Annotated in this window: 59 protein-coding genes, 1 tRNA gene and 1 pseudogene (1 of these 61 only partly in view); 21 read left to right on the top strand and 40 right to left on the bottom strand. The window is 49.8% G+C overall.

The genetic code is table 11. From position 1 onward, the window contains the following. The 15 genes from upp to P6574_RS01700 form a co-directional block, all read right to left on the bottom strand. Positions 1-477, bottom strand: the 5' portion of a protein-coding gene (gene upp / locus P6574_RS01770) for a uracil phosphoribosyltransferase (protein ID WP_310618684.1). 153 nt of this gene lie to the left of the window's left edge; only the first 477 of its 630 coding nucleotides appear in the window; its start codon is at positions 475-477; its stop codon lies beyond the left edge, outside the window. 113 nt (positions 478-590) lie between these two features. After that, a complete protein-coding gene (locus tag P6574_RS01765) occupies positions 591-1,832 on the bottom strand; it encodes a URC4/urg3 family protein (protein WP_310618683.1) in 1,242 nt (413 codons plus the stop codon). Beyond that, complete coding sequence (locus tag P6574_RS01760) at positions 1,822-3,084, bottom strand: GTP cyclohydrolase II (protein WP_310618682.1); 1,263 nt, start codon at positions 3,082-3,084, stop codon at positions 1,822-1,824. Before P6574_RS01760 ends, P6574_RS01765 begins: the two co-directional genes overlap by 11 nt. Positions 3,085-3,185: 101 nt before the next feature. After that, positions 3,186-4,184, bottom strand: coding sequence for an adenosine deaminase (locus tag P6574_RS01755; protein WP_310618681.1), 999 nt, complete (start codon positions 4,182-4,184; stop codon positions 3,186-3,188). Then, positions 4,184-5,059: a phytanoyl-CoA dioxygenase family protein gene (locus P6574_RS01750; RefSeq protein ID WP_310618680.1), complete on the bottom strand. Its 876-nt coding sequence runs from the start codon at positions 5,057-5,059 to the stop codon at positions 4,184-4,186. Before P6574_RS01750 ends, P6574_RS01755 begins: the two co-directional genes overlap by 1 nt. 177 nt (positions 5,060-5,236) lie before the next feature. After that, entirely contained in the window at positions 5,237-6,457 is a 1,221-nt protein-coding gene (locus P6574_RS01745) for a phosphopentomutase (RefSeq protein WP_310618679.1), read from the bottom strand. 90 nt (positions 6,458-6,547) lie between these two features. Next, a complete protein-coding gene (gene deoA / locus P6574_RS01740) occupies positions 6,548-7,864 on the bottom strand; it encodes a thymidine phosphorylase (protein WP_310618678.1) in 1,317 nt (438 codons plus the stop codon). Between the two features lies 1 nt (position 7,865). Then, positions 7,866-8,645, bottom strand: a complete 780-nt coding sequence (gene deoC, locus P6574_RS01735; RefSeq protein WP_310618677.1) for a deoxyribose-phosphate aldolase — start codon at positions 8,643-8,645, stop codon at positions 7,866-7,868. Between the two features lie 11 nt (positions 8,646-8,656). Then, positions 8,657-9,463: a purine-nucleoside phosphorylase gene (locus tag P6574_RS01730; protein WP_310618676.1), complete on the bottom strand. Its 807-nt coding sequence runs from the start codon at positions 9,461-9,463 to the stop codon at positions 8,657-8,659. Between the two features lie 8 nt (positions 9,464-9,471). Beyond that, positions 9,472-9,867 (bottom strand): cytidine deaminase, encoded by a 396-nt coding sequence (gene cdd, locus P6574_RS01725; protein ID WP_310618675.1) that lies wholly within the window; start codon positions 9,865-9,867, stop codon positions 9,472-9,474. Position 9,868: 1 nt separating this feature from the next. Then, on the bottom strand, positions 9,869-10,837 hold the full coding sequence (locus tag P6574_RS01720) for an ABC transporter permease (protein ID WP_310618674.1): 969 nt from the start codon (positions 10,835-10,837) through the stop codon (positions 9,869-9,871). Between the two features lie 11 nt (positions 10,838-10,848). Further along, positions 10,849-11,952 carry an ABC transporter permease gene (locus P6574_RS01715; RefSeq protein WP_310618673.1) on the bottom strand — a complete coding sequence of 368 codons (1,104 nt, stop codon included), beginning with the start codon at positions 11,950-11,952 and terminating at the stop codon, positions 10,849-10,851. Between the two features lie 93 nt (positions 11,953-12,045). Further along, a complete protein-coding gene (locus P6574_RS01710) occupies positions 12,046-13,584 on the bottom strand; it encodes an ABC transporter ATP-binding protein (protein WP_310622083.1) in 1,539 nt (512 codons plus the stop codon). Between the two features lie 267 nt (positions 13,585-13,851). Further along, positions 13,852-14,805, bottom strand: a complete 954-nt coding sequence (locus P6574_RS01705; RefSeq protein ID WP_310622082.1) for a BMP family lipoprotein — start codon at positions 14,803-14,805, stop codon at positions 13,852-13,854. Between the two features lie 109 nt (positions 14,806-14,914). After that, positions 14,915-15,901 (bottom strand): sugar-binding transcriptional regulator, encoded by a 987-nt coding sequence (locus P6574_RS01700; RefSeq protein ID WP_310618672.1) that lies wholly within the window; start codon positions 15,899-15,901, stop codon positions 14,915-14,917. Between the two features lie 594 nt (positions 15,902-16,495). On the opposite strand from P6574_RS01700, the gene P6574_RS01695 reads away from it, so the two are divergent. The 4 genes from P6574_RS01695 to hrpB all read left to right on the top strand — a co-directional run bounded on the left by P6574_RS01695 (position 16,496) and on the right by hrpB (position 21,407). Continuing rightward, positions 16,496-17,311, top strand: a complete 816-nt coding sequence (locus P6574_RS01695) for a DUF1194 domain-containing protein (protein WP_310618671.1) — start codon at positions 16,496-16,498, stop codon at positions 17,309-17,311. A 149-nt stretch (positions 17,312-17,460) separates the two neighbouring features. After that, positions 17,461-17,883 (top strand): methylglyoxal synthase, encoded by a 423-nt coding sequence (locus tag P6574_RS01690; RefSeq protein WP_310618670.1) that lies wholly within the window; start codon positions 17,461-17,463, stop codon positions 17,881-17,883. Positions 17,884-17,894: 11 nt separating this feature from the next. Next, positions 17,895-18,914 carry a glucokinase gene (glk, locus tag P6574_RS01685; RefSeq protein WP_310618669.1) on the top strand — a complete coding sequence of 340 codons (1,020 nt, stop codon included), beginning with the start codon at positions 17,895-17,897 and terminating at the stop codon, positions 18,912-18,914. A gap of 39 nt (positions 18,915-18,953) precedes the next feature. Then, entirely contained in the window at positions 18,954-21,407 is a 2,454-nt protein-coding gene (hrpB, locus tag P6574_RS01680; protein WP_310618668.1) for an ATP-dependent helicase HrpB, read from the top strand. Positions 21,408-21,503: 96 nt separating this feature from the next. On the opposite strand, the gene bfr is transcribed toward hrpB, so the two are convergent. Continuing rightward, on the bottom strand, positions 21,504-21,983 hold the full coding sequence (gene bfr, locus P6574_RS01675) for a bacterioferritin (protein ID WP_310618667.1): 480 nt from the start codon (positions 21,981-21,983) through the stop codon (positions 21,504-21,506). 52 nt (positions 21,984-22,035) lie between these two features. After that, positions 22,036-22,287, bottom strand: a complete 252-nt coding sequence (locus tag P6574_RS01670) for a (2Fe-2S)-binding protein (RefSeq protein ID WP_310618666.1) — start codon at positions 22,285-22,287, stop codon at positions 22,036-22,038. Between the two features lie 76 nt (positions 22,288-22,363). On the opposite strand from P6574_RS01670, the gene P6574_RS01665 reads away from it, so the two are divergent. Together P6574_RS01665 and P6574_RS01660 are read left to right on the top strand one after the other, a co-directional pair. After that, positions 22,364-23,125 carry an SDR family NAD(P)-dependent oxidoreductase gene (locus P6574_RS01665; protein ID WP_310618665.1) on the top strand — a complete coding sequence of 254 codons (762 nt, stop codon included), beginning with the start codon at positions 22,364-22,366 and terminating at the stop codon, positions 23,123-23,125. Between the two features lie 115 nt (positions 23,126-23,240). After that, positions 23,241-25,256 carry a methyl-accepting chemotaxis protein gene (locus P6574_RS01660; protein ID WP_310618664.1) on the top strand — a complete coding sequence of 672 codons (2,016 nt, stop codon included), beginning with the start codon at positions 23,241-23,243 and terminating at the stop codon, positions 25,254-25,256. A gap of 49 nt (positions 25,257-25,305) precedes the next feature. Here P6574_RS01660 and P6574_RS01655 read toward each other — a convergent pair whose 3' ends face one another. The 4 genes from P6574_RS01655 to P6574_RS01640 form a co-directional block, all read right to left on the bottom strand. Next, positions 25,306-26,106 carry an FAD binding domain-containing protein gene (locus P6574_RS01655; RefSeq protein WP_310618663.1) on the bottom strand — a complete coding sequence of 267 codons (801 nt, stop codon included), beginning with the start codon at positions 26,104-26,106 and terminating at the stop codon, positions 25,306-25,308. A gap of 93 nt (positions 26,107-26,199) precedes the next feature. Next, on the bottom strand, positions 26,200-28,563 hold the full coding sequence (locus P6574_RS01650) for a xanthine dehydrogenase family protein molybdopterin-binding subunit (protein WP_310618662.1): 2,364 nt from the start codon (positions 28,561-28,563) through the stop codon (positions 26,200-26,202). A gap of 97 nt (positions 28,564-28,660) precedes the next feature. Next, entirely contained in the window at positions 28,661-29,149 is a 489-nt protein-coding gene (locus P6574_RS01645) for a (2Fe-2S)-binding protein (RefSeq protein ID WP_310618661.1), read from the bottom strand. A gap of 158 nt (positions 29,150-29,307) precedes the next feature. After that, positions 29,308-30,021, bottom strand: coding sequence for an SRPBCC family protein (locus P6574_RS01640; RefSeq protein ID WP_405048125.1), 714 nt, complete (start codon positions 30,019-30,021; stop codon positions 29,308-29,310). A 282-nt stretch (positions 30,022-30,303) separates the two neighbouring features. On the opposite strand from P6574_RS01640, the gene P6574_RS01635 reads away from it, so the two are divergent. From P6574_RS01635 to P6574_RS01625, 3 genes are all read left to right on the top strand, one after another. Further along, positions 30,304-31,257, top strand: a complete 954-nt coding sequence (locus P6574_RS01635; RefSeq protein WP_405048064.1) for a class I SAM-dependent methyltransferase — start codon at positions 30,304-30,306, stop codon at positions 31,255-31,257. Next, positions 31,258-32,094 (top strand): TrmH family RNA methyltransferase, encoded by an 837-nt coding sequence (locus P6574_RS01630; RefSeq protein ID WP_310618659.1) that lies wholly within the window; start codon positions 31,258-31,260, stop codon positions 32,092-32,094. A gap of 121 nt (positions 32,095-32,215) precedes the next feature. Then, positions 32,216-33,079 carry an SDR family oxidoreductase gene (locus P6574_RS01625; RefSeq protein ID WP_310618658.1) on the top strand — a complete coding sequence of 288 codons (864 nt, stop codon included), beginning with the start codon at positions 32,216-32,218 and terminating at the stop codon, positions 33,077-33,079. Between the two features lie 19 nt (positions 33,080-33,098). Here P6574_RS01625 and P6574_RS01620 read toward each other — a convergent pair whose 3' ends face one another. Further along, positions 33,099-33,497 (bottom strand): GFA family protein, encoded by a 399-nt coding sequence (locus P6574_RS01620; protein WP_310618657.1) that lies wholly within the window; start codon positions 33,495-33,497, stop codon positions 33,099-33,101. Between the two features lie 148 nt (positions 33,498-33,645). Between P6574_RS01620 and P6574_RS01615 the strand changes: the two genes are divergently transcribed. The 4 genes from P6574_RS01615 (at position 33,646) to P6574_RS01600 (ending at position 35,662) form a co-directional block, all read left to right on the top strand. Next, positions 33,646-34,275: a DUF2799 domain-containing protein gene (locus tag P6574_RS01615; protein WP_310618656.1), complete on the top strand. Its 630-nt coding sequence runs from the start codon at positions 33,646-33,648 to the stop codon at positions 34,273-34,275. 54 nt (positions 34,276-34,329) lie between these two features. Further along, positions 34,330-34,788 (top strand): YtoQ family protein, encoded by a 459-nt coding sequence (locus P6574_RS01610; RefSeq protein WP_310618655.1) that lies wholly within the window; start codon positions 34,330-34,332, stop codon positions 34,786-34,788. Between the two features lie 134 nt (positions 34,789-34,922). Next, a complete protein-coding gene (locus P6574_RS01605; RefSeq protein WP_310618654.1) occupies positions 34,923-35,243 on the top strand; it encodes a GNAT family N-acetyltransferase in 321 nt (106 codons plus the stop codon). Between the two features lie 8 nt (positions 35,244-35,251). Next, the gene (locus tag P6574_RS01600) at positions 35,252-35,662 is read left to right on the top strand and encodes a GNAT family N-acetyltransferase (RefSeq protein WP_310618653.1); all 411 of its coding nucleotides are present in this window, start codon (positions 35,252-35,254) and stop codon (positions 35,660-35,662) included. Positions 35,663-36,017: 355 nt separating this feature from the next. Here the strand turns inward: P6574_RS01600 and P6574_RS01595 are convergent, their stop codons facing one another. From P6574_RS01595 to gstA, 3 genes are read right to left on the bottom strand one after another with little or no spacing between them, the layout of a single operon-like run. Then, complete coding sequence (locus tag P6574_RS01595) at positions 36,018-36,236, bottom strand: tautomerase family protein (RefSeq protein WP_405048063.1); 219 nt, start codon at positions 36,234-36,236, stop codon at positions 36,018-36,020. Next, the gene (locus tag P6574_RS01590; protein WP_310618652.1) at positions 36,233-36,616 is read right to left on the bottom strand and encodes a nuclear transport factor 2 family protein; all 384 of its coding nucleotides are present in this window, start codon (positions 36,614-36,616) and stop codon (positions 36,233-36,235) included. Before P6574_RS01590 ends, P6574_RS01595 begins: the two co-directional genes overlap by 4 nt. After that, entirely contained in the window at positions 36,613-37,224 is a 612-nt protein-coding gene (gene gstA, locus P6574_RS01585) for a glutathione transferase GstA (RefSeq protein ID WP_310618651.1), read from the bottom strand. Before gstA ends, P6574_RS01590 begins: the two co-directional genes overlap by 4 nt. A 190-nt stretch (positions 37,225-37,414) precedes the next feature. Between gstA and P6574_RS01580 the strand changes: the two genes are divergently transcribed. Further along, on the top strand, positions 37,415-37,717 hold the full coding sequence (locus P6574_RS01580; protein WP_310618650.1) for a winged helix-turn-helix transcriptional regulator: 303 nt from the start codon (positions 37,415-37,417) through the stop codon (positions 37,715-37,717). 53 nt (positions 37,718-37,770) lie between these two features. Here P6574_RS01580 and P6574_RS01575 read toward each other — a convergent pair whose 3' ends face one another. Next, on the bottom strand, positions 37,771-38,106 hold the full coding sequence (locus P6574_RS01575; protein WP_310618649.1) for a hypothetical protein: 336 nt from the start codon (positions 38,104-38,106) through the stop codon (positions 37,771-37,773). Between the two features lie 191 nt (positions 38,107-38,297). Continuing rightward, a complete protein-coding gene (locus P6574_RS01570; RefSeq protein WP_310622079.1) occupies positions 38,298-39,323 on the bottom strand; it encodes an IS110 family RNA-guided transposase in 1,026 nt (341 codons plus the stop codon). 133 nt (positions 39,324-39,456) lie between these two features. Between P6574_RS01570 and P6574_RS01565 the strand changes: the two are divergent. Then, positions 39,457-39,936 (top strand): annotated as a pseudogene (locus tag P6574_RS01565) (transposase); the annotation flags it as partial. A 30-nt stretch (positions 39,937-39,966) separates the two neighbouring features. Here the strand turns inward: P6574_RS01565 and P6574_RS01560 are convergent. Continuing rightward, positions 39,967-41,093 (bottom strand): IS3 family transposase gene (locus P6574_RS01560; RefSeq protein WP_310618648.1). Its coding sequence is split into 2 segments (ribosomal slippage): positions 39,967-40,829 and positions 40,829-41,093, totalling 1,128 coding nucleotides; the frame shifts between segments, so codons are not numbered across the junction. A gap of 127 nt (positions 41,094-41,220) precedes the next feature. Between P6574_RS01560 and P6574_RS01555 the strand changes: the two genes are divergently transcribed. After that, on the top strand, positions 41,221-41,442 hold the full coding sequence (locus P6574_RS01555; protein WP_310618647.1) for a hypothetical protein: 222 nt from the start codon (positions 41,221-41,223) through the stop codon (positions 41,440-41,442). Positions 41,443-41,843: 401 nt separating this feature from the next. Here P6574_RS01555 and P6574_RS01550 read toward each other — a convergent pair whose 3' ends face one another. Further along, the gene (locus P6574_RS01550; protein WP_310618646.1) at positions 41,844-42,815 is read right to left on the bottom strand and encodes a hypothetical protein; all 972 of its coding nucleotides are present in this window, start codon (positions 42,813-42,815) and stop codon (positions 41,844-41,846) included. A gap of 115 nt (positions 42,816-42,930) precedes the next feature. Here P6574_RS01550 and P6574_RS01545 point away from each other — a divergent pair. Beyond that, positions 42,931-43,994 (top strand): IS630 family transposase gene (locus P6574_RS01545; RefSeq protein WP_310618645.1). Its coding sequence is split into 2 segments (ribosomal slippage): positions 42,931-43,414 and positions 43,414-43,994, totalling 1,065 coding nucleotides; the frame shifts between segments, so codons are not numbered across the junction. Here the strand turns inward: P6574_RS01545 and P6574_RS01540 are convergent. The 9 genes from P6574_RS01540 to hemC all read right to left on the bottom strand — a co-directional run bounded on the left by P6574_RS01540 (position 43,985) and on the right by hemC (position 52,244). Beyond that, the gene (locus P6574_RS01540) at positions 43,985-44,290 is read right to left on the bottom strand and encodes a hypothetical protein (protein WP_310618644.1); all 306 of its coding nucleotides are present in this window, start codon (positions 44,288-44,290) and stop codon (positions 43,985-43,987) included. The genes P6574_RS01545 and P6574_RS01540 overlap by 10 nt on opposite strands. A gap of 35 nt (positions 44,291-44,325) precedes the next feature. Further along, positions 44,326-44,844, bottom strand: coding sequence for an AAA family ATPase (locus tag P6574_RS01535; RefSeq protein WP_310618643.1), 519 nt, complete (start codon positions 44,842-44,844; stop codon positions 44,326-44,328). After that, on the bottom strand, positions 44,844-45,344 hold the full coding sequence (locus tag P6574_RS01530) for an ABC-three component system middle component 2 (RefSeq protein WP_310618642.1): 501 nt from the start codon (positions 45,342-45,344) through the stop codon (positions 44,844-44,846). The genes P6574_RS01535 and P6574_RS01530 overlap by 1 nt, the downstream gene beginning before the upstream one ends. Beyond that, positions 45,344-46,429, bottom strand: a complete 1,086-nt coding sequence (locus P6574_RS01525) for an ABC-three component system protein (protein ID WP_310618641.1) — start codon at positions 46,427-46,429, stop codon at positions 45,344-45,346. The genes P6574_RS01530 and P6574_RS01525 overlap by 1 nt, the downstream gene beginning before the upstream one ends. A gap of 209 nt (positions 46,430-46,638) precedes the next feature. Next, positions 46,639-46,714: transfer RNA gene (locus P6574_RS01520), tRNA-Thr, on the bottom strand. Between the two features lie 227 nt (positions 46,715-46,941). Continuing rightward, positions 46,942-48,579, bottom strand: a complete 1,638-nt coding sequence (locus tag P6574_RS01515; protein ID WP_310618640.1) for a heme biosynthesis protein HemY — start codon at positions 48,577-48,579, stop codon at positions 46,942-46,944. Next, positions 48,576-50,492, bottom strand: a complete 1,917-nt coding sequence (locus P6574_RS01510; protein ID WP_310618639.1) for a mitofilin family membrane protein — start codon at positions 50,490-50,492, stop codon at positions 48,576-48,578. The genes P6574_RS01515 and P6574_RS01510 overlap by 4 nt, the downstream gene beginning before the upstream one ends. A 114-nt stretch (positions 50,493-50,606) precedes the next feature. Beyond that, complete coding sequence (locus tag P6574_RS01505) at positions 50,607-51,320, bottom strand: uroporphyrinogen-III synthase (RefSeq protein WP_310618638.1); 714 nt, start codon at positions 51,318-51,320, stop codon at positions 50,607-50,609. Further along, positions 51,321-52,244, bottom strand: coding sequence for a hydroxymethylbilane synthase (gene hemC, locus P6574_RS01500; RefSeq protein WP_310618637.1), 924 nt, complete (start codon positions 52,242-52,244; stop codon positions 51,321-51,323). It abuts the gene before it with no gap. A 102-nt stretch (positions 52,245-52,346) separates the two neighbouring features. Between hemC and tsaD the strand changes: the two genes are divergently transcribed. The 4 genes from tsaD (at position 52,347) to P6574_RS01480 (ending at position 55,331) form a co-directional block, all read left to right on the top strand. Further along, complete coding sequence (tsaD, locus tag P6574_RS01495) at positions 52,347-53,462, top strand: tRNA (adenosine(37)-N6)-threonylcarbamoyltransferase complex transferase subunit TsaD (protein ID WP_310618636.1); 1,116 nt, start codon at positions 52,347-52,349, stop codon at positions 53,460-53,462. Between the two features lie 69 nt (positions 53,463-53,531). After that, positions 53,532-54,539, top strand: coding sequence for an NAD(P)H-dependent glycerol-3-phosphate dehydrogenase (locus tag P6574_RS01490; RefSeq protein WP_310618635.1), 1,008 nt, complete (start codon positions 53,532-53,534; stop codon positions 54,537-54,539). Between the two features lie 69 nt (positions 54,540-54,608). Next, positions 54,609-54,899, top strand: a complete 291-nt coding sequence (locus tag P6574_RS01485; protein ID WP_310618634.1) for a YciI family protein — start codon at positions 54,609-54,611, stop codon at positions 54,897-54,899. 3 nt (positions 54,900-54,902) lie between these two features. After that, positions 54,903-55,331: an EVE domain-containing protein gene (locus P6574_RS01480; protein ID WP_310618633.1), complete on the top strand. Its 429-nt coding sequence runs from the start codon at positions 54,903-54,905 to the stop codon at positions 55,329-55,331. Positions 55,332-55,420: 89 nt separating this feature from the next. Here P6574_RS01480 and P6574_RS01475 read toward each other — a convergent pair whose 3' ends face one another. Both P6574_RS01475 and P6574_RS01470 read right to left on the bottom strand, forming a co-directional pair. Beyond that, positions 55,421-55,606: a hypothetical protein gene (locus P6574_RS01475; RefSeq protein ID WP_310618632.1), complete on the bottom strand. Its 186-nt coding sequence runs from the start codon at positions 55,604-55,606 to the stop codon at positions 55,421-55,423. An 18-nt stretch (positions 55,607-55,624) separates the two neighbouring features. Beyond that, positions 55,625-56,455 (bottom strand): SDR family NAD(P)-dependent oxidoreductase, encoded by an 831-nt coding sequence (locus P6574_RS01470; protein WP_310618631.1) that lies wholly within the window; start codon positions 56,453-56,455, stop codon positions 55,625-55,627. Positions 56,456-56,465: the final 10 nt, after the last annotated feature.

The following is a 56,465-nucleotide window of genomic DNA, read 5'->3' as shown; positions in this document are numbered from 1 at the left end:
ACACACAAAACGCATGTTCTTTGCACCACGCTCCTTCAAGCGTTCAACCGCTGCAATCGCTGAGTTTGCGGTCGCCAACATTGGGTCAACAACAATAACGAGGCGCTCATCCATATGAGCCGGAGCCTTGAAGTAGTACTCAACAGCTGTCAGGGTCTTGGGATCGCGGTACAGGCCGATGTGAGCCACACGAGCAGACGGAATAAGCTCCAGCATACCTTCTAAAAGGCCATTGCCCGCACGCAAAATAGATGCAAAGACCAGCTTCTTGCCGGTCAGGATCGGTGCATCCATTTCTTCAAGAGGCGTTTCAATGCTGGTCATGCCCAGTTTCAGATCACGTGTGACCTCGTAGCAGAGCAAGTGTGCGATTTCAGTCAAGAGCCGACGGAATCCCTGCGTCGAGGTTTCCTTCATTCGCATATGCGTTAGCTTGTGCTGTACAAGCGGATGATCAATTACGGTGGCTCCTGACATATTTGCCTCTTCTCTTGCCCTATCAAGTTGGCGCGAAAGCGCCCCTGTATTTCATATTTTTATACTTTGGAGCTTTTGACAGGCCCCAATGGCTGTGTCCAGAGAAATACCAGCTAAAACACAGTTCCGTCGCTTACTATTTCTATTGGAGGGGTTCCTCCGGGACGTTTTTCCTGTGCAATTTGTCGCCCTGCAGCCCACGAGCCGCCTTCCAGAACACACGCAAGGGGCATTTGCTCTTTGGTCACATCCAAATCTATTCGGATCCGCTCCGCAAGCTTGTCCAGCAAAGCAACTGTGAGAGCTCTCCATTCAACAATAAGTTCGCTTCCAACCTCGTGCCTTTTGGACAAGTTATCCGGGTCTCTCAGTTTCAAAATACCGCAATCAACAAACAGACCACCATTTCGATACTCTGCCAGTCCTGTCAGGTCGTCGAGCTCTGTTACCTCAACACCTGCCCATGCCAGAGGTTCAATCAGGGAATAGGCAATCCATTGCGAGAGCTTATGCAGTGGCATGAGACCTTTGGTGCGCTCATTACCCGATACCTTGGAATGACGCCAGACATCTCCAAGGTTCACTCCGTCAATTTCTTCACGGCCCGGCCAAATTGGCCCCAAGCCATCCAACACCACTTCCAAAACACGGCCAGCGGTTACTTTTCCTGCCAGTCCCTCATCATAGAGAACGTCAAACAGTCCACCGGGGCGTGGCTCATCCTCTTTTGAGAAAAGGTCTGGCCGCAACGAAACGGCCTCGCCCAAACGCCGCAGTAAAGCTGCTCGCCCGTCCAGCCCCACCAGAGGGTTCTCAGCGGAGACCTGAAAACCTTCAGCTATTTCTTCTGGATCTATTTGGAACAGGGCTATTGCATCCGCACGCAGCGGGTCAAGGACCTTTTCAGAAAACATTCCTGCGGCAAACATGCCAAGGGAACCGATCGCAAGCCCTTCCGATCTGGTTAAAGTATCCCCTGTCACTGGCTCGTGATATTTCCATTGAGCACCGGCACCAGCATCCAGCAGTACAGATAATATAGCAAGATCATAGGCTGCCCGCCCCATGCCCCGTTCATCAGAAAAACGACGGGCTCCAGCAAGCATCGCCCAACGGTCAACTCCATCAATTTCGAAGTGACGCCAGCGCGAATGCAGAGGAACCTGCAAATCTGGATAATTGTTTTTTGTGACCGCCAATGTACGGTGGGCGCACTCCCTCAGTTTTGACAGATCAATAGAAAAATGCTCCAACTCTCCTTGAAGACCAAGCTCCAGAAGTTCATTTGCGCGCTCTCTTACAGACTTTGCGCTGAGTAACGACAGTGCATCGGACTGGGGGATATCAATAGTCATTTACGGGTCGACCGACTGTTTCATTTAAAGTGTCTTTATCCGGTACTTCTTGGAGACTAAAGTACCCCGCCGCCTGTTTAGCTCTCATTTCAACTTGAGCATCCGCAGGGATCATATGTTCTGGCAGAGGAACGCGTTCGCCAACAGAAATACCGGATTTCGTAATCGCATCGTACTTCATATCAGACATGGAAATGAACCGGTTGATATGCGTTATCCCTAGCCAGTGCAAAATATCCGGCATTAACTCCTGAAAGCGCGCATCCTGAACACCGGCAACGCACTCGGTTCTTTCAAAGTAAGTAGAGGCACGATCTCCTCCATCCTGACGTTTTCGAGCATTGTATACTAGGAACTTGGTGACCTCACCAAGAGCTCGCCCTTCTTTTCTATTGTAGATAATTAACCCCGCCCCTCCCTCTTGTGCACTTTTAATGGCCTCTTCCACTCCGTGCAGCAGATAGGGACGGCAGGTGCAGATATCAGATCCGAAAACATCGGACCCATTGCACTCATCATGCACGCGGCAAGTAATTTTTGTCTCTGATTTGGCAAGGTCCTCTGGGTCACCAAAGACATAAGCTGTTAAGCCTCCGATGGGAGGGAGGAAGACTTGAAGGTCCGGACGCGTTACCAAGTCCGGATACATACCACCGGTTTGCTCAAACAGCACCCTGCGCAGATGGCGCTGGCCTATACCAAAGCGCTTGGCAACGCCTGGAAGATACCAGACGGGATCGGCCGCTATCTTTGTAACAACAACCTCCCCACCTTCGGTCAGGATTTCGCCATCAATTGACAGGCGTTTTTCCTCAACAGCTCTGTGCACCTCTTCAAGGTTGAGGTGAGCTTTTGTAACGGCGACTGTAGGGCGAATATCAACGCCCGATTCAATGAGATCCCCATAGACATCCGCCACAATATGCCCAAAAGGGTCCAAAGAGATAATCCGATCCGGATCATACCACTGCGTATAGGGGCCAATGGAAACTGTTGGGCTTGTATTTTTCAGGTCCGGCTTCTGCATCGGATCCAATGAACCTGCAGAAACGGCTAGAGCGCGGTAAAGAGAATAAGTCCCCCCGTGGACGCCAATAGCATTCCTTTCGGAGGGCTGTGACACAGATGCTATTACTGGGCCACGAAGAAGAGGATCAGAATTACCCCAATCTATTGGAAACGGCGATGTTGCCCCCGTTCCAGGATGGGTAGTTAGCCGGATATGAGGTTCTCTTTTCTTGTCTTCCGTCATTGGCACGCTAGCAGAATACCTGCCCTTTCCTGTCAGAGTCTTCAGTGTGCACCGAATAATCTCAATTGGAAAGGGCCGTCTTCTACTAGCTCGAGCCGATATTAACCAGCAGTTGCTTTTTCCAGTTTCTGTAACAACCGTTCTTTAGTATCAGCGTCACAAAAGGCTGCTTCAATAGCATTTTTTGTTATCTGCTTTTGAACAGTTCGGTCCCAACCGAAAACTCTTGATACTTCACTATACTCTTGAGCCAGAGTTGTATGGAAGAAGGGAGGATCATCCGAACTTAGGGTTACTTTCACCCCAGCCTGCCGCAAAAGGTTTACGGGATGGAATCTCAACTTTTCATAGACACTGAGACTAATGTTGGAGCCCGGACATACTTCCAGAGTGATGTTCTCTTCAACAAGACGTTGAACAAGGCCCTCATCCTCAATTGCACGCACACCGTGACCAACACGGGTAATCTTCAAGTAATCAAGAGCATCACGAACACTTTCAGGACCAACTAGTTCACCAGCGTGAGCTGTCAACCCAAGACCCGCTTCCGCAGCAATCTGATAGGCTTTTGCATAGTTGGAAGGGTGGCCATAGCGTTCATCACCTGCAAGACCAAAACCAGTAACCAATGGATGAGGGTTGGCAGCAACCAACTTGGCAGCTTCTTCCACGGCTTTTGCCCCAAAGTGACGCACGCCGATAGCGATCATACGGCCCTCAATACCGGTTTCCGCTTTCGCTCGTTCAATACCAGCTGCAATTCCCTCTACATAAGCGTGGTAGGAAATCCCTGCGGCGGCAGCATGGTCTGGGGAGATAAAGACCTCACCGTAAATAGCGCCATCTTCCGCAATTGAGCGGAAATAGGTCTCCGCCAGTTCCGCATAATCTCCCGGACGACGAAACAGATTGGCCGCTACGTCATAGGCTTTCATAAAGCTTGTAAAGTCGTGCCAGTCATATTCGCCAGCGCTGTTAAATAGATCCCCAAGATCTTCATTGTAGCGTTTGGCAAGTTTACGCACCAATGGTGGAGGAGCCGCACCTTCAATATGACAGTGCAGCTCCGCCCTCGGAACCACGGTGGATTGCATTTCCATTATTCAAAGCCTCGCATTGGTTTTTCTTGTGGCCTTACAAGCCAGTTATCTACGGACCATTTGGCCCTTCCATCAATCATGTGAATAGCATAGGCATGCCGTGAACGCTCTGATGTGTTTGGCGCAGACTTGTGGGGAACTTGCCCATGAAGAATAATTAAGGTGCCTTTCGGGGCTTTCAGCGGGGCGCATTTTTCATTTTGCCCCATCGGCGTGTCATCCAGAGCGTCCATGGTCAGCTTGTCGCCGTCGTAATGAAAGCGTTGGCGAAGCGGCCCAAGATGCCCGCCAGGCTCGCCAAACAATCCGCCATTTGTTTCATCAGCATCTTCAAGAGCAAACCAGAACCCGACACAAGACAAGGGCTCTGTGTGAAGAAAAGTACTGTCTTGATGGCAATTTACCTCGCCGCCAATCCGAGGCGGCTTAAGAATGTACATGGATTGCGCAAGCTTGGGGTCAACCAGCCCCAGATCCAGCGTAGTGCGCTCCATTTTTTTTTGACGGGAGAATTTTGCAAAAACCGGATCACAATCATGCAGGCCATGCCCCACTTTATTCAGGGCGACTTGCTTATCTCTCGTTAGTGCCCCTTGATCGTCAAAAGCATCTTTTTCAAAGAAAAAGCTTATTTTGTCTCCACTTTGGCGAAAGTAGGCATCTTGTGCATGGGTTTGGGCGCCTGTTTCAAAAATTGAAGAAACACTGGTCGGGTCAAAAGCTTCAATGAGATCAACCATACGCTCTTGAAGAGTTTCACACTGCTTCGCACTAGCATAATTCTCGAGAATCAAAAAACCGTCTTCCAGATAGGCAGCCTTCATTTCCTCACTCAACGAGCCATCAGTATTTGCCTCAAATCGACGTACCTGCATATTCCATCCCCCTTCATTACCTAGGCAAATTCCAATGGAATGATTAGTGGGCTACTAGAGTACCAGTTCTATTTCTCTTGTCAAAACAGTAAGGTGTCCAGAATATTGCCAAGGTACGGCCAACTCTCTTTCAACTAACATGATCGATGCTAATAAAGTGAGCTGGCCTCTTAATGCCTACAGGAAGCTTTTTCCGTAATCGCCGTTTTCAACACCCAGAAACTCAGCAACCGTTGCTCCAATATCGGAAAAAGTGTCGCGTGCCCCAATGGAACGTCCGTCCTTACCCTTGATATAAGCAAGAACGGGAACGTGTTCGCGTGTATGGTCCGTACCCTGCCATGTTGGGTCACACCCATGATCAGCAGTCAAAATCAGGAGGTCGCCCTCTTTCATTTTATTCATAATCTCGGGTAGGCGGCGGTCGAAGTGCTCCAGAGCGGCAGCATATCCTGGCACATCCCGGCGGTGGCCATACAGCATGTCAAAGTCAACAAAGTTAGTGAAGACAAGGTCTCCGTCTTTGGCTTCATCCATGGCTTCCAAAGTTCTATCGAAGAAATCCTCGTTCCCCGCACCCTTGGTAACTTTTGTAACGCCTTGATGAGCGTATATGTCGCCTATTTTACCGACAGTTAGCACTTGATGACCGGCTTCTTTCAGACGAACCAGAACGGTCGGTGCAGGTGGTAAAACAGAGTAATCACGCCGGTTTGCGGTTCGCGAAAAACCTTCTTCTACGGAGCCGACAAACGGGCGGGCAATGACGCGACCAATGTTATATGGATCAACAAGCTTACGAACGTCTTCACACAGTTTCAACAGACGCTCGATGCCAAAGGTCTCTTCATGTGCTGCAATCTGAAAAACACTATCAGAAGAGGTATAGACAATCGGCTTACCTGTTTTCACATGCTCTTCGCCAAACTCTTCCAGAACAACAGTACCAGATCCGTGTGCAAGACACAGAACACCGGGAAGTTCACCAACCTCGATAACTCTTTCAATCAGCTCGGGTGGGAAAGTTGTCCCTTCTACAGGAAAGTACCCCCAATCAAACAGCACAGGTACACCCGCAATCTCCCAGTGGCCGGAAGGCGTATCCTTGCCGTTGGAGATTTCTTTTGCATAACCCCAGATACCGGTAGGCTCGCCCTTGTAGTTTAAACCTGCAACGTCTTTGCCAGTCGAAAGCTTGGCGGCAGCCCCCAATCCCAATGCATCCATATTTGGAACGTTAAGAGGCCCCTGACGAAGTCCATCTTTATCAGCGGCACCTTGGCTGCACTTTTCTGCGATATGGCCAAGGGTATCAGAACCTGCATCGCCATAGTCTGCTGCATCGGCTGCTGAACCGATTCCAAAACTATCAAGTACACACATAATTGCGCGGGGCATTCTATTTCCTCACATGAAATGGGAAGGCCTGACTGGGAAGTGAATGACCTCCCAGCCTGCTATTTATATATAGGTTCAGCTCTTGCTGAATTAAGGAGCGATCCGTTCACCAATGAGATCATGCTGGACAACATCACCAGCAGCGCCAATCTCATAGGCTTTATGAAGGACAGCTTGTGCGCGCTTCACCTGATCTTCGTTGCGAGCATGAACGATTGCCAGTGGGCTATCACTGTTGACCTGAGTGCCAACACCAGCGACCTGAACCAGACCAACAGCCGGATCAACTTCGTCTTCCGGCGCTGTACGTCCGCCACCAAGCTCAACAACGGCAAGACCAATCGCACGAGCGTCTACTTTGGTCACGTAGCCATCTTCCGGAGCATAGATAGGTGCTTCAATCGGAGCTTTTGGAAGATACAGCTCGTACTTCTCCATGAAGTCTACCGGACCGCCCAGTTCTGCAACCATCTTGCCAAACTTCTCAGCAGCAGCACCGGACTGGAACGCCTTGACCATGGCATCACAACCAGCTTCAGGTGTTACAGCAAGACCACAGTTTGCCAGCAGCTCACCGCCCTGCTTCACAGTTACATCCCAGAGACGATTGTCAATGTGAGAACCATCAAGGAACTGAACCGCATTAATAACCTCAACCGCGTTACCGGCGGCAGATGCAAGGGACTCGTTCATGTCTGTCAGAAGGGCTGTTGTTTTGGTGCCAGCACCATTTGCAACCCGAACCAGACTTTCAGCCAGAGCTTTCGCGTCTTCATAGGAAGACATGAACGCGCCGGAGCCCCACTTAACATCCAGAACCAGACTTTGCAGGCCAGCAGATAGCTTTTTGGACAGAACGGACGCGGTAATCAGATCAATGCTTTCAACGGTCGCCGTAATATCGCGGATACCGTAGAAACGTTTATCAGCCGGAGCAAGGTTTGCAGTCTGACCTATAATGGCACAGCCCACTTCGCGAACCACTTTACGGAATAGCTCGTTATCCGGTTTAGCAGTATAACCTGGAATACTTTCAAGCTTGTCCAGCGTACCACCCGTGTGACCAAGGCCACGACCGGAAATCATTGGTACATTGGCGCCGCACACTGCAAGCGCCGGAGCTAGCATCAAGGAAACATTGTCCCCCACGCCGCCGGTCGAGTGCTTGTCAACGATTGGGGCATCAAAGCCATCCCAGTTCAGCACGTCACCGCTATCGCGCATGGCAAGTGTCAGGGCAATACGCTCGTCAATAGTGAGCCCCTTGAAGAAGATTGCCATTGCAAGCGCTGCAACCTGACCTTCTGTGACAGAGTTGTCCGTTAGACCATTCACAAATACCTGAATTTCTTCCGCATTGAGAACGCCGCCCTCTCGTTTCTTACGAACGATTTCCTGTGGCAACATATTAGTAGGCCTCCGTATTATTATTGGATTTTCCCTCGATCGCTGCGAGGACAGAATTGAGAAGACCGCTGGCACCAAAGCGGAAAGTTGCTGAGGAAACCCAATTGTGCCCCATCAGCTCGTCTGCCATATCCAGATATGCTTTAGCTTCCTCAACCGTGCGCACACCGCCTGCTGGTTTGAAACCCACCGGACGGTGGTTTTCCTTGCCAGTTTCACGGATCGCATTCAGCATGATCTCGGCTGCTTCAAGGGTCGCATTGACCTTTACTTTGCCAGTGGACGTTTTAATGAAGTCAGCACCTTGAGCTATAGACACCTCTGAGGCCAAATGGATCAGGCGTGGATCTTTGATTTCGCCGGTTTCCAGAATGACCTTCAAGATAACGCCTTCAGGAATGACAGCGCGAATCTGCTTGATCTGGTCTTCAGCGAAGCCGCGACGTCCCGCGACAAACGCCTTGTAAGGCATAACCAAGTCGATATCGTCGGCGCCGTCTTCAACAGCCTTGATAGTCTCGGTAACAACTGCAGCCGTATCTTCGCCGCCAGCAGGGAAGTTTACAACTGTCGCAACACGTATCTTGGTGCCTTTGAGCAGTTTAACCGCCTGTGCGACAAATTGAGGATAAAGACAAACAGCTGCAACCTGACCATGCGGCGTTACCGCATTCTTGCACAGCACATCAATGTCCGCTGGCGTACAGTCATCGTTCAGATTTGTCAGATCGATGAGACCCAGCGTACGTTGGGCGACATCCTTCAAGGTTGCTTCTGTCATCACATTTACCCTCAAGCCATATTTTTCAAAAATTGACGTAGTATTTTTTTAATTTTAGCAGCGCCAAGCGGGGCCATTTCCTTTGTCTCATCGTGAGACAAATCGTTGGCCTGCATGCCGGCACCCATATTGGTAATGGTGGAGATCGCTGCAACACGCATGTCGAGGAAGCGTGCCATAATCACTTCAGGAACAGTGGACATGCCAACCGCATCCACTCCAAAGCCCTTCAGCATACGAATTTCGGCAGGTGTCTCAAAAGAGGGACCGGACATCCAAGCGTAAACGCCTTCTGGCAAATCTTCGGCCACTTCACCAGCTGCTACTTTCAACTGGTCGCGCAGTTCAGCATCATATGCCTCTGACATGCCGGTAAAGCGCTTTTCATCTTCTTCACCGATCAAAGGGTTTTTGCCGGAGTAATTGATGTGATCGTTGATCAGCATCGGGTTCCCGGGAGGAATGTCCTCACGCAAAGAGCCTGCAGCATTCGTTGCTACAAGAATTTCACAGCCCAGATCTTTCAGCGTTTCCAAAGGTGTACGCATGATGGATGGGTTGCCACTCTCATAGTAGTGAGCACGACCGGAAAGAACAATCACAGGAACGCCTTGCAATGTGCCAGCGATCAATTCACTTGCGTGCGCTGATACGGAAGACACCGGGAAGTGCTCCAAGCGGCTATACGGGATACGTACGGCATCCTCGATTTCATCAGCAAGCGAACCAAGTCCGGAACCTAGGATCATACCAACTTTGTAAGTATCTGGTCGTGCTGCGCGAACAATGTCGGCACACTCTTTTCCAAAACCGCTCATTATTATTCTCACTTATCGTCGTGAAGTTGAAAACCTGCGGGCAACAGTTCACCCACTGTAAATGTCTTACGCAGGCCGTTGAGGTCTGCCACGTGAACTTTCACGTCATTTCCTGCAAATTCACTCAGCTTCTGGCGGCAGCCACCACACGGTGTGCAAAGCGCTGCATCAGCAACCACAACCACTTCCTTAATGCGGGTCTGACCAGCCAGATGCATGGCCGAAATGGCTCCAGCTTCGGCACAAACGCCCTCAGGGAAGGCCGCATTTTCTACGTTACATCCTCTAACGACTTCACCACTTTCGGTCAAAATAGCTGAGCCGACCTTGAAGTTTGAGTAGGGAGCGTAGGCTGTCTCGCGAGCAGCTTTTGCCTCTTCAAAGAGTTTATCGAAAATACTCATCTTATGTGCGCTCCTTCACGTATGGAATACCGGAGGCTTTTGGCGGAATTGCACGACCAATAAAGCCAGCAAGCAGGATAACTGTCAGGATATAAGGCAGGGCTTGGAACACCTGCACTGGCACTTCACCAACAACAGGAAGGTCAACACCTTCCATACGGATGGCAACCACATCTAGGAACCCGAACAGAAGACATGTAAACATGGCGTTGACAGGTTTCCATTTGGCGAAAATCAACGCAGCCAGCGCAATAAAGCCTTTACCCGCACTCATATCCTTAATGAAACCAGCGGACTGTGCGATGGAGAGGTATGCACCAGCAAAACCACACATCACACCACATAAGATCATGGCGCGATAGCGCAGCCACGCAACGGAGATACCTGCAGTATCAACTGCATGCGGGCTTTCACCAACGGCGCGAAGGCGAAGACCAAAGCGCGTGCGAAATACAATCCACCACACAATCGGAACGGATAGAAGTGACAAGTAAACCAGTAGGTTATGACCAGAAATCAACTCGCTGTAGATTGGGCCCAAGACCGGCACATCTTTCACCGTATCGGCAAAAGGAAGAGTGATGTCGGTAAAGCGTGCTTCCTTGGAAAGCTGAGGTGTGCGGCCACCTTGGTTGAACCAAGCCTGCCCCAGCAGAACACTCAGACCCGCCGCAAGAAAGTTGATGGCAACACCCGCAACAACTTGGTTACCGCGCTGAGTAATAGATGCATAGCCATGCACCAATGCTAGGCCGATGGAAACCAGAATAGCTGCCAGTAAGCCCACCCAAGGATTGCCTGAGATATATGCAGCAGCACCAGCCGCAAACGCTGCGCCCAGCATTTTACCTTCAAGCCCGATATCTACGACACCGGAACGTTCTGAAAACAAACCGGCAAGTGATGCGAACAGCAGCGGCGTAGAAAGGCGCAGTGTGCTGTCGAGCATCTGAATTAGTATGTCAAACATAGACCGCTCCCTTATGCTGCAGTTTTATCACCGGCGAACCGGTCAAAAAAGGATACAACAGCAGGACGGAACAAATGCTCCAAAGCCCCTGCGAACAAAATAACCAAAGCCTGAATAACCACAATCATGTCACGTGTGATTGCTGGAATTTCAAAGGCCAGTTCCGCGCCGCCCTGATAGAGCATGCCAAACAGAAGAGACGCCAGAATAATACCGATAGGGTGACCGCGCCCCATAAGGGCCACAGCGATACCCACGAAGCCGTAACCAGCTGTAAAGTCCAGCAGTAAGCGGTTCTGTGCGCCCATCACCTCGTTCATTCCCATGAGGCCAGCTAAGCCACCGGAAATAAGCATGGTCACAACTGTAATGCGAACAGGAGAGATCCCGGCATAAACAGCTGCAGTCGGGTTCGCTCCAAATGTACGAATTTCATAGCCAAGCTTTGTACGCCAGATCAAGAACCAGACGAAAAGGCAAGCCGCCAGAGCAACAAACACAGCCAGATTGAGCGGGGATTGGCCCAAATTAAACCCTGGGAAGACATTGCGTAGCAGGGGAAGTTGGCCACCTTCTGCAAAGAAGGCTGTCGCAGGCTGCATAGATCCAGGAGGGATCAAAACGTTTGCCAGCAGATACACCATCAAGGATGCAGCGATGAAGTTGAACATAATCGTTGTAATAACGATATGTGAACCACGTTTTGCTTGTAGCCACGCGGGGATAAATGCCCAAGCAGCGCCAAAAAGGGCTCCGCCAATGACGGCGAATGGCATTGTGACCCACCACGGCACATAGTTACCAAGCGCCAGACAGGCCAGAGCAATACCAAGTCCCCCCACATAGGCCTGACCTTCACCGCCGATGTTGAACAGACCAGCTTGGAATGCCACAGCTACGGCTAAGCCGGTAAAGACAAAGTTTGTTGCATAGAAAAGGGTAAAACCAACCCCCTCTCCATATCCCAAAGCACCCCAGACAAGCCATTTAACAGCTTCGAAAGGGTTTTCGCCGATCAAGACAACGACAAGACCTGAAACAACGAACGCAGCAATAAGGTTGAGGGCAGGCAGTAGCCCGTAATCCACCCAACGTGGTAGTTGCCCCTTACTCATACCCGATAGCCTCCCTGAGCATTGACGCTCCGTATTTATGTAGGCTGGCCTTTAGAAGGCCGTATTCCAAATTAATCATAGAAGAGGGCGTTCTCATGCAGCGCTCTCCTCATTCACACCCGCCATAAGTAAGCCCAGCTCTTGTTCAGTTGCATCCGGGCCACGCTCACCAACAACGTTTCCATCAAACATGACAATGATGCGGTCTGACAGTGAACGGATTTCATCCAGTTCAACCGAGACAAGCAGAACCGCCTTACCAGCATCGCGCATTTCAATAATCCGTTTATGGATGTATTCGATGGCACCAATATCCACACCGCGTGTTGGCTGGCCGATCAGCAGAACATCAGGGTCCCGTTCAATCTCACGGGCCAGAACAACCTTCTGCTGGTTACCACCGGAGAATTTTGCGGCTTTCAGATCACAATTTGGCGGGCGAATATCATACTTTTCGATACGCTCATTGGCTTCCTTGCGAATAACATCGAAATCCAGCAACATGCCTTTGCTGTACTTAGGTTCGCGGTGATAGCCCAAAATGGAGTTTTCCAGCTCGGTAAAGCTGGTCACCAAACCCATTTTGTGGCGATCTTCCGGCACATGGCTCATGCCCATCTGGCGCATTTCACTGGCATCATGCCGTGCGCTCAAATCAACATTCTGTCCAGCAAGGTCCATTTTACCCGTTTCAGCGCGAGTTATGCCGGAGATAGCCTCAAGAAGCTCTGACTGACCGTTACCGGAAACACCCGCAATTCCGAGGATTTCACCAGCCTTCACTTCAAAACTCACGTCCTTGACCCGCATAACACCGCGATCATCACGTACATTCAGGTTTTCAACCTGAAGCAAGGTTTTTCCTGGGTTGGCTTCGCCCTTCTCAACTTCCAAAAGAACAGACCGACCAACCATCAGTTCCGCCAGTTCTGTCATGGATGTTTCAGCGGTTTTCCGGCTGGCAACAATAGTGCCGCGGCGCATAACGGAAACCGCGTCAGTGACATCCATAATCTCGCGCAACTTATGAGTAATGATCAGAACGGTTTTACCCTGATCTCGCAAAACACGTAGAATGCGGAACAGGTGATCTGCCTCAGCTGGTGTCAAAACACCAGTCGGCTCATCAAGAATCAGAATATCAGCGCCCCGGTAAAGCGCCTTGAGAATTTCAACCCGCTGCTGCAAGCCAACAGAGAGTTCACCGACAACCGCGTCGGGATCAACCTTCATGTCATATTCGTCAGCCAGACGCTGCAGCTCCTTGCGGGCCTTATCAATACCGCCCTTCAGAAGCGCACCACCTTCAGCGCCCAGCATAACATTTTCTACAACAGTAAAGGGATCAACCAGCATAAAGTGCTGATGAACCATGCCGATACCATATTCAATCGCAGCCTTTGAATCCTGAATGGTTACAGTCTTGCCGTCAATTTGAATTGTACCGCTGTCAGCAGTGTAAAAACCGTAGAGAATAGACATGAGCGTGGACTTGCCCGCACCATTCTCCCCGACGATACCGTGAATTGAACCTTTGCCAACGACAAGGTTGATATCCTTGTTCGCATGAACTGGCCCGAAACTTTTATTGATGCCGCTCAGCTCAATTGCAGGCACGTTTTTATCAGTCATAGCCTTTTGGCCCTTCTGATCTAGTAGGGTGTCGCTTAAAGCAACTGTTTTACTGTCACTCATCTAGTACTTTACCAAACGCCCTTGCAGGAGCCCCAGAGTTCGGTAGGTCCAAGTCAGTACATTATCGATAAGCTCAGTTTGTCACCTCTGAGAACCACGGGTCACACCTACAAAATCAAGCTATAGGAAGCCCAAAATTCTCTGTATTCAAAAGTAAAGAGCGACACCCGCCGCCTATAAAAGCGACGGGTGCAGCACCGTTAATTAGTAAGAACAAGTGTTCTCGGCCATGTAATCCTGTACAACGACTTTACCGGAAATGATGTCAGCCTTTGCAGCTTCAACCGCTTTCATCATATCTTCGGAAATCAGGTCCTTGTTGAATTCGTCAAGCGCAAAAGACACGCCGCTTTCTTCAAGGCCAAGCACTTGAACGCCAGTGCTCCAGTTTCCGTTTGCGGCATCATCGAATGCTTTATCGACAGCAATATCAACAGACTTCACCATAGATGTAAGAACGGAGCCCGGATGCAGGTAATTCTGGTTGGAATCTACACCGATACCCAACTTGCCCTGATCAGCAGCTGCCTGAAGCACACCAACACCAGTTGCACCAGCTGCGTGGAAGACAACATCTACGCCCTGAGAAAACTGAGACTTAGCAAGCTCACCGCCCTTTACAGGGTCAGTCCATGCAGAACCGGTTGTACCAGTCATATTTTCGATAATTTCGGCATCCGGGTTCGCAGCCAGAACACCTTGCTTATAACCACAAGCAAACTTGCGGATCAGAGGAATATCCATACCACCGATAAAGCCGACCTTACCGGATTTGGAAGACATAGCTGCCAGCATACCAACGAGGTAGGAGCCCTGCTCTTCCTTGAAGACAATAGAGCGTACGTTTGGCAGATCAACAACAGAATCTACGATTGCAAAGCGAGTATCAGGGAATTCCTTCGCAACTTTTTCAAGCGCCCCTGCTTGAGAGAACCCGATAACAACGATTGGGTCCAGACCACGACGAGCAAAGTTGCGCATAGCCTGCTCACTTTGGGACGCATTCTGGATTTCAAAGTCACGGAATGCTGTTCCTGTACGTGCTTTATATGCTTCAGCACCAGTGTAGGCAGACTGATTGAAGGAACGGTCATTACGACCACCGAAATCATAGACCAGACCCGGCTTGATTGCGTCAGCCATAGCTGCGGTGGACATAAGTGCAGCAAGTGCCGCTGCTCCAACGATTGTTGTTTTCACTGTTTCTTCCTCTTATTGCCCTTTCCCTTGCGGGAAAGAATTCTGTATTCAGGCCCTTGCCTAACTGTTAAACGAGCTCGACTGCTTCTTGGTTGAGCAAAGCCAGCATTGCTTTAGCAAGACATTCATCAATGACAAGATCTGTAATAGTACCTGCACGCGCGGCGCCAATAGTCGCCTTTGCTTTACCGACCCCTCCAGAAATAGCCACGACCCGCGCACCTTTAAGGTCTTCAGGCCCCAAGCCAACAGACTTCTGGTTGAGACTTGTCTCTACAGGGGATCCATCCACATCAAGAAAGCGCCCAACAAGGTCGCTACATGCAACTGTCCCCGTCAACTCCTCAAGCTCTTCTTCATTGATCAGCCTGTGCTTCACTAAGTGACCATCAGCCTCAACAGAGCCTATACCAACAACAAACAAATCCGATTTCTTTGCCTTGCCCAGTAATTCCTGCACCGAACGATGGGAGAGATAGTTATCCCGCTCTTCAATGGATTCCGCCAAATAAGGCACAGGCAGGTAGAACCCTTCTCCGCCGACAACGCTTTGTAGTTGTTGAACCACATCGTAAGGGTTGGCTGAAAGGCGGCGAGTTAAAGAACCTGAAATTGATACAATCTCAAGGTCCGGCCGTTGCAGCCCCGGCATCGCCTCAATGGTCGCCTTTAGCGTACGGCCCATACCGACACCGATACGTTTAACTGAGGGAGCTGACAAAAGTGAATTCAAATACTGACCTGCAAAAGAAGCTACTGCTGCAAACGGACTGTCAGAGGATCCATAGTCAGCACTGCCCAAGTTCGGCGCGATAAAACAGTTCTTCAAGCCCAAAGCCTGAGCAAGCTCCTGTTCCAGCTCCATACACTCGGAGGGGCGCGCATCGATATAGAACTTGATCAATCCCTGCTTTTGAGCATGAGAAATAAGACGATGAACCTTAGCGGGAGACACGCCAAGACGCTCCGCGATCTCCCCCTGTGTCGACCGACCAATAAAAGATAGCCAAGCAGCTCGAATTGCGAGCGAAGTAGTCCAGTCTTCCGGCTTCACAACCTACACCTCATCTCCCCAAAGTGACCAAAACCTCTCAAAACGCCCCACTCAACGCCATCGCGAATAATTATTCATTCACTGAGATTTTTTTCACCCCCACATTTGCATTACAGTTATTTGTCCGTCAAGCAAATTCATGGAGAGATATTCAGTTTAATTTGTTCAACCCAAGAATATAGCGGGAATAATGCGGCCAATCACCACACCAAACCACTTAATTAGCAACTATAAATGTATAGTTTATAAACACAAATATGTACATTCTTGGCAAACCAACCAAGCCACAGGTAGTTTACAAATAATAATAACTAGTAAAACACACTCACGAAACATAGAAATAACTACTTACAATAAAACATTGTAAAATAGATATATTATACTCATAAATTTACAATATTTACTAAATATAACCTAGAGATGTAAACTACACTAAATTGAATTAAGTTATTCTAGTTGAGAGAGACGCTAGTTTTGTTTCATTGCCAAGAATTTCGGCAATAAGTACAGCGTAAACAAGCTGAGTTACCTAAAAAAATAAAATGGGTTGGGGGAGAAATAAAAGCCCTACCCTTAATTTTAAGGAGGCTCGCTATGCGATCCACTTGCACAAAGGACCTCCCCTGGCTCCTTGCGTTTGCCTGTCTAACGGCCTTCACTCTCCCCCAGCCTTCTCATGCAACCAGTTTTGACACAAGCCTCACTATAGAAAACGAGGTTGATCTGGAGCTTGTCCTTGCCGTTGACATCTCCCAAAGCATGGACCCCGATGAACAAAAAATACAAAGAGAGGGATACATAGCTGCGCTCACCTCTGAAGAAGTTGTAGCAGCCATTCAATACGGCCCAATTGGACGCATCGCCATCACTTACATGGAATGGGGTGGGAAAAGCGAACAGTTTATAGTTGCTGATTGGTCTATCATCGAGGATGAGAAGTCCGCCTACGTTTTTGCCAATACGATTGCTGAAGCGCCGTTACGCAGAGTTCAGCGCACTTCAATTTCAAGCGCTCTTGCCGCCGCCGCCCAGCTGATTGAGACCAACCAATTTGCAGGTATGAGGCGGGTTATTGATTTATCGGGTGATGGCCCCAACAATCAGGGAGGTGCTGTCACAAAAGCGAGAGATTTTGCAGTTTCTCGCGGCATTACCATCAACGGACTGCCACTAATACTCAAAGAAGAGAGTATCTCGTGGCAATCTATGCTGCATCTGGATCACTACTATGAAGATTGTGTCATTGGAGGTCCGGGAGCTTTTGCCATACCCGTGAGATCTAAGGAAGCTTTTGCAGATTCTATCCGCATGAAGCTTGTTCTTGAGATTGCGGACTTGGCGAAAGAAAAATCCACACTAGTTCAAGTCAGCGAACCTCGGGAGCCCATATCCTGCTCACTATTCAACTAGACTGTCAGTATGCGGCAATCTCTCCTAAATAGAATGAGGTATGTGTTTCCCCCACACCTCATTCAGTATCTTTTAGCTTTTCACAACTCCACACAAAGGTTAAACCTGCACGCGCACATGACACCCATTGAGAACTCGGGGACGTTTCCATGACAAAGAAGAGAGCCTTGGCTCTAATCGCCCATGACGCCAAAAAAGAAGAAATGGTATCTTTTGCCGTTAACCATCAGGAAAAACTTGCGGATTATGACCTGTTTGCTACAGGCACAACTGGAAACCGTATTCAAGAGGCCTGCCCACACCTCTCCATCACGCGCATGAAAAGCGGCCCGCTTGGAGGAGACCAGCAAATCGGCGCAATGATTGCAGAGGGAACCCTGGACGGGCTGTTCTTTTTTGTTGATCCTCTTTCCCCTATGCCCCACGATGTAGATGTGAAAGCTCTCATGCGTCTGGCCCTTGTCTACGATATTCCGATGGCGTTGAATCGCAGTACCGCTGGGATTGTGCTCAGATCCACACGTCTTGCTGGCCTTTCCACCACATCAACCACCACTCCTGAAATTGTATAGGCTCAAAAACCATGACTGTTTCAGCGATTTCGCAAGAAATTGAGTTTCCAGTTCTAGTTGCGGACATCGGCGGTACTAATGCGCGCTTTTCCATCGTGGAAAGCGCCGCGCACGCCACCCAAGCAATTGGACAAACGGAAACGGCATCACACAAAACTTTTGAAGATGCTGCCCAAACGATAATTGCTGAAAACAAAAGCCCCCAACCACGAACAGCCATCATCGCCGTTGCGGGCCCGGTTACCGGTGACTGTATTCGCCTGACCAACGCTGAGTGGCTCATCATGCCTCTTGCAGCGATTGAGAAGCTTAAATTAAAGTCTGTATTCGTGCTCAATGACTTTGAAGCGCAAGCACTTGCCCTTCCCCACTTGGGTCGTCAGGACCTTATTTCATTGGGGGGACCTGATGAGGGCCACAAGGCAACAAAATTTGTTTTAGGGCCGGGCACCGGACTTGGAGCCGCCGCTATGATTTACTCCTGCGGCAAATGGATACCAGTCCCTGGTGAGGGCGGGCATGTAGAGCTGGCACCTGTAAGCAAGAGGGACTATAACATCTGGCCTCACATCGAGCGCATCGGCGGGCGCATTGGTGCGGAACAAATCCTGTGTGGCAGTGGCCTCTTGCGGTTAACAAAGGCAGTTTTGGCCGAAAGGCAAGAGCATCGTACTTTTCAGAAACCGGCGGACCTTGTGGAAGCCGCTGACAATGATGACCCAATCGCGCTGGAAGTTATGGATATATTCTGCGCGGCACTTGGGCGCATTGCTGGTGACTTTGCTCTCACAACCCTTGCCAAAGGTGGGATTTATCTTGCGGGAGGAATACCTCCCAAAATTTCAAAGTACCTTTTGCAAGGGAACTTTCGCAAAAACTTTGAGGCTAAAGCGCCCCATGACGCCATCATGCGTCAAATTCCAACCTTCATCGTAGACCACCCAAACCCCGCACTTGAGGGACTAGCGGTGTTTGCCCGCAATCCCGATGAATACCTTGTGGACATACAACAGCGGCACTGGTCCATATAGACTGGCAATACTTCCCCTTACTCTTGAAAAACTGTATTCATGACTGCCTCAGATCTCCCAATTGAAAGCGTAATTCCGACTCTGCTCAAACAACTGGAACAATCTCCCAGTGCTGTTTTAGTAGCTGAGCCAGGAGCAGGTAAAACCACTCGGGTTCCTTTGGCACTCCTTGACGTCCTGTGGAGGCAGGACAAGAAGGTCATCGTACTTGAACCCCGCCGCCTCGCGGCCCGTGCTGCAGCAAGGCGCATGGCCCAAAGCCTTGGAGAAAAAGTCGGCGAGCGAGTTGGTTACCGAGTGCGGATGGATTCAGCTATTTCCGATAAAACAATTATCGAGGTGGTCACAGAAGGGGTCTTCATCCGCCAAATGCTTCAAGATCCGGAGCTTTCTAATGTGGCTGCTATCCTGTTCGACGAATTTCACGAGCGTTCATTAGAGGCGGATCTGGGCCTGGCCCTTGCAATCGACGTACAGCAGGCCCTGCGCGATGACCTGCGGATTATGCCCATGTCCGCCACGTTGGACGCGGTTGGCGTCTCCAAACTTTTGGATGACGCACCCGTGATTACTTGCGAAGGACGCCAGTTTCCCGTTGAGACCCGCTATTTGGGGCGCAGTAGCAGCAAGTATATTGAAGATCAGGTAGTAGCAGCCATTCGGCTGGCTCTAAAGGAAGAAGTCGGCTCCCTTCTGGTCTTCCTGCCTGGGCAGGGGGAAATACACCGCGTCAAAGATCTGCTCTCAAGCAAACTACCCACCAATGTTGACATAGCCCCTCTTTATGGGGCTCTGGACTTTAAGGAACAGGACGCCGCAATAAAACCAGCAGCGCAAGGGCGGCGTAAGGTGGTTCTCACTACTTCTATCGCCCAGACTTCCCTCACTATTCAAGGAATTCGTGTTGTCATAGACAGCGGACTCACCCGCACTAGCCAGTTTGACCCACAACATGCCCTCTCTCGCCTTGTAACTGTGAGAACCTCCCGTGCGACAGCAGATCAACGCCGGGGCCGCGCCGGGCGAACAGAACCGGGCGTGTGCTACCGCCTGTGGGATGAGGCCCAAACAAAAGCACTGCCCGCAGACGACAAGCCGCAAATTCTTGAGAGCGACTTATCCAGCCTTGTTCTAGACCTTGCCAGTTGGGGGGTGAGCGATCCTTCTCATGTCGCCTTCATGACCCCTCCCCCGATACCGGCTTGGACAGAATCCCAAAAGCTCTTGCAAAGCCTACACGCGCTGGATGCTACCGGAGCGATTACGAGGGAGGGGAAGAAGCTTGCAAAGCTTCCAGTACATCCTCGTCTCGCTCATATGCTCATTCAAGCCGCAAAAGAAGGGAAGCAATATCTGGCGGCCCTTATTGCAGTGCTTTTAAGTGAACCAGCACTGGGAGGCCGAGCTGTTGACGTTGGAGAACGGTTACGGCAATTCATGCAGGAAAACAGCACTCGGGCAAAGAGCGCCAAAGCGCTTGCCGCTTCATGGAGCAAGCTTGTCGGCACAGGCAAAGGGGAAAAGCCAAATTTCGAAGACGCTGGTGAAATCCTCGCCTATGCATTCCCAGACCGTATTGCCCAGCAACGCGGAGCCCAGGGGCGCTTTCGCTTGGCAAGTGGGCGCGGCGGACAGCTGGACGCATCGGAAGCGTTGGCTGTGCAGCCGTTTCTGGTGGTGGCAGACATGCAGGGTTCCGCAGCTCAGGCAAGAATTCTTCTCGCAGCCCCCCTAGACAAGAACAGTATTCTTGAGCGCTTTGCGGACGACCTCAAACAGGTTGAAGAGGTTAAACTATCCCCTCAAAAGGGAATAGTGGCCACACGCCTAACAAAATTTGGTGCCGTTGTTCTAGAAGAGGAAAAGATAGCCAATCCGGATCCAAATGCCATCACACAAGCTCTTTTGAAACTGGTGTCCTCACGCAGTATTTCCCGATTGCCTTGGTCCAAAGATCAACTAAGGCTACGCGGACGCGTTGCCTATGTGCGCGCCCAGCAAGCAGGCCAGTGGCCGGACTTGAGTGACAAAGCCCTTCAAGAAGATCTTGAGTGGCTACATCCCTACCTTGCGGGCCTTACATCTGTTGAACACATTACCGCCGAACATCTTGGCAATGCCCTGTCCGCCCTGTTACCGTGGGGGCGAGCCGGAGAGCTGGATAGATTGGCTCCCTCTCACTTTGAAGCCCCAACCGGAACCAGAGCCCCTATCACCTATGATAGCCCTCAAGGGCCACAGATATCCATAAGGGTACAGGAGCTTTTCGGCCTCAACACACACCCCAGCATTTGCGGCGGAGCAATCCCCTTAACCTTGGAACTTCTCTCCCCCGCCCAACGACCAATTCAGGTTACCAAAGACCTTCCCGGTTTCTGGAAAGGGTCATGGTCCGATGTTAAGGCAGATATGAAAGGCCTGTATCCTCGCCACCCTTGGCCCGATAATCCACTAGAAGAACAAGCAACTCGGCGAACCAAGCCTCGCAAGTAACGGGTGTTACCCGATCCAAGAATGACAAAAGAAAAAGGCCAGCTAAGAACTGACCTTTTCTTTTAAACTGTCGTTATGAGTAGAGCTTGGCTACCTTCACTCGCTTGCAGGCGTTGCCTGTAACATGCCATAGCGTTCAATGCCGATTTTCTCGATAAGCTCCAGCTGAGTTTCCAGAAAGTCAATATGCCCTTCTTCATCTGCCATCAGCTTTTCAAAGAGATCCATGGTTACATAGTCACCATGATCCTTGCACACATCCCGAGCTTCCTTATAAAGGGCACGGGCAGAGTATTCACCGGCAAGATCACACTCAATGCACTCTTTCAGGTTTTGGCCTATCCGCAAGGGATCCAGCGCCTGAAGATTTGGATGGCCTTCCAAGAAAATAATTCTTTCGATCAACTTGTCCGCATGTTCCATTTCCTCAATGGATTCTTCGCGCTCTTTTTTCGCAAGCTTGGTAAACCCCCAATCTTCGAGAAGGCGAAAATGCAGCCAGTATTGGTTAACGGCTGTCAGCTCGTGGCGTAGAGCTTTATTAAGATAGTCCAGTACTTTAGAATCACCCTTCATGGCACTATTCCCTTCGACGAATTAGAGAATTTAAGTTTAGAACAATTCCAAACTACTGTCCAGCATTACTCTCACTGTTTACCTGTTCCTCATAGATCAGGTTGATGATTGTTTTGAAACAACCGCCACATTTGGGGCGTTTTCCAAGGCATTTAAAAACTGCGCCGGGTGTGGGAAGTCCTCCTTCCCGAGAATTATGAAGTTCTTTTGCGACCTTGCGCACTTCACCATCAGAAATTACATTACAGTGACAAACGATCATTTGATTTTCTTGGTTGTCCCCACGAAGGGAAGCACAGAGCATTTTGTGTTTGAGTGTGCCCTTTAAACTAGACTATTATATTCAAGTTTCAATACCTATAGTGAAGAGTCTACCCACTATGAGCACCAATTATGAAGAAAATAATCATAGAAAAACAATCGTACTTACCGGTGCGAGTAGAGGAATTGGCCACGCAACCGTAAAAAAATTCTCTTCCGCCGGATACAGAGTTATCACTTGTTCACGGCATCCGTTTTCTGTCAAATGCCCTTGGCCATCAGGACCAGAGGATCATATTCAGGTGGACCTTGGCGACCCTGACAACCTTGAATTGGCCATAGAGCAGATCAAGGAAAGACTAGTCACGGACGGCTCCAAGCTGGAAGCCCTTGTGAACAATGCCGGCATCAGCCCCAAAAACGAAGAGGGCGGGCGGCTCAACTCCATGGAAACCCCACTGGAGGTCTGGAAAAATGTTTTTCAGGTAAATTTCTTTGCGCCGATTACCCTTGCCCGTGGCCTGTTTGATGAACTAAAGGCTGCCCGAGGATCAGTCGTCAACGTGACCTCCATTGCAGGGGGCAGAGTACACCCTTTTGCAGGTGCCGCCTACGCCACATCAAAAGCCGCACTGGCATCCCTAACACGGGAAATGGCTGCGGACTTTGGCCCCCACGGCATTCGGGTGAACGCGATTGCACCGGGTGAAATCGATACCTCCATCTTGTCGCCGGGCACCGAAAAGCTCGTTGAAACCATCCCGTTGCGACGTCTGGGCACCACTACGGAAGTTGCGGAAACCATCTACTTCCTGTGCACTGCCCCATCCAACTACGTGAACGGCGCCGAAATCCACATCAATGGCGGACAGCATGTCTAATACTTTCAGGCCTACAACTATTAATTAGTACATCACTTCATCAAACTGTCATCGAGGGTGCCTATGGACCTTAGCATCAACCACGTCTTACGCCTCCCTCGATCTGGACAATACGATGAAACGGTTTTTATATAAAATAGGCTCCCTAAGAGCCCGCTTTAACATTTTTCTTGTAGCTCTTATTCTCGTCCCAGCTGGCACCTCAGTCTCCAACTACTTACAAAGTCAAAATATTAAGCAAACACTGCAAGTGAAACAACAACAAGATGATGGAGCTAGAAAAGCGGAGGCATTGGTTGAAGCTCTTGGAACTTTGGAGGCACGATTACAGGCAATACAGGCACCGGAGTTTGCCAGTGATGATACCAAAGTAATTGATAGGCTTTTACTGGACACTTCACAAAAAGCGGACAGCTTGAAAAAGTGGTTGGTGCTTCATCAGTCCATTGACTTTGCCAAAGCGATCGAAAAACTCCCCTCAGACCTTAATGCAGCAATTGTTCCCCTACTCGCAGTTAGGCGTAGTGCTCAAGAGCCCTTGCCCTTGATTGCCAATAGCGGTAGCGCCCTATCCAACTCCATTTCCCACCTTAGAAGAACGTTGGAACAGATGGGCTCGGCTCCGGTGGAACTTTCCAACACCCTTGGAATAACTTCAGGGGGGGCTCTCGCTGATACTCTGCGGTTTTCCTTGTCTCCCAATGAAGCAAATCGCGATGAACTTCTAAACTCACTGGGAGTCCTAGGAAACCAGCTGACAGAAACAAAGCGTTTTTTTAAGTCAGCTCCCCGTAACCAACGAAATACGTTGAAGTTTGCAATGAGGGATCGTGATATTCTGGTCCAGAATGCAACACAGCTGTTCGGCGCCCACTCTGGCTTAAAGCGGGAAGAAAAACGAATTTCCGAAAAGCTTAAAACCAGCCTCGTCATTGCCCGATCAACTCTTAGCAAGCTGAAAGAAAAACAACGTACTCAGGATACCAGTATAGGCCGAACAGTATCAGGCATGGCGCAATGGGCTGTTATTTCTGGGGTACTAGCGATCCTTCTAGGCGCGATGATTGCGCTCTATCTTACTCACCGCGTCGTAGCCCCTTTAAGACTCACAATTGCATCCATGCAAGATCTGGTAAGGGGTATGCCTCATGCAAAAGTATTGTCCGGTCGCCACCTAAAAGAGGTGCGGATGATTCACGAGGCAATGTCCATTTTTGAAGCTAGTGATCGTGAACGCCAACGCCTCTCGAGGGAACAGCTTCGAGCCAAAGAGCAGGCGGAATTGAACGAGCAACACCTCAATCATCTCATCTTGCAGTTTCGACATAAAATTCAAAGCTTAACAAGTGGCATGTCTCAAAATGCGGTGTCTCTTGAAGACGCAAGTACCTCCTTAACATCCATCGCTCGAAACGCCGCAGAAAGTTCCAATCAAGCGAATACAGCCCTGCTGGTAACATCGAATCAGATCAGCACAGTGGCCAATGCCGTTGACAGGTTGGCGACTGCAAGTTCAAACATAAGTAAACGTGCTTCCAGCGCCGCTGCCGCAACAACTCAAACAAGTAAAGCGTCAGAACAGTCGACAAAATTGATTGCCAACCTTGAAGCTGCGAGTATGCAAGTTGGGAACATTGTCAACTTGATACATGAGATTGCCGAGCAAACAAATCTACTTGCTCTGAATGCCAATATTGAAGCAGCTCGTGCCGGAGACGCGGGGCGAGGCTTTGCTGTGGTGGCATCAGAGGTCAAAACACTTGCAAACCAAACAAGTGCAGCAACCGAGGAAATAAAAGGGGTTGTGCATCATATTCAAGAATGCACAGGTAAGGTTGCCAGTGTGAATGCTAAAATCACACAAACACTTGTCTCGGTTGACCAGCTGACAGCAACGATTGCCGAGGAAGTAGCCTTACAGGTCAATGCAACCGAAGAAATCAACATGAACGTTAGCGCCACCGCCTCCGGCACTGCCAAAGTATCACGAACAGTGGAAGGCATGGCATCTGCTTCAAAAGAAGCCAGCGGTATGGCCGCCTCTTTGCAACAAACAACGATAACGTTCAAAAGCCACAGCTCATACCTTGAAGCTCAGATAGAAGAGTTCCTAAGCAAGGTGGCGGCGTAACGAAGAGAAAAAACAACAAAAGCAGAAAACTGCTTTTGTTGTTTAAAAATCATCGACAGCTGCCTACAGCCCGTTTCGCCATCACAGTTACAAGGTTCGCACGATATTCGGCAGAACCGTGCATATCTGTGATCAGATCCTCAGGAGATACTGAGATTGAAGCAACGGCATCAGCTGACCAATTTGCAGTCAGTGCATTTTCCATGTCTTCAACGCGAAAAACACCGTCCTGCCCCGCGCCCGTGACAGCAACCCGAATTCCATTTGCACCCTTGGCCACAAAAACACCCGCCATGGCATAACGTGACGCCGGGTTCGGGAACTTGGCATAAGATGATTTTTCCGCAGGTGGGATCACCACAGCCGTGACAATTTCCTCCTCACCTAGCGCTGTGTCAAACATGCCAGTGAAGAAATCCTCTGCCGCATAAGTGCTCTGGTTTGTCTCCACAGTTGCGCCCAGCGCCACGAGTGCTGCCGGATAGTCAGCTGCAGGGTCATTATTGGCAATAGAGCCCCCGATTGTTCCCATATGGCGCACATGCGGGTCACCAATTCTCTCGGCGAGCGAGGCCAACCCCGGCAACGTGACCTTCACATCCTCATTGCCAGCAACATCCGCATGGGACATGGCAGCCCCAATACGAATGGACCCATCGCTCTGTTTTTCAATCCCTTGCAACTCCTTGATCTGACGTAGATCTATCAGGTCCGAAGGAGCCGCAAGACGCTGTTTCATGGTTGGTATCAGAGTCTGGCCACCAGCCAGAAATTTTCCATCCTCTGCCTTTTTGAGAAGGTCTGCCGCCTCAGAAACCGATGAGGCACGGTGATAGGTTGTCTCGTACATTTTAAAACCTCCCACTTTCTTTAAAGTGTCAGTTAGCAAACAAATAAAAGGTGGAAAGGAAAGCAGAAGCGCTGCCCCTGCTCTCATGCAGCTTTATTCAGCCGCAATCCTCTCACTCTTTTGCTGAAGTGTTGCCCAAACCTTCTCCGGTGAAGCCGGCATGGTCAGGTCACGCACATCCAGTGCATTTGTAATTGCATTGATCACCGCTGGTGGTGCCCCAATGGCCCCTGCCTCACCGCACCCTTTCATGCCAAGGGGGTTGCCCGGACATTCGGTCTTGGTGGTTTCTACAAGGAATGAAGGTACGTCATCCGCCCGTGGCATGGTATAATCCATGTAGGAAGCGGAAAGCAGCTGTCCGCTGTCATCATAGACGGCACGCTCATGCAGCGCCTGCCCTATGCCCTGTACCAATCCGCCATGCACTTGCCCCTCAACAATCATAGGGTTGATGATGGTTCCAAAATCATCTGCTGCAACAAACTTGACGATTTCGGTGATGCCGGTTTCAGGATCAATCTCTACCTCACAAATGTGAGTTCCCGCCGGAAAGGTGAAGTTGGTGGGGTCATAAAAAGCCCCTTCCTTCAAGCCCGGCTCCATCCCTTCGGGAAGGTTGTGCGCGGTGTATGCAGCCAGAGCGACCTCTGTGAAGCTGAGTTTCCTGTCGGTTCCGGCAATTTTCAGCTCACCATTTTCAATGATAATATCTTCTTCGGAGGCTTCCAGCTGATGAGCGGTGATGCTTTTAGCTTTGGCTTCCACCTTATCGAGCGCCTTAACGATAGCGGACATGCCAACGGCACCTGAACGAGACCCATAGGTGCCCATGCCAAATTGAACCTTATCCGTATCCCCATGAACAATTGAAACATTGTCGACAGGTAAGCCAAACCGTTCAGCAATAAGCTGGGCAAAGGTTGTCTCGTGTCCCTGTCCATGACTGTGAGATCCCGTGAGAACCTCAATAGTTCCCACAGGGTTCACTCGAACCTCGGCAGATTCCCAAAGTCCAACACCCGCTCCAAGCGAGCCGACAGCTTCAGAGGGCGCAATTCCGCAAGCCTCAATATAGCAGGACATACCGATACCGCGCAGTTTTCCATTTGCTTCGGACTGAAATTTTCGATCCGCAAAGCCATCGTAGTCAATGGCACTCATGGCTGCATCCAGCGAGGCATCATAATCACCGGCATCATAACACAGGATCACCGGTGTTTGATGGGGGAACTCCCGAATAAAATTAGTACGGCGAAACTCAGCAGGTGACACGCCCAATTGCCGCGCCGCCGTTTCCATCATCCGCTCCACAAGGTATGTGGCTTCCGGCCGTCCCGCTCCACGGTAAGCATCAACAGGAACCGTATTAGTGTAGATCGCCTTCACATTGGCGTAGATGTTCGGGATATTGTACTGGCCGGATAAAAGCGTTGCAGACAGGTAGGTGGGAACACAGGAAGAAAACAACGACATATAGGCACCCAAATTCGCAAGGGTGTTCACCCGCAGGCCCGTAATACGATTGTTTTCGTCAATAGCCATTTCAGCAGTGGAATGGTGGTCGCGCCCGTGTGCATCGGTCAAGAAGGCTTCGGTGCGAGCTGATGTCCACTTCACCGGACGCCCTACCCGCTTGGAGGCCCAAAGACAGACGATTTCCTCTGGGTAAACATATATTTTTGAACCAAAGCCGCCCCCCACATCCGGCGCAATAACCCGCAATTTATGTTCGGGTGCCACATTGTAGAAAGCGGAGAGAAGTAAACGGGCCACATGCGGGTTTTGTGAGGTGGTATAAAGAGTATAGTGCTCCTCTGCTGTATCATAGGAAGCGATGGCCGAGCGCGGTTCCATTGGATTGGGGACAAGCCGGTTGTTTTCAATGTCCATTTTGACAATATGGCTTGCATTGGAGAACGCATCATTGGTTGCTGCCTCATCTCCAATCTCCCAATCAAAACTGGTGTTTCCTGCCGCTTCGGGGTGAAGCTGGGGCGCCCCATCGGCTATGGCGTCTCGACTGTCAATGACGGCGGGCAACTCTTCATAGTCAACTTCAACTGCATCCGCGGCATCATTGGCCTGTTGCGCTGTATCAGCCACAACAATGGCAACGGCTTGCCCAACAAAGCGTACAATCTCATGTTCCAGTGCCCGCCATGCCCCCATATTCATTGGCGAGCCGTCCTTGGAATGAACCATCCAGCCGCAAATAATATTACCAATACCATCTGCTACCAACTGGTCTCCAGTAAGCACAGCATCTACACCGGACATGGCGAGAGCTGTTTCAGCATCTATGCCAGATATTTTGGCATGGGCATGAGGCGAGCGGACAAAGGCGGCATATCCCATTCTCGGCAACGAGATATCGTCTGTATAACGCCCCTTTCCGGTAATAAATCTTTTGTCTTCTTTGCGCAGTACTCGTGCGCCAATTCCTTCACTTGTCATAGCGTTCCCTCCCAGAAACGATCTATTCCAAAATCAACAGTCCCCTAGGGCGTTTTAAGAGCATCTAGAGATCGCGGCCTGTTCTCTATTATTCAGCCTATTGAGCTGCCTCGCTGAGTGCTGGCATTTCTTTAGAGGCCGCTTGGATAGACTTCACAATATTATGATAGCCGGTACAGCGGCAGATATTGCCCTCCAGCTCCCGGCGGATTGTATCTTCATCCAGATCCGGCCCAAGTCGATTGATCATATCAATGGCACTCATAACCATTCCGGGCGTACAAAAACCACACTGAAGACCGTGATTTTCCTTAAAGGCCTTTTGCACGGGATGCAGATTATCCGGCTCTCCAACTCCTTCGATGGTGACGATGGACGCCCCATTTGCCTGTACGGCAAGCATGGAGCACGATTTCACGGCTTTTCCATCCAGATGCACCAGACACGCCCCGCATTGCGACGTATCGCAGCCAATATGCGTGCCTGTAAGCTCCAGATTTTCTCGGATGAAGGTTGAAAGTAAAGTTCGGTCTTCCACCGTGCCGGTTACGGCCTTGCCGTTAACCGTCATTGTGACAGTTCCCATAATTCCCTCCCTTAGTCGAACTAACCGTTTGAACTGGCTGTTCATTTTCTGAGTGAATAGGGCATCGACCTTCAAAGTGCGCCCTACTCAATATCAACGACGAAAAATTCCATGAATCTTCAAAGGCAGGTCGCGTCTCTAGCCCTCAAAGAGAAATTTTACATCCCAGATAAAGCAGCATAAAGGACAAGCAGGATCAAAAGGGCTCCCAAACCCCACATCAACGGCCCTCCCCAAGAGCTTGTTCCCGCTGCAACCTCCAGCTTTTCTTCTACGTCCTTAACTTTGTCTTCCACTGCATGCTCCATGTCAGAGATGGCCTCCACCACCCCCTCTGGCGCATTTTCCATGGCAATTGTGCGAGCTCCTTCAATCAAGCCCGGATCAAGGGGAACATCTTTCAAATCTTCATTGGAGCTCTCACCACTTTGTTCCTGAGATAGCTCTTTCGTAAATGCTGTAAAGAAATCATCGGCCATTTTCTTGGCAGTTGAATCAATAAGTCTGCTTCCCAACTGCGCCAGTTTACCGCCCACCGTGGCATGAACTTCGTAGCTCAGCAAAGTTCCTTCCGGACAATCACGCAATGTTACCTGTGCCCCGCCCTTGGCAAAGCCCGCAACGCCGCCTTTCCCCTCTCCTGTAATTTTGTAGGAGTTGGGCGGATCTAACTCTGAAAGAAAAACATCACCTTTAAACTTGGCTTTAACCGGCCCTACTTTTGCCGTGACACTTGCCTTCATCTCTACATCCGACACTTTTTCAAGATCTTCGCAGCCTGGAATGCAAGTTTCTAAAATGGAGGGATCACTAAGCGCCTCCCAAACTCTTTCCCGCTTTGCAGGAATAGTCTGTTCTCCCGTCATATCCATGGGTAATCCTCCGATATCCATGTCTTCAATTCCCCATTATACTTTGGGGTGGCAGGTGCTCAGCTTGGCTCAACTTGGGATGTAATGACAAGTACCTTTCTTATAAAAAATGTAATTTGTGTTTCCCCAGCCAAAAACTCTTAGGAAGTTGGTAAGCTTAGTCGTGAAAATTCCCGAAAAAGTTGACCCTGCCACCATTGCGGCTTAATCCCATGCCTCAAAATAGACATCGGGCTACCTAAGATGTTCCATCAAGGTGCCCATACTGTAAAGGCAGAGACTTTGACTAGCTCACAAAGCTCAACACCGCAGCTTGATTTGAAAGATTCGCCCCGAAGCATTGTCTCCTCTCTCATCGAGATGAACGGATGGAAAGACTACGCGCTTCTGGACATGGGCAACGGCAAGAAACTTGAGCGTTATGGCCGCTTTACTGTGGTTCGACCAGAACAGCAGGCCATGGGGCAGCCACGCCTGCCAGAAAAACAATGGCAACAGGCTGATGCAGTCTTCACCGGAGATGTGGAGGAAGAAGGCGCAGGTCGCTGGCGGTTTGCCAAACAACTGCCAGATACATGGAAAATGAAATATGGCCCTGTGACATTTAATGGCCGTTTCATGTCCTTCCGCCATGTGGGCGTATTCCCTGAACAGGCAGCGCATTGGGACTGGGTGAGTGACATCATCAAGGGAAGTAAACGCCAGCTAAAGGTTCTGAATCTGTTCGGATACACCGGCCTTGCCTCGCTCCTGCCCGCTGCAAATGGTGCCCATGTAACCCATGTGGATGCCTCCAAAAAAGCCATCGGCTGGGCGCGTGAGAACCAAGAACTCTCCGGTATGCAGGACCTGCCGATTCGCTGGATTTGTGATGACGCTATGAAGTTTGCCCAGCGGGAAGTACGCCGCGGAAATACCTATGACGGTATCATTCTTGATCCACCCAAATATGGCCGTGGTCCGAAGGGTGAAGTCTGGGACTTTTTTGAAAGTATGCCGGAAATGCTGCAGTTGATGCGTCAGCTTCTCTCTCCCCATGCCCGTTTTATGCTCATGTCTTCCTATGCCATTCGCGCTTCCTATCTGGCCTCTCACGAGTTGATGCGCGAACACCTTGCAGGCCTACCCGGAACAATCGAATCCGGTGAACTGGCCATTCGCGAACACGACAGCACCCGTTTACTCTCCACCTCACTTTTCAGCCGTTGGAGCGCCCCTTCAGGAGATACCGCATAAATGTCCAGCCATCTAAAACAGCGGGAAGGCTCCGTTAAACAGATCACCTCCCATTCCAACCCGATCGTCAAAGAGATCAAAGGTTTGGTTGCCCAGCGCAAGCACCGCCGGGAAAGCGGCTTATTTGTTGCCGAAGGGCTAAAGCTTGCAACGGATGCACTGGACGCAGGATGGAAGCTGCGCTACCTGGCCCTCGGTCCTGAGGCACGGGAAAACAAAATCGCTATGGAGGCGGCAGCCAAGGCCAAGGCGCGGGGAACTTTGATTTTGGAAGTGAGCACCGCAGTGCTTTCTGCCATTACCCGCCGCGATAACCCGCAGATGGTTGTAGGTGTTTACGAACAGCAAGTGCACACCCTTAAAGCGGTTGATCCTACTGGGGCAAAAACTTGGCTCTGTCTCGACCGGATTCGTGACCCCGGAAACCTTGGCACCATCATCCGCACAGCTGATGCGGTTGGCGCAAGCGGTGTTGTGCTCATTGGAGACACGACCGATCCGTTTTCAGTTGAAACCGTTCGCGCCACCATGGGCTCCTTGTTCCACATGCCGCTGGTGCGCTGCACAGAGGAAGAGTTTATTTCTTTCCGTAGCAAATGGCCGGGGCCTGTAGTGGGCACTCACCTTCGCGGTAACAAGGACTACCGGGAGGCCGATTATGGTGAGCCGGTTCTTCTGGTAATGGGTAACGAACAGGCGGGCCTGAGCGATCCTTTGGCTGACAGTTGTTCCCAGCTTGTCAAAATTCCTCAAGAGGGTCAGGCGGACAGCCTTAACCTCGCCATTGCTACGGCTATTATGTTGTTTGAGGTACGCCGGGCGCATCTGAAACTTTAGAAATTGTTCCCCAGCTCAAACCGGGCATGCGAATGGAACCAGTTCAATTACTTCGGAACATGTGACGGGCCTTAAAAGGCGGGACATGTACCCGTTCCGATCAACCGCAGGAGCGCATAGCGTGAGACTATTTGTATTTGGAATGGGCTATAGCTCAACACAGTTTGTGAAAGACCATGGTCACCGTTTTGATTGGATTGGTGGAACAACCCGTTCAAAAGACAAGTTACCCCTATTGGAATCGATGGGGGTAACTCCTTTTCTCTTTAACGGCATTAAACCAGAGCCAACCATTATTAACGAGCTGGTACAGGCCTCCCATATTCTGGTTTCCATTGGACCAGGGGATATGGGCGACCCTGTTCTCAGTGCATACCGCCATATCATTGCAGAGGCCCAAACCAATTGGATTGCCTACCTGTCCACCGTTGGTGTTTACGGAGACCATGACGGTGCATGGGTGAATGAGGCCAGTGAATGCAGGCCCGTTTCAAAACGCTCGGTTCAACGGGTACAGGCAGAAAAAGACTGGCAGGAGCTGGCGAAGCATTACGCCCTCCCCCTGATTGTTCTGCGCCTTGCGGGCATTTATGGCAAAGGCCGAAATGGCTTTATCAATTTGGAAAAAGGCTCTGCAAAACGCATCATCAAACCCGGACAGGTTTTCAACCGCATCCATGTGGAAGACATCTCCGGCGTACTGGGGTCCTCTCTTACCCGCCCGATCACCGGGATCTTCAACGTATGTGATGACGAACCCGCCCCGCCACAAGATGTCGTTTCCTATGCAGCGAACCTGATGGGCGTTGCTCCACCACCGGAGGTTCCTTTTGAAGATGCCCAAATGTCCCCAATGGCGCGCTCTTTTTACGGCGAAACGAAGCGCTGTGAAAACAGTAAGGTCAAAGAGGCCTTCAAATATACTTTCCGTTACCCAACCTACCGCGAGGCTTTCGATACTCTTTGGAAGGTGGGCTATAAGTAGCCCTCACTGGGTTTGCAAGCTAGTACGTTTCCAATTGGAGTACATCTCCGTCAATTTCGTAGTAGCCCCCTTTATCCGCGCAGAAAATATGCTTGGCAAGCTTCAAGCCTGACGTGTCATTCAGGCTGCCAACAGAGATGGCAATATACTTTGCGAACTCTGGGTGGCGGTCTGCATGCCAAAACAAGGTGGATCCACAACGGGGGCAAAAACCCCTTCGGGCGTAATCAGAGGATTCATACCAGGTAAGTTGGTCTTCCCCCTCTAGAAACTCCAGTTTTGCGAATTTGGTACCCACTGAATCAAAGGCCCCACCAGAATTGCGACACTGCCCGCAGTGGCAACGGCTCACCGTTTGGTTGTCAGTGTCACATGTAAATTTCACTGTTCCACACAAACACTTACCGGTTAATTGCATAGCTCCCCCCATGAGTTTATTTCTTGGCTGCCCCCATTCATCCTAGGTTCAGAAAAAATTCCTAGGGTAATTTCATAGTTGCGGCCATTAATCGTGATTCCTCTGACAGTTTACAGGCTGAAAAGAAGAACACAATAGGAACATTTCCATGAAAAAAATTTCAAACCTCATCAGCTTTCTGGCCTTCGCTTTTATATTAAGCGCATGTGCTTCCCTTTCCGAAGAAGACTGTAAAGCGGGTGATTGGCGAGCTCTTGGTTTCATGGATGGTCAGAAAGGGTATGAAGCAGACCGTATCAACACGCACTCAAAAGCCTGCGGAAAGTATGGCATTGCACCCGATAGGGCTGCTTATTCTCAAGGCCGCATACAGGGCCTGCAAAGCTTCTGCACCCCAACAATGGGGTTTGAGCAAGGCAGCGGCGGCAAACCCTTACGCAATGTTTGTCCTGCCAGCAGCGCACTCCGCTTCCAACAGGGCTATATGCTGGGTAAACAACTTTATGACGCCAGGGCGCAGATCAGACAGGCCAAAGCTGACCTTATAAAAGCACGAGAAGGTGCGAAAGAAGAACTCACCTTGAAATGCGAGAGCGCCAAAGACCCGCAAAAGTGTTACAATAAAAAGTCACCCACGCTTGCCCTGCATGCAGATGTTGTTTTTGCACAAGCCCACCTCATGCGCGCAGAGCTCAACCTGTCCCAAGTCCAATCACATGTTACATATCAAATGAGCAGCATTGCCCCCAGCTATGCCCTAAGCTTATACACTAACTAGAAATACGGGCTGAAGGTGGCAAGGGCCGCCTCCTTACTTAGACATGGGGAACCAATGAAAACGTGGCGTGTATACCTCAGCGGTGAAATTCACACTGACTGGAGAGAACAGATTATTGAAGGGGCGAAGGAATTTTCCCTTCCCATACACTTTGACAAACCAATCACCGATCATGATGCCAGCGATGATTGCGGGGCTGTCATTTTGGGTCATGAAGAAGATAAGTTCTGGTACGACCACAAAGGATCCAAGATTAACGCGATCCGTACACGCACTTTGATCAATGATGCTGATATTGTTGTTGTCCGTTTTGGCGATAAATACAAACAATGGAATGCCGCATTTGATGCGGGAATGGCCATAGCACTCGGCAAGTCCTTGATTGTACAACATGACCGTTCTCTCACCCACCCTTTGAAGGAAATAAATGCCGCCGCACTGGCAACCGCTGAAACTCCCGCACAAGTGGTCGAGATTCTACACTATGTCACCACCGGTGCCTTAAAGCGTTAACCCCACATGCAAAGACATCCCGAAATACTGCTAGAGAGATTAGAACCTCACGACACTGAAGCCATCATCGCTTTGTGGAAGGACGCGGGTGTCTTCCGAGAGTGGAATAATCCTTATCGTGATATCCCTTTGCGTTGCGAGATAACCATTCCACCCTCCTCGTTCTTAAGGTTAGCGGCGAACTGGTCGGCTCCGTCATGTGCGGAGAAGATGGTCACCGTGGATGGGTCTACTATATGTGCACCCATCCAAACCATCAGGGGCACGGTTATGGGAACAAGCTATTAGCCGCAGCAGAGGAGTGGCTTGCAAAACGTAATATCTGGAAGGTGCAACTGCTCGTTCGCGCAGACAATACAAATGCTCTAGGCTTTTACGAAAACGCTGGCTACTTGGACACCCAAAGTGTGTGTTTGCAAAAGAAAATCATCCCAACTGACGACTTTGAAGTTTGAGTAGTACCATGGTTACGATTAAGCAAATTTCACCTCATGAAACCTATGCCATCCGCCAGCAGGTTTTATGGCCTTCAAAATCCATTGAAGCTCTCGCAGTAACCGGGGATGAGACTGCACTGCACCTTGGCGCACTCCACATGACCTCACTCGTAGGCGTTGGCTCTTTCTTCTATGAAGGTACTTCAGTTCGTCTACGTAAGCTGGCTGTTTTGCCAGATTTTCAAGGTCAAGGAATTGGCCAACGCCTCATTGAAACCGCGATAGAAAAGCTAGCCCAAACAAGTGCGAGAGAACTATGGTGTGATGCGCGAGAGACTGCTTTACCATTCTATGAAAAACTAGGGTTTTCCGTATCAGGAGACATCTTTCACAAAGACGGCCTTCCATACTTCAAGGCCCATAAAAACTTCATGTGAACTTCCCAATTTCAATAAGTGTTTGGTCCATATAGGAGACAGTCCGACAAGCTGGTAAAAAAATGGCGTGTCTGCCACCCCTTCAGTCTGTCCAAACTTCTATGTGCTGATGGGTTCAGCTACAAAAAGCTCTGCTTGCCTCAGAGCAAAAGCGCAGCTATGTCAAGATCAAGCAGCATGAAGGACACGAGCAGCGCAAACAATTTACGTTTCGTCTGCTTAAAAAGCAGATGGTAGTGTCAACTATTGAAGCCTAGGAGTTTTGCAACCTAGGCTCCAATAGGGGTATGAACTGAAGAATGAAATTTATTGGGGTTAATCTCTAGGAGGCTTGTGACATATTGCTGTGTTAAGCCTACAACTTTCTATAATCTTCGACCGGGAGTCCCCCAATTCCCCAGTCGGCCAAACCAACCTCGTCAATGACAACAAAGGTTGTTGACGGCTCTTTCCCAAGAACACGCTCAAGAAGGTCTGTAACACCAAAAATTAATTGTTTCTTTTCTTCTTCACTTGGTCCTGCACCATCCGGCCCGCCTTCACGTGTTACTTTAATATTGACATAGGGCATCATTCTGCCTCCTTAGGAGTATAAGAAAATACTTTTGATACAATCCGCCAACCATTTCCGTGTCGTATAAGTGTAAGATAATCCAGATAGTCACGGCCCAGCATCGAAACTTGCGCTTTCACATGCGCCATCTGCACTCCGCCAAAGGAAATTTCGAGAATTGAGTCTGAGCGCTTCTCTCCTCTTTGTGCAGGAGGTTCACGTTTATCGACTTTTGACAAGTAGGTCTCCAGATCGAGATAAAGCTCGTCACCTTCTGTTACGCAAACATAGGACAGTCTGGGGTGAAAAACTTGCCGAAGTCGATTGCTGTCCGCCTGATAGAGCCCTTCAAAATAATCTTCCATTAACTTCGTAACACTTGTGATTGTATCTGGTGTCATTGTAAAAAACCTTCCGCTCGCATTGCACTTTGAACGGAAGGACGTGCGGACACATTGGTAATAAAGGCCTTAAGATGTGGCCATCTTTTGAGATCAATTCCGGTGAAGTTCGCCCAGTTTGCTACTACGAAGAGATAGGCATCAGCGATCGTGAACTGTCCGGGAATAATGGTATCTCGCCCGTCAGAAAGGAGAGCTTCAATGCTCTCGAAAGTATACCCAACACGGGCTCTGGCAATTTCCTTTTCCTCTTCGCTAGCCCCTTCGCGAAATAGTGGCCCAAATGCCTTGTGTACTTCTGAGGAAACAAAAGTAAGCTGTTCCAACATCCGTGCCCGAGCCTTTGTCCCTACATCCGGGATGAGATTCGCTTGAGGGTTTTTGTCCGCGAGAAATTGTAGAATTGCAGGCCCCTCGGTCAATATATCCCCATCTTTGAGCTGCAACGCCGGAACGTAACCTTTGGAGTTGATTAGGGAGTAATCAACTCCATGCTCGGTTCGCCCACTATTTGTGTCTACAGCCTCTATCTCAAAGGCTGCGTTGATTTCAATCAGTGCAATGTGTGATGCAAGCGAGCAGGCACCGGGTTTGTAAAAGAGTTTCATTTTTTGAATATTCCCTATCCTTTATCGAATAAGCCTAACTTACATCTTGAGTTTCTCTTTTCAATTAGGTTACTATGAGTTACCTAAATTTATGGGTTACTTTGTAGAAACTTGGTATCTTTTCATGGCCTTGAAAATGCGTAGAAATTTAAGTGAGAAACCACCTGAACCGTGTATGCTAACAGAATGCATGGCTGTAATATCGGGCGCTTGGGCTCCCAATGTTATCTGGTCATTGCGAGCGGGTTCGCGCAGGTTCAGTGAATTACGCTCTGATATTCCACCCGTTTCCGCAAAAGTTCTATCAACACGTTTGAGTGAACTGGAATCCAGAGGCGTATTGGTGCGCCACGTCCGGCGGACCTCGCCTCCTTCTACAGAATATGAACTGACATCGCTTGGGGCGGAGCTACTGCCCGCACTCGATGCGATTGTTCAGGTAGGCTATCGCCTCAAAGCACAAAGATCCGCAGGCAAGAACAGCGAAGTGTGAGCAAATTGAGAACATCTTACCACTAGGCTTTGTTGGTTTGAGGGGGAGTTGTGTTAGGAGCGGTTACTTTGCTTATAACGCCTCCTACAGTAGGCAGCATAGGCAGCCAAATTTTTGCATCTTTTACGCAGAGGAATGCAGGTTTCAATTCCCTTGCCTGTTAAGGCATGATGATACTCATTACAGTCATAGACCTTGTGACCGATGAGCAAGTTAGCGCCCTCGGGAAAATGCGGGTAGAGCAGTTTTGCGCCGATGATATCGCTGATATTGCTTTCGCTTAGGCACATGGCCAGCGGATAACGTACAATATTTTTCGCATCTGTGGATGCCCCGTGTTTTGCAAGTTGTTTTTCGAGCAATTTTGGCATGTGATCGGTTGCGGTCATCTGTCAGGCCTCGTTGTGCGGCGCTGCATTTGCCGCGGGCCGGTATGGAGATACGCAACTTGGCTCCAATACACATTTGCGGGCTTTTTGCCCGGTGCGAAAGACTGGTTATGCCAAGTCGGATCTAGTCGATCGTTTACCCTTACTGCTCAAAGCCCTCCTCACATCCCGACGGACCTGTCCTGAAGCACCTATTTAGCCGGGGACAGGTTTCGGTAGTCTTCATCTTTGACCAACATAGCCCACAATCTACGAGCCATTTTGTTTGCAAGCGCGATAGCCACCACCATACTTGGTTTTCTTTCAAGCATTCTTCCAAGCCATAAGCTTTCTGGCCTCCCCGTCCGCCGGGCAGCACCAATGAGTGCCATAGCTCCGATGATCAAAAGCCTTCGGATATCGCGCTGGCCCATTTTCGAGGTTCGGCCCAAGATCTGCCTTCCCCCTGTTGAATATTGTTTTGGCACAAGCCCCAGCCATGCGGCAAAGTCCCGCCCTCGGCGGAACGTGCTCATTGATGGGGCAAATGCTGTAACCGCCATGGCCGTTATCGGCCCTATTCCGGGCATGGTTTGCAATCTTTGCGCAGCCTTGTCCTGGTTCGCTTCTATTCGAAGCTGCTTTTCCAGGGACTGGATCCGGTTTGTGAGCAGTGCAATTTGCTCCAGGTAGATCTGACCGAGTTGAAGCACCACAGGAGGCAGGTCACTGTTCGGAGCATTCAAAGCCTCAGCCAGTTTCTTAACGTGTACCGCCTTTCTTGGTGCGAGGCAGCCAAACTCAGCCAAATGAGCTCTCAAGGCGTTGATCAACTGAGTACGTTGACGTACAAAAAGATCGCGGCTACGGAATAACACGGCGCGACTTTGCTGATCCTTTGATTTTATCGGAACCGTACGCATTGTGGGGCGCGACGCTGCTTCCGCAATGGCTTCCGCGTCAGCTGCATCGTTTTTTTGACGTTTTACAAATGGTTTCACATAGATTGGGGGAATCAATTTAACATCATGCCCCAGAGCGCGAATTTCTCGCCCCCAACTATGGGCAGTAGCGCAAGCTTCCATTGCCACAACACAAGGTTCTTGTTTGGCAAAGAACGGTAACATCTGCCCGCGTGACAATTTCCGTCGAAATAAAACCTTGCCGTCTGGTGCCGCACCATGAGCTTGAAAACTGTGCTTTGCCAAATCTAAACCTATAATGCTAACCTCTGCCATGGATGTCCCTTCCCAATCTTCGATTGCTTCAATCGTAAATATGGCACATTGCGATGCCGCCGGGTGGGGCATCCACTCCATCACATTTGCTGTTGAGTTCGGTTCCACTCACACTGGATGAGGGGATCAGATTATGGACGAGACCGATAAGCAGAAGGAATTGAACAACGTCATCCGCATTGATGAGGCCCGGATCAAGGATCATCTTGGCGAGATGGTACGCGGCACGGTTGAAGAGGCCTTGAATGCGATGCTGGATGCCGAAGCCGACCGATTGTGTGGGGCTGGACGCGATGAACGCTCTGAAGGGCGTCAGGATACGCGTGCTGGTAGTTATGAGCGTTCCCTGCGCACCAAGGCTGGTCCGGTTAAGCTGAAGATGCCAAAGCTGCGTAAGCAAGCCTTTGAGACGGCGATCATCGAGCGTTACCAGCGCCGGGAAAGCTCGGTTGAGGAAGCGCTTATCGAGATGTATCTGGCGGGTGTTTCGGTGCGCCGTGTGGAAGACATAACCGAGGCCCTGTGGGGGACGCGAGTCTCACCAGGTACAGTTTCCAATCTCAATAAGAAGATCTACGCCAAGATCGAACAATGGTGCCAGCGCCCCATTGAGCAGCCCCGTTTGAGTGGTCCGCTTTGAAAGTTAGTGCATGGTTGGCCTTTGGTCTATCGGAATAATGACTTCCGGAACTGGTGGGCGGTAGCCCAGAGCACTATGCGGTCGTTTGGTATTGTAGTGTTTCCTCCAGCGTTCTATGATTATTTGAGCTTCATGTAGCGAGTAGAAGATTTCTCCATTCAATAATTCATCACGCATTCGCCCATTGAAACTTTCGCAATATCCGTTTTCCCAAGGCGATCCTGGCTCAATGTAGGCTGTTTGGGCTCCGACGGCTTTGATCCACTTTTGAACCGCCTCCGCCACGAACTCCGGGCCGTTATCTGAACGAATATAGGCAGGTGGCCCGCGCAGGATAAACAGGTCCGTCAGCGCATCGATGACTTCGCTCGCATTCAGCTTTCGCTTCACCCGAATAGCAAGGCATTCACGCGTATACTCATCCAGAATATTCAACGTTCTCAATGCCCTGCCATCATCAGTGCGATGATGGACAAAGTCATAGGACCACACGTGATTGCGATACTGTGGCCGGAGACGTATGCAAGACCCATCATTGAGCCAGAGCCGCCCCTTTTTCGGTTGCTTCATGGGAACTTTCAGCCCCTCTCGTCGCCACAGACGTTCAACACGTTTATCGTTCACTTGCCATCCAGCCTCTCGGAGCAAAGCGGCAATGCGACGGTAACCGTAACGGCCATATTGGCGTGCCAGCTCAATCATATCTGCAACCAGCTGATCTTCATCCGCTCGCCCTTTGGGGACGCGACGCTGTGTGGAGCGATGCTGGCCAAGAACGCGACAAACACGCCGCTCGGAAACCTTCACCTGACTGCGTATATGGTTAATGCAGGCTCTGCGACGAGCAGGGCTCAGAAGTTTCCCTTTGCAGCCTCCGTAAGGATCAGCTTGTCCAATGTCAGATCAGAGACCGCACGGCGTAAACGTTCATTTTCTTTCTGCAGCCGCTTCAGTTCCTTGAGTTGCTCCGTACCCATTCCGCCATACTTCTTCTTCCAACGGTAATAGGTTTGCTCGGTAACGCCGATCTGGCGGATCGCATCCAAGCGCGCCATTCCTTGCCCCATCAGGACTTCAACTTGCCGCAGTTTAACGACAATCTCTTCTGGTTTGGGTCTCTTGATTCCCATATCGAGTCCTCCGTTTTCCTAATCATAAACGTGGACCACTTCTTTGGGGGAGGCTCACATAGTCCAAGATTGATTGAAGGTACTGACTGTTTTGGAGGGCGGCTGTGTGCTGCATTGAGCGAAATCCTTGTTACACGAAACAAACCCGAACGCAGAAACGCCAATTTCTGGCGACCGGGCAAAACAAGATTGGCGTTACCGCTACAAGGAAGCGGCGCACATACGTGCTCTCATTCGCCCGGCCATAAAAAACCACGCTCACAGGGAGGCGCAGCGCGGTGGGTCGCCTTGTATCAGTAGGGACGCCAATCCCCGCGCACCTCTGTTTGATGCGCTCACCAGTCATTGACCAGCTATAAATAACCATGGTGTGATTTGTTGCAGGTGTCAACAGTGGAAATAAACCTAGGATAGAAGGCAATTGTTACCTGTTGGCTATCTACCCCCTGCCAAGTTCTGCAATCCATTGAGAACCGCCTTTATTCTGGCGTGACAGGGTTTTATTTTCTATCTCTGGCAGTGAATTTCAGCAAGGGAGAACAACGAGAACACCAGCGGTTGGTCGATGCAGACATTCCCAAAATTGTTCGGTGTCAATGAGTTAGTACAGGTCTTTCAATTTGTTTTTAGAACTCGCAATTGCAAAGGTCTGGGGAGGAACCCCAGATGCATACGTTCATTGCATAGGCCGAACTAGGCACTAGCCTCTACAAAACATACAGCGCAAACACTTTTCGACAGAACAGCTTCTCAAGTAGGAAAGAAACCATAGCGACCCATTTCATCATTTTTAGTAAATTGAGTTACGTTCCCATAGTCACCAATATTGCTCGGCACTGATTTTTTGTTCTCAAATATTATTGTCTGTATTCCAGAGCATCTCATAAGGCAGTTAAAGAAATTTTTATTTAGGTCAGTATGAGAAACTTCATCAACCTCATCCGGTTCTTCATAGGCGATTAATGGAGAATCCAAGACGATAAAGCCAGGATATGGCAAATTCTCGCTTTTAAGAAAAGTAGACAGGCCTAAAGTAACAGCAGCGTGTGTTATTGAACGATGCCCCTTACCATTACTTCGGCGATGCTTGCCATTAATTACAAGATCATTTGTTTCTCTCGAAAAACGTACACGTTCGGAATTTGGTAATTTCCAATCTTCTAAAAAAGCAGCAATTTGCTGCGCTAATTCATCTAGCACGACTTCTGGAACTCTATTCTCAGTAGTTTCCTGTTCCTGAATTCCCGTCTCTGTGTTCTCAGCTATTTTATTTTCCAACTCTCTCAATGAATCAAATAGCCCAAGTGCTCGTAACACCTCTGCTTTCTTTCCGACTAGTTCAGAGTAATTCTCTCTGGATGCCATTAGATCTGGTTGTATCATATTCAGTTTTTGAGTGCAGGAATCTAGTAGCGCCCTCTGATAGTCAATTCTGATATTTAGGTGGCTCTCCTCTTGAGATATTTGCTCTAGCGTGCTTGCAAGCTCTTTTCTTAACAGACACACTTTCACTTTCACTTTCTCAGCTTCGGCAGCTAGCGTGACTTCATTTATATCTCCTTCACAAATGTGATCTTTGACATGGTTTTCTGAGGATGCTCCGCATACGGGGCAACGATCATTGGATAAGGCAGCGATTAAGTTGCCTGATTCAATGATCCCTTCGAGGCGCGCAATATCCGAGTCATAGTGCTTTAGTAGGAGTGTGAAGCGCTCGACCATAGCTCGAACTTCATTCAATCTGTCAGAATTATACCAACGGCACCTGTTTTTGACTCGGGATGAGGATTCCCAAATCACTTGAATTGTGATTCAACATTGGGAAAGGAGATTCCCAATGTCAGCGATCCCATTGCGCCGAGACTATGATGCTTCTTCGTTACGAACTCTTGCTTGTCAAAGTAAGGATGTCAGGCAGAGCCGCCGCCTTCTTGCTCTTGCTGCTGTTTATGATGGGTTGTCGCGCTTGGAGGCGGCACGCATGGGCGGCATGGACCGCCAAACACTGCGAGACTGGGTGCATCGGTTTAACGCAGAAGGGCCGCACGGCCTGTACAATCGTAAGATCCCGGGCCGTGTCCGGTGGTTAAATAAAGAGCAAATGGCTGAATTTGCAGATCTGGTTGAGGCTGGGCCTGATTTACAACAACACGGCGTAATTCGCTGGCGTCGGCGGGATCTGCAAGGTGTGATCGAGCAGAAGTTTGGGGTCAGCTATAGCGAAAGGGCTATTTCAAGCCTCCTCAGAGTTCTGGGATTTTCTCGGGTCAGCGTTCGGCCACAGCACCCGGCACAGGACGAGCAAGTTATGGAGACATATAAAAAAACTTCCATGCCCGGCTTAAAGAAATAAAAGCGCGCTTGCCCTCACAAACATCCATGGAAATCTGGTGGCAGGACGAAGCCCGCATTGGTCAAAAAAACGGGCTCACCAGAAGGTGGGCAAAAAAAGGAACGAGACCACGGGCTCCCAGCGACGGGCGCTATCAATCAACTTATGTATTCGGGGCCATCTGCCCCGCCCACGGCAAAGGGGCAGCACTTGTTTTGCCCAAAGCCAATACCAATTCCATGCAGCTTCACCTTAAAGAAATCAGCCGAACCGTCGCCAAAGGGGCGCACGCAGTGGTCCTGATGGATCAAGCGGGTTGGCATACAACGGCAAAACTGAAGTTGCCTGATAATATAACCATCTTGCTGCTCCCACCCCGTTCTCCGGAGCTCAACCCGGTTGAAAATGTTTGGCAGTACTTACGGCAAAACTGGCTCTCTAACCGAACCTTTCAAGACTACCAGGAAATTGTCGATGCCGCCTGTTCCGCTTGGAATAAGCTTATTCAACAACCCCACACAATCACATCAATCGGTAGACGAAATTGGGCGCATACAGGTCAATTATAAGTGCCGTTGGTATTACTCCTAAACGATTGTTGCTCATCGTGCACTTTTGAGAGAGCTTCACGATAGTTCTCTTGATGAACCTTTAAAGAGGTGTTTACCTCTTCAATTGTTCTCTCCAGCGCTGAAAGCTGAGAGGCGAGATCATTAGGCGAAGTCTCTTCACTAACAGTTTCAAGAATTTTTCCGCGCATTTCACTGGCAAGCTCGACTAATACACTAGCTCTTGCCTTTTGTGAAACTCGTGCTTCTTCTTTGACTTTATCTTCAATTAGCGAACTATCATCGACACCGGTCAATAGAAATCTGAGCCTAGAAAGCTCAAAAGTTTTCTCTATAAATTGCCCTGAAAAAAAAGGAGAGTTTTCCGTGTGGATGTCGCGCTCATTGGCAAAAGATTACGAAGTGTTAAACTCTTTTTCGCGTTCTTCGCATTTTTCTTTAACTTTTTATCGAGGAGACCTATCTCTTGCAGGAGAAAGTTCGAAATACTCTCAATCTTTACCGTTCGCTTTTTTACTTTTAAAACTGAATATTTAAGCTCTTCCACAGGCTCTAAGTGAAGGCCTGCATAAAGTTTAAAATCGCCCCCACTTATCGAACGTGTTAACGTATATTCAGTTTCATTGGAAAATTTTATACCCAACGAGATGTCAGAATAACCTTTATGTTGAGGAAGTTCTTTAGGAACACTGTCTCTACCCAACATAAAATCTATTGCATCAAGAATAGAAGACTTTCCAGTATTGGTTGGGCCATAAATGATATTCAAGCCATCAGTAAAGGTGACAATCGCAGGCTTTTTTTGAGGACCGCTAAAACAAAGATGCCTAAGCGTGAAGGTATTTATCATCAGCTGCCAGCAATCTTTATCTGTTCAAATTGAAATTCAGTTGACCATTGATCGAATGCTCTGTTGAAGACCAATGAAAACGCGTCTTGGTCATGGGTAAGGTATTTACCAATCACCCAATTAGCTCTTTCTCGCAGGTCATTGACATAAGGCGACTGCAGGCTGTCCAATACAACTTTTGCTAGTTCAGTTGCTAAATACCAAAAACCTGATTGCGTCGGTTGCTTTTTGACCAACCCCTTACTTTCCATTAGATTTAGGCCTCGTTCAACTAACTCTCGTCGAATAACCAATTCGCCACTTCGGCTTGGTAAATCTGGATGAAGGCTAGGAGGCGCTGCATCAAAGTCTCCTGTATGTACAACAAGGTAATCGAACGCAGACAATTGCTGCAAATCAAAAGAGAGAGATAAATCAACGGCCAAAAGACAAAGAGACCTCATCCCTGTTTCGAAAGGGCCATTAAAAGTGTAAACTTGATTTGTAGGCTGTTGGGACATCATTTCTTCCAAATCAATTTGTCATCATTTGCTAACTGGTGACAAATGCCTCTCAACCGTTTTGAATTTGTAACTCCAGCTAAGCCATTTGCGGCAATATTAAGATTACCCGCAGCCTTTGTTACTTCCTTCACCCTAACAAATGCAGTGCTGTGATCATCTTCTTCAATGTCTTTGACACCATAAAAAACTTCATCTTGTAGCTCTTCAAAGGTTCCATTTGGAACTGCGTCTCTTGCAAAGCTAACGAGTGCTTCGGCATCATAAAAAGTTTGTCTTGACCGGGAAAAATGATCTTTGAATTTCGGGTGGTTATCAAGCTGGTCATGCATATTAATAGTCGTTCCACAGTCGCTATAGGCTTCTAGGAGTTGCTCAATATATCGGCTTTCATTTTTAGCCGGAGTACTTGGTGCCAGTTTACATTTTGGAGCCCCTATTACCCCCCCACCAAACCTATCTGCATGATATGGTGTCTTACGGTGCTCCTCAATAACTTCAAGGCTCGGCTTGTATTTGAAAATACTGAAATCAAAGGCCTCAACATATAACTTGAATTTTCCTTCAAGTTTGACATTTTGAGTCTTGGTGATTTTTGCTGAGCAGCTTTTATTCCAGTCTGAGCACACTTTGTCTTTGAGAGCACCTGAATCTAGGAGCAGCTTTTTTAGAGATTCACCACAATCTTTCGGCGCAAAAAAGTAGTAGTTCTCAGGAACTGAAATACGCTTATTGAAGGTGTGCCATAAGGTTTTAGCCAGTTCGGGCAAGGCAACGGCCGGGGTCAAAGGGGTTGAGTAGTGCTTGCATTGAAATGTATCCCAAGCCCCAGTAAAACCACTCTTTGTTGTGAATGCAGCTACATCAATACCATAGTCGTTCGCTCCACCGAGCTTTACGACTAGCTTATATTGAGACTTTTGATAGTGCGCCCACTCACGAATAAACTCTTCCCATTGGTTATGGTTGAACAAAAGAATCAATTGTTCCGGTGAAAACGGTAACTTCGTATTGATCGCCACTGCCGAAGCAGGGCCAGCCACTGCTTGAGGTAGTTCCTCCTTTTGAAGTTCCGCGGGGCTCAAGTCAAATTTGCTCACGATGTACCAAAGTCTTTCAAATTACATTGATAACAATCCAGCACGTTTTACAATTATGAGCAATACTAACACACATAAACCAACACATAGTTGCACCACCCTAGCACCACAAATCATAGTACCCCAGATAGTACCCCAAACAGAAAAGCCCCTTACGGGGCAATTCAAAATAAGAGCTAACTTATTGAAAAGACTGGTGCCGCTGAAAGGACTTGAACCTTCGACCCCATCATTACGAATGACGTGCTCTACCATCTGAGCTACAGCGGCATATGGTGCGAGGAGAGGAACTCCTCGCAAGCAGCGTGTATTTTGATACCCAAGCACATCGAAGGATGCAAGGGGATCATGGGAACTGCCCACACTTGAAGAGTAAAGTTAGAGTACGTCGCATTCATTTTCATTCACGCCTCGCGCTCTAACTTATTTATTTTGAACGAGTTCTTTTCGTTTGATTGGTTTTAATCAAACTGAACATGCTCTAGCGTCTCCAACCTCTATCTAAAAAAACGATAGCTATCATCTTTGCCGGAGCTTTCCTTTTTGTCTGGCCCCGGGTCATCGGGCAAATGCTTCATGGGAAAGTCAACTAAACTTTCTTTTTTGTCTGAAGACGTTGATGCCTTCTTGGCTTCCTGGTCATCTTCACTTTGAGTTTCCTGAAGGGTTTGAGGCTCTTCCTTCACGGGTTCAAGCTCGACAACATCACCCTCTGCCGCCACTTTAGCTTCCGCACCCTTTTTGTCTGTTTCCTCCTCTCTTGGCTCGGAAACAATTGTTACGGCTGCGGGAATAGCGGGCGGTTCAAAAAGACTATCATCCAGAACTTCCAGTTCATCGCCCACACCAAAGGACCCCTCAGGCGTCTTCCACTCGAATGCATCGATCTCCCCTGTTTTAGGAGAGACCGGCGCCCAGTGGGCGGAGGAAATACCGTCAGCAATCCACATTTTATCCTGGGGGGCTCTCACCGCACGGGCCAACCATTCCCGAACTCTCCCCTCGTTCCCATGTTCGGCATCTTCCAGATCCGCCATAAGTAAGAAAGCGCGCTGACTGGGGTCGCTTTTTAAAACTTCACGCAGTTTTTCTCTCGCCACATCGAACTTTCCCGCATCCATTGCAGCCAGAGCAACAGCCAAGGCCCCTTCTGTGGAGTTGGCACGCAAGGCACTCAAGTGAGTTGCCCGCTTATATCTTTCCACGACACTATCACCGGGCCGCACATGCATATAGGCATTGGCAACATCAGGATGCGGACAGAGCTTCCATGTTGCCTCCAGAATTTTCGAGGCTTTGCGCACATCGCCTTTTCGAATGTATAAACGAGCAGCAAGAAGGCCAGCGGGTACAAGGTCCGGAGCCAATCCATGGGCTTCACGAGCAAGCGAACGGGCCTTGTCGGGTTGTTGATCCTCCAACTCCAGCGCCCGTGCCGTGATCAAGACAGCTTTGTGCCGGCGATGTGTTTTACGATCGATAAGCTTGGAGTTATAATTGCGATCCAGCGCAGAAACCGCACTCTCCCAATCACCCGAAACAGCCTGATATCCCAGAACAGCATTTCCTGCCCATTTCAAACCCGGAACAAGATCCGCAGCTCTTTCAGCAAAATGATGGGCAGCTTCTGGCTCATTTTCTCTTTCAGCCTCCACAAACAAGCCATGCAGCCCAACAGTTTTTGAGCGGGGGTCTTCCAGCATCGCTTCAAAGCGGCTCCGGCTCTCCTGTGAGTTGCCAGCGATTTGAGAGGTTTGCGCAAGCAGCAATTTCACGGCTGGCTCATCCCCTTTCAAGAGTTTGTCAGCATGCATGCCGTGCCGTCTGGCCAACAGGGGATCTCCTGCACCAAGAGCCATGATGCCTTTGGAAAGGGCGGTATAGCCTTGATCTTTTTTCCTGCGCTGCATGTACTGGGACGTGAGCTTGGGAGAGCGCCAGACAAGCCTGAAGGCGCCCCACACCACAATTCCGACGACAATCAATCCAAGCACACCAATAACCGAGGTCATCAGGCTGGCTTGTATGCGGTACCCTTCCCAATCAATGGAAACGATCCCCGGGCGTTCCGCAATCCACGCACCACCCAGAGCAAAAAGAAAAACAAGAAAAAGAAAGGTTAATACGCGGATCATTCGCCTGCACCTTTCGCAGAGTTATTGGCTGAAGATTTGACAATGCTTTGCAAAACTTCATTGTTAATTGTGTCGCTTATTTGATCTACGGTCAGGCGGGCACTTACTTCGCCAGCCCATTGTTTCCCAGCCAGTTTCATGGATTCAGGCAACTGCTCGTAAGCCCGCATGGCTCCATTCAGGTCTCCAGTCTCAACCCGAGCTTCCATTTTACCAAGAAGTCCAAGAGGATCATTGCCGCCCGACTCCCCAACTTTACGGATAGAAATGAGTGACTTGGCACCGCTCAACAAATGATCCAGCGTACCTTCTGAAGATTTACTTTGTTCCTGCGCACTCATCTTACGCGCAACATTTCCAAAGCTTGAAATGAGCTGGGCTTTGGTTGGGATTCCTGTTTTCGCATAGGCTTCCAACTCTTGTATTTGCTGACTGTTTCCTGGATAGAAAGTCTGCATGGTTGCCAGCTCATTCAAATAAGGATTTCCGCTATCAATTGCCATTTTAAGGGAAGTTGCAGCAACCAGACGCGCCGCATTTTCCTGAACTCCAACTCTCTTGATCTCACTTTCCAGCTTATCCAGTCTTGCACTGGATGCTTGTGCTGTTTCTTGGAAATTTTTGAGAAGAGATGAAATCTCGCTTTGTAGCTGGGTTTGACTGGTTTCTTGTAGGCCCATTGCTTTCATCAGCTTAGCAAGGTCAGATTGCAAGTTGGCGGAGGATGTGTTGAATGCCTCTACCTGCGCCGACAAAGTGCTTTCCAGAGTATCAAGCTTCTTTTCCAGAGCACTTATTTGAGCCTGCTCTTCTGCAGAAAAGCCTGTTTGAGCGGATGCACTATTTTGCTCCAGAGTGGTAACTTTATCTTTCAAGCTCGCAATTGACGCGCTGAGGGTTGCGGCCTGCGAATTCTCCCCTTGATAGCCCTCTGCCACCTCACTGCGTAATTTCTGGAAGCCAGAAGCCAGATCATTTACCTGCGCTTGAATTTCCTTGCTTAGAGGAGGGCTGACTGCTGCAGCCTGCTCACTTTGAGTAGTTTCCACTTTCGTCAGGCGGCTGGCAATAGCATCAATCTCCTGAGGGCTCAAACTCGGTTCCAATGCAGGTACGTTGCCCTTCAGAAGTGTGTCTTCCAAAGCCGCAAAGCGGACTTCAGCAGCTTCTATGTATTTACTCAAGACAGGAGATGCTGTCGATTGTACGCTGCTAAAGTCAATCAGACCTGCTTTATGCAGACCATAGCCACCACCAACAACAACAGCCCCGCCGATCAAACCTGCTAGAATCAATGACAGAGCGCCATGCCCTTTGGGTTCGCCGCTTCCCGCAGTGGTACTGCCACTCCCTCCACCGCCATTTGGCGGCTCTTTACCGCTCGTCTGCTTGCCCTCAGCATTGGGCCCAGCGGCTTTTGTTGGTTTGGAAGATGTGTCAGTTTTGGGCGTGACACCCGTGCTACTTTTCTTTTCCGCCTGATCAACCGCCAGCTTTTGGGAAGCCTCTGTTTTTTTGTCTGCTGAACCCTCTGTTTCTTTGCCCGCTGGCTTTACAGCACCTGAAACAGGGCTTTTTGCCTTTTCCGTCTGCACCGTCGTTTTTTGTTGTTCAGTAACAGTTTTTTTGGCTTCATCAGGCGCAGGTTTTGGCTTCAAACCAGCAGATTGCGGAGTGGTCTTTCCAGAGGTCGGCGCGGGTTTGGCGCCAGCAGGGGAACCTGTTTTTTTCTCTGCCCCACCCTTTTGTGCTTGAGAGGTTGCATCTGGCTTTTTACTTTCCGAGACATCCTTAGCAGTCAGGTCAATGGTCACATCTTTAGAGGGTGCCGAGCGCCCTGATGGTCTACTTCTTGAATGGCCGGAAGAGCCCTTTCCTCCAGACGATCCAGGAGTATTTTTGCCAGTTGCCATATAAGTAACCTCATCAGATTAGCAACTACAAAGGAATGTTCGCATCCTCCCCATGGTGAGGTTTAAACAGTCGCATGTAGCATACCCACAAATACGCAGTGAGTATTGGATTGTTTATAGTTCGCTCTTTCTTAACGTTAAATCAAAAAGCGCAGATTCTGTTGGTGTTCTGGCTACCATCACATGATGAAACGCCCCTAGCACAGACTTACATTTTGATGAAAGGCTGAATGCTATCATAGAGTTAAGGCTTTCTGTGGCATTTTCATGTTCAACGCAGCGCATAAAGACTTCAGCAGTGCGTAAAGAGTAAAGCAGGACCCCGTCAACGACACCACTCCGTAATTTTAACAGGATTTCATCTGGAAGGCTCGCCGCCGCCCTCATCCGGTAGACCTCAAGAATTTGCCCTTTGATGCCAAAGGGCTCCAGATCTCCAAGCAGGTCGCCGCTGCGCTCCTGTCCAGCCAAGTACATCAGCTCCCCTTGCAGCTTTGCCTGTTTAATAGTGGTCTTCAATTCCTCAAGGGTGCCGGAGGCACTTCTAACATCTGAAAACCCAGAGGCTTTGGCTGCTTCTGCAGTTTTATCTCCCACTGTAAATGCGGGAAGCCCGATAAGGGTATCAAGCAGCGGTTGCCCCGTGAGGGCTTCAACCGCACGGGAACTGGTAAACACCACAGCCCCCGCATGGTGTAGCGGCTCATCTGGAACAAGAAGGACTTCACACTCCAGCATCGGTGCAACCGTGACGGAATGTCCGAGCGCCTGCAGCCGTTGGGCTGTCTGGGTTGCCTGAGGTTCAGCCCTTGTTACCAAAAGCTCCAATCAACTCTCCAAAAAGTTCGGCCCTGCTTTTTGCCGAAGTGCAATACCTGCTTCCCGGCCAATAGCTTGTGCATCTGCAAGCGGTCCAGTTCGTTCTATCGTATGGGTTTGGCTGCCATCAGGTTTGATCACTTCCCCTTTAAAAGAAATTGTGTCTCCCTCAACAATTGCAAGACCCGCAATCGGTGTCCGGCAAGATCCATCCATTTCAGCCAGAAACGCACGCTCCAGAAGCAATCTGCTTTCTGTCTCGCCGTGGTGGATTTTTGCAAGGAGCTGCGCCGTCTCTTCATCTCCGATTCGCGCTTCAATGCAAATGGCCCCTTGGCCAACAGCCGGCAAAAACTTCTGGGTATCTAGTAGGGAGGTAACTTCCTGTTCCAGCCCCAAGCGGCGGATACCCGCATAGGCGAGGAAAGTTGCATCAACTGCGCCCTCTGAAAGTTTCCGCAACCGTGTCTGGAGATTGCCCCGATACATCACCACGTCCAGATCCGGTCTCAGGCGTTTGATCTGAGCCTGACGGCGAAGCGACGAGGACCCGACTACGGCACCGTGCGGCAATTCTTCCAAAGTTCCGACTTTTCTGGAAAGAAAGGCATCGCGCACATCTTCACGCGGCAAAAACGTTGTCAGCGCCAGACCATCAGGCAAAACTGTCGGCATGTCCTTGGAAGAGTGCACAGCCAGATCAATTGACTTGTCCAGAAGGGCTTCTTCGATTTCCTTTGTAAACAACCCCTTGCCACCAGCTTCTGAAAGAGGGCGATCCTGTATGCGATCTCCAGAGGTCTTGATGACGATAATTTCAAAGGATTCCTCTGGCAGGTTATGTGCTTTCATTAACCGGCTTCGGGTTTCATGGGCCTGTGCCAAAGCCAGTGCACTGCCACGAGTTCCAATTTTAATAGGTTTTATCTGCAAGGATCACTTTCCCAATGTTAGGGGCTCATGTTACACGAGCGATAAATGGATAAGCCCTCAAAATCAATCGGCTAATATTCAAGTGGGCAAAGGAGATCAAAAGTGCTGACCGTCCTCGGCATTGAGACAAGTTGCGATGAAACGGCTGCCGCCGTCGTTGAAATGGATCAAAGTGGCAAAGGTCAAATCCTTTCCAACGTCGTTCGCTCACAAATAAATGAGCATGCTTCATTCGGGGGTGTCGTCCCTGAAATCGCGGCCCGCTCTCATATTCAGGTACTCGACGGTATTGTTGAGCAAGCTATGCGCGAAGCTGGCAAAGACTGGACGAACATCTCCGGAGTTGCCGCGACTGCGGGTCCGGGCTTGATCGGCGGTGTCATTGTTGGCCTCATGACAGCTAAAGCCCTCGCAATGGCCGCCGACAAACCCCTGATCGGGGTCAATCATCTGGAAGGACACGCGCTGACTGCACGCCTGACAGATCAGGTCGCCTTTCCCTATCTCCTGCTGCTCGTTTCCGGCGGACACACGCAGTACCTGCTTGTGAAAGGGCTTGGGGATTATGAAAGGCTGGGAACAACTATTGACGACGCCATTGGTGAAGCTTTTGACAAAACAGCAAAACTTCTCGGCCTAGCCTACCCCGGCGGACCTGCAGTTGAGAAAGCCGCCCAAAAGGGAGACGCTGAGCGGTTCTCCCTCCCCAGACCTCTTTTAAACCGTGAAGGACTGGAAATGTCATTTGCGGGCTTGAAAACGGCTGTGCGAACGGCTGCACTTAAAGAAGAGCCGGTGAGCGAGCAAACCGTCAATGACCTATGTGCCGGCTTCCAAAAAGCTGTCGCGGATGTCATCGAAAACCGCAGTGCACGGGCCTTCCAGCTTTTCAAAGACAGATACCCTGAGGTTGACCCCGTCATGGTTGTCGCTGGCGGTGTTGCAGCAAACGATGCAATTCGCACCCGCCTCGCCAGTGTTGCAAAAAACCATAATGCGACCTTAGTCGCCCCGCCGCATGCTCTTTGCACTGATAATGCGGCCATGATTGCTTGGGCGGGATTGGAGCGGCTTAACCATCTTTCCTCAAAGAACCCGAATATCCTTGAGGGAAATGGAAAAGGAGACGATATGGACATGTCCCCTCGCCCCCGCTGGCCACTGGACCAAATGTCTGAAAGTGTGCTTGGTTTTGGTCGCAAAGGCGCTAAGGTTTGAATTTGACGGGTAAAATGCCAAACCATGCACGCAGGACAAAGGCACACTTTAACTAAGGATCCACCGCTAATGACTGAGGCCTTTCAAAATATCTGCGTTCTGGGAGGTGGCTCCTGGGGGACAGCTCTGGCACTTGCTGCACACAGGGCAGAAAGGCAAACCGTTTTATGGGCGCGGGATGAAAACACGGCTCGCACGATTGCCACCACCCATCAAAACCCCAAGTACCTGCCGGGTATTACTTGGAATGAAGACCTTCTTGCAACGGCCAGCTTAAGCAAAGCTCTGGCAGATGCTCAAGCGGTTCTGCTCGTAACACCGGCCCAGTCAACGCGCCAGATGCTCAAAGCAATGAAAGGCTTGGTGCGGGAGGGCACTCCACTTTTGTTATGCGCAAAAGGCATTGAAGCGGAAACAGGCCTTCTTCTTTCTGACGTGGTCAAGCAAGAACTGCCGGAAGTTATTGCTGGGGCCCTATCCGGTCCCAGCTTTGCACATGATGTCGCCTCCGGTTTACCTACGGCAGTCACCATCGCAACACCCGACATTGAGCGCACGGATGCCTTGAGCCAAGCGCTTGCGTCCACGAGTTTGCGCCCCTATGCGAGCGATGACTTAATTGGTGTTCAAATCGGGGGGGCCTTGAAAAATGTGCTCGCCATCGCTTGTGGTGCCGCCGTTGGCTTCGGGCTTGGCTCCAGTGCGCAAGCTGCTCTGACGACCCGCGGCTTTGCCGAGCTTACCCGCCTTGGAGTGGCCCTTGGCGCAAAACGTGAGACCTTGACAGGGCTTTCGGGCCTAGGTGATCTTATTCTCACGTGTTCTTCCACCCAATCGCGCAATTTCTCATTCGGAGTGGAGCTAGGCAAGGGTAAATCTGCAACGGATCTGGTTGCTCCGGGGCAAAAGCTGGCAGAAGGAGCCTACTCGGCCAAAATTGCTGTCAAGCTTGCAGCTCAACACCAGATTGAAATGCCCATTGCCCAGAGCATTTCTAAAGTTATCGCTGGAGAATTAAGTGTCGGGCGCGCTTTAAGCGACCTAATGACGCGCCCGCTGAAGCGCGAAGCGCTATAACCTATTTATATCGATTCTCAATTTCCTACCCGAAACGGGTAGCCATCTAAAGCAAGGGAGACCTGCACAATGCTTTATGCCCTCATTTGTACCGACAAGGCCCATTCCGTGGATCTTCGCCTAAAACATCGCCCCTCACACCGTGAGTTTCTTAAGGGTCTGGGCGAACGCTTAAAAGCAGCGGGCCCATTTCTGGCGGACGATATGACAACACCTAGTGGCTCGCTCGTTATTCTTGAAGTCGCCAATCGTGATGAAGCACTTGCAATTGCCTCCGAAGACCCCTACGCCCAAGCGGGTCTTTTTGAAACTGTCGAAATCCGTCCATGGGAATGGGTCTTCAATAACCCGGAGGTCTAGAATTTGAAATACTGGCTCTTTAAGTCCGAACCGAACAAGTGGTCTTGGGAACAACAAAAAGCCAAAGGTGATGTTGGTGAAGAGTGGGACGGGGTGCGCAACTATCAGGCCCGCAACTTCATGCGCCAAATGGAAATTGGTGACAGAGGCTTCTTTTACCATTCCAATATCGGCAAGGAAGTGGTTGGCATTGTAGAAGTCTGTGCGCTGGCGCATCCTGATTCAACGGTTGATGATCCGCGCTGGGAATGTGTGGACATCAAGGCGGTGTGTGACGTGCCTAACCCTGTCACACTTGCGCAGGTTAAAGTAGAGGAGCGCCTTGCCGATATGTCCCTTGTGACAAGCATGCGCCTTTCTGTACAGCCGGTTAAAACCGAAGAATGGGAACTGGTCTGCCAGATGGGGGGACTGGACCCCAACAAGATTTAACTGGTCTCAAACCCCGCACTCCTGCGGGGTTTTAATTTGCCCAAATGCTATAATGTTCAGCGTATCCTCTGTTTTAGCTGCGCCTTATTTTACAGGTAGCGGTTTATGTTCCATAGTCTTGGGACCGTGGCAGGCCTGTCTGTTCTCAAGGTATTGCGCGACAGGTTATCCTTACATACAACAGCTGCTTTTCTTACAGCGCCCACATTTGCCGCAACAATCTGGTCGCGCAGCAAGGTACAGGACGGCTGAACCGCTTCCCTGCCCACATTCAAGAACTTGTAGTCCTGCGCCTACGACAGATCGGTCAACCTTTGCTCCTGTAACATTGCCTCGGCCTGTTTGTATGCTGTCTCAGGCACATGGTCGTGCGAGAAAATCCAGAACTTCCCTTGCCGTATTCCTTCAACGCAAATCATGGCCGCATCTTCAGGGGGCAAACCTGTGGCAATGGCTTGGGACACCATGGTGTGAAATGCTTCAGTCGGCGCACTGACGGGCACATCTCTGCTGGCAGACTGTGGACGGGAGCGGTCACTTTCAAGAATGCACGTTCGCACAGCTCCGGGGCAAAATACAGATACGGTCACTTTGGAACGGGAATTGCGAAGATCTCTGGCAAGAGACTGCATCAGACCGACCACGGCGAACTTTGAGGTGTTGTAAGCTGCAAAATACGGTACGCCATATAAACCGGATTCTGAGGCTGTTGTATTGATATGCCCCTCACCCTGAGCCTCAAGAAGCGGCAGGAAAACATGTATTCCATAGATCACGCCCCACATGTTGACTCCGAGAGTCCATTCCCATTCTTCAAGCGTTGTTTCCGCGCATGATCCAATGGGACCAACACCTGCATTGTTACACAAAAGATAAACAGAACCGAACGCTGCCACCGCTTCATCAGCAACCCGCCGAACGTCCTCCAGTTGTGAAACATCGGCCACAACGCACACGCACTGGCCTCCCCCACGGTTCACTTCAGCTGCCACATCTTCCAGTGAACTGCTGTGAGGCCCCACAAGGACAACATTCATTCCCTTTTGGGAAAGATTAAGCGCCAACCCTCGCCCAATGCCACTTCCCGCACCAGTTACAACAGCGGTCTTTCCAAATATGTCCATGTTTCCAACC

Origin of the sequence: Pseudovibrio sp. M1P-2-3 (genome assembly GCF_031501865.1) — a bacterium.
GTDB classification, from domain to species: Bacteria; Pseudomonadota; Alphaproteobacteria; order Rhizobiales; family Stappiaceae; genus Pseudovibrio; species Pseudovibrio corallicola.
This window is presented reverse-complemented; position numbering and strand designations above follow the sequence as displayed.

What these genes read in the sequence shown, in the direction of transcription:
- P6574_RS01730 (WP_310618676.1), bottom strand. Translation starts at nt 9,463, where the DNA reads ATGAGCGGTTTTGGAAAAGAGTGTGCCGACATTGTTCGCGCAGCACGA.
- P6574_RS01745 (WP_310618679.1), bottom strand. Translation starts at nt 6,457, where the DNA reads ATGCCCCGCGCAATTATGTGTGTACTTGATAGTTTTGGAATCGGTTCA.
- P6574_RS01570 (WP_310622079.1), bottom strand. Translation starts at nt 39,323, where the DNA reads ATGGCAGAGGTTAGCATTATAGGTTTAGATTTGGCAAAGCACAGTTTT.
- P6574_RS01600 (WP_310618653.1), top strand. Translation starts at nt 35,252, where the DNA reads ATGGTTACGATTAAGCAAATTTCACCTCATGAAACCTATGCCATCCGC.
- P6574_RS01755 (WP_310618681.1), bottom strand. Translation starts at nt 4,184, where the DNA reads ATGGAAATGCAATCCACCGTGGTTCCGAGGGCGGAGCTGCACTGTCAT.
- P6574_RS01510 (WP_310618639.1), bottom strand. Translation starts at nt 50,492, where the DNA reads ATGGCAACTGGCAAAAATACTCCTGGATCGTCTGGAGGAAAGGGCTCT.
- P6574_RS01645 (WP_310618661.1), bottom strand. Translation starts at nt 29,149, where the DNA reads ATGGGAACTGTCACAATGACGGTTAACGGCAAGGCCGTAACCGGCACG.
- glk (WP_310618669.1), top strand. Translation starts at nt 17,895, where the DNA reads ATGACTGTTTCAGCGATTTCGCAAGAAATTGAGTTTCCAGTTCTAGTT.
- P6574_RS01640 (WP_405048125.1), bottom strand. Translation starts at nt 30,021, where the DNA reads ATGGATATGACGGGAGAACAGACTATTCCTGCAAAGCGGGAAAGAGTT.
- P6574_RS01710 (WP_310622083.1), bottom strand. Translation starts at nt 13,584, where the DNA reads ATGACTGATAAAAACGTGCCTGCAATTGAGCTGAGCGGCATCAATAAA.
- P6574_RS01550 (WP_310618646.1), bottom strand. Translation starts at nt 42,815, where the DNA reads ATGGTCGAGCGCTTCACACTCCTACTAAAGCACTATGACTCGGATATT.
- P6574_RS01695 (WP_310618671.1), top strand. Translation starts at nt 16,496, where the DNA reads ATGCGATCCACTTGCACAAAGGACCTCCCCTGGCTCCTTGCGTTTGCC.
- P6574_RS01615 (WP_310618656.1), top strand. Translation starts at nt 33,646, where the DNA reads ATGAAAAAAATTTCAAACCTCATCAGCTTTCTGGCCTTCGCTTTTATA.
- P6574_RS01595 (WP_405048063.1), bottom strand. Translation starts at nt 36,236, where the DNA reads ATGATGCCCTATGTCAATATTAAAGTAACACGTGAAGGCGGGCCGGAT.
- deoC (WP_310618677.1), bottom strand. Translation starts at nt 8,645, where the DNA reads ATGACAGAAGCAACCTTGAAGGATGTCGCCCAACGTACGCTGGGTCTC.
- P6574_RS01655 (WP_310618663.1), bottom strand. Translation starts at nt 26,106, where the DNA reads ATGTACGAGACAACCTATCACCGTGCCTCATCGGTTTCTGAGGCGGCA.
- P6574_RS01660 (WP_310618664.1), top strand. Translation starts at nt 23,241, where the DNA reads ATGAAACGGTTTTTATATAAAATAGGCTCCCTAAGAGCCCGCTTTAAC.
- P6574_RS01630 (WP_310618659.1), top strand. Translation starts at nt 31,258, where the DNA reads ATGTCCAGCCATCTAAAACAGCGGGAAGGCTCCGTTAAACAGATCACC.
- P6574_RS01620 (WP_310618657.1), bottom strand. Translation starts at nt 33,497, where the DNA reads ATGCAATTAACCGGTAAGTGTTTGTGTGGAACAGTGAAATTTACATGT.
- P6574_RS01470 (WP_310618631.1), bottom strand. Translation starts at nt 56,455, where the DNA reads ATGGACATATTTGGAAAGACCGCTGTTGTAACTGGTGCGGGAAGTGGC.
- P6574_RS01715 (WP_310618673.1), bottom strand. Translation starts at nt 11,952, where the DNA reads ATGAGTAAGGGGCAACTACCACGTTGGGTGGATTACGGGCTACTGCCT.
- P6574_RS01720 (WP_310618674.1), bottom strand. Translation starts at nt 10,837, where the DNA reads ATGTTTGACATACTAATTCAGATGCTCGACAGCACACTGCGCCTTTCT.
- deoA (WP_310618678.1), bottom strand. Translation starts at nt 7,864, where the DNA reads ATGTTGCCACAGGAAATCGTTCGTAAGAAACGAGAGGGCGGCGTTCTC.
- P6574_RS01575 (WP_310618649.1), bottom strand. Translation starts at nt 38,106, where the DNA reads ATGACCGCAACCGATCACATGCCAAAATTGCTCGAAAAACAACTTGCA.
- P6574_RS01515 (WP_310618640.1), bottom strand. Translation starts at nt 48,579, where the DNA reads ATGATCCGCGTATTAACCTTTCTTTTTCTTGTTTTTCTTTTTGCTCTG.
- P6574_RS01690 (WP_310618670.1), top strand. Translation starts at nt 17,461, where the DNA reads ATGACAAAGAAGAGAGCCTTGGCTCTAATCGCCCATGACGCCAAAAAA.
- hrpB (WP_310618668.1), top strand. Translation starts at nt 18,954, where the DNA reads ATGACTGCCTCAGATCTCCCAATTGAAAGCGTAATTCCGACTCTGCTC.
- P6574_RS01765 (WP_310618683.1), bottom strand. Translation starts at nt 1,832, where the DNA reads ATGACTATTGATATCCCCCAGTCCGATGCACTGTCGTTACTCAGCGCA.
- P6574_RS01535 (WP_310618643.1), bottom strand. Translation starts at nt 44,844, where the DNA reads ATGATAAATACCTTCACGCTTAGGCATCTTTGTTTTAGCGGTCCTCAA.
- P6574_RS01750 (WP_310618680.1), bottom strand. Translation starts at nt 5,059, where the DNA reads ATGCAGGTACGTCGATTTGAGGCAAATACTGATGGCTCGTTGAGTGAG.
- P6574_RS01670 (WP_310618666.1), bottom strand. Translation starts at nt 22,287, where the DNA reads ATGCTCTGTGCTTCCCTTCGTGGGGACAACCAAGAAAATCAAATGATC.
- P6574_RS01580 (WP_310618650.1), top strand. Translation starts at nt 37,415, where the DNA reads ATGGCTGTAATATCGGGCGCTTGGGCTCCCAATGTTATCTGGTCATTG.
- gstA (WP_310618651.1), bottom strand. Translation starts at nt 37,224, where the DNA reads ATGAAACTCTTTTACAAACCCGGTGCCTGCTCGCTTGCATCACACATT.
- P6574_RS01650 (WP_310618662.1), bottom strand. Translation starts at nt 28,563, where the DNA reads ATGACAAGTGAAGGAATTGGCGCACGAGTACTGCGCAAAGAAGACAAA.
- cdd (WP_310618675.1), bottom strand. Translation starts at nt 9,867, where the DNA reads ATGAGTATTTTCGATAAACTCTTTGAAGAGGCAAAAGCTGCTCGCGAG.
- P6574_RS01705 (WP_310622082.1), bottom strand. Translation starts at nt 14,805, where the DNA reads ATGTCCACCGCAGCTATGGCTGACGCAATCAAGCCGGGTCTGGTCTAT.
- P6574_RS01530 (WP_310618642.1), bottom strand. Translation starts at nt 45,344, where the DNA reads ATGTCCCAACAGCCTACAAATCAAGTTTACACTTTTAATGGCCCTTTC.
- P6574_RS01610 (WP_310618655.1), top strand. Translation starts at nt 34,330, where the DNA reads ATGAAAACGTGGCGTGTATACCTCAGCGGTGAAATTCACACTGACTGG.
- P6574_RS01485 (WP_310618634.1), top strand. Translation starts at nt 54,609, where the DNA reads ATGCTTTATGCCCTCATTTGTACCGACAAGGCCCATTCCGTGGATCTT.
- P6574_RS01665 (WP_310618665.1), top strand. Translation starts at nt 22,364, where the DNA reads ATGAGCACCAATTATGAAGAAAATAATCATAGAAAAACAATCGTACTT.
- P6574_RS01760 (WP_310618682.1), bottom strand. Translation starts at nt 3,084, where the DNA reads ATGACGGAAGACAAGAAAAGAGAACCTCATATCCGGCTAACTACCCAT.
- bfr (WP_310618667.1), bottom strand. Translation starts at nt 21,983, where the DNA reads ATGAAGGGTGATTCTAAAGTACTGGACTATCTTAATAAAGCTCTACGC.
- P6574_RS01490 (WP_310618635.1), top strand. Translation starts at nt 53,532, where the DNA reads ATGACTGAGGCCTTTCAAAATATCTGCGTTCTGGGAGGTGGCTCCTGG.
- P6574_RS01590 (WP_310618652.1), bottom strand. Translation starts at nt 36,616, where the DNA reads ATGACACCAGATACAATCACAAGTGTTACGAAGTTAATGGAAGATTAT.